Genomic DNA, 57,535 nt, shown 5'->3' on the forward strand with positions numbered 1-57,535 from the left:
CAACGATATGAAAGCGAAGCGCTTGGCCGTCACCAAGGAGAGCCAGAATGATCCCGACATGCAGACCACATGTCCGCTGCATCGCAGCCATGATGTTCACGTTGCTCGCATCCTCGGCGGCATTCGCCGATACCATCGCGCTGAAGGCGAATCTACAGCCATCGAGCGAAGTCCCGCCGCGCGTCAGCAAAGGGCACGGCATGCTCGACGCCACGTTCGACACCGACACCAAGGTCATCACCTGGACCGCGACTTACGCCGAGCTTTCCGGCCCGGTCACGATGGCCCACTTCCACGGTCCCGCGCCCGTCGGTCAGAACGCGAAGCCGCAAGTACCCGCCGACAAACATGCGCTCGCCAGTCCGATGAAAGGTCGGGCCACGCTCACCGAGCAGCAGGTCACGGACCTCATGGCCGGGCAATGGTATTTCAACATTCACACACGGGAAAACCCGACCGGCGAGATTCGCGGTCAGGTGATGCCATCGAACTGATCGGCTCGACTCAAAGCCTGAGCCCGCTACGATGAGTTGGCAAAGCGCGTTCGCATGCTGGCTGCTCAAGCGGCAAATGCGGCCGGAAACGGCGAAGCCGACACTCGATGTCGAGCGCGCGCGGACCTACGCATCGCGTCGAATCTGGTTGCCGCGTGTACCGAAGGGATGGCGACTCGATATCGAGCCGGATGGCGAATGGTTGCGCCGCGAGAGCGCCGCGCGTGATCGACGAACGGTGCTTTATCTCCACGGCGGCGGCTATTACTTTTGCTCGCCGCGCAGTCATCGAGCGATCACGTTCGGTCTTGCGACGCGTGCGGATGCCGACGTGTTTTCGCTCGACTACCGGCTGGCTCCCGAGCATCGCTTTCCGGCCGCGCTCGACGACGCCGTTGCCGCTTACCGCCGCCTGCTCGCGTCGGGCATCGATGCAAAATCGATCGTCATTGCGGGCGATTCGGCCGGCGGTGGCCTCGCGCTCGCCACATTGCTCGCGCTTCGCGATGCACGGGTTCAATTGCCCGCCAGCGCGGTTCTGTTTTCGCCGTGGACCGACCTGACCTGCGGCGGCGCGTCGATGCAAGCAAACGAAGGCCGTGACCCGATGTTCCACGCATCGGTCTTCCCGCGCGTGGCCGCGCTCTATCTCGGCGATGCCGATTCGCGTGATCCCTACGCGTCACCGCTTTTCGGCGATTATCGAGGCCTGCCGCCGCTCCTGATTCAAGCAGGCGACACGGAATTGCTTCTCGACGATGCCACGCGCGTCGCGAAGATAGCGCGCGAAACTAACGTGGACGTGCAATTGCAAATCTGGCGCAACGTCCCGCATATTTTCCAGATCTGGGCGCCATTCATGCCCGAAGCGCGCGATGCGCTCACGCAAGCCGCGCGTTTCATAGCGACCACGACGAGCGCCGGCAACGCTCAGCGCCCGCCGATCACCTCGATGGTCTGATACGCGCGCTCGACCGCCGCCGTTCCGTATTGCCGTTCGAGTCTGCGCACAGTGAAGTGTCCGAGCGCCATCTGCTGAAAATGGTCGATGAACACGGTGTTGACCATGGCGCCGAGAACCGCGCCGATGGCCGGAATCGACTTGGCCGCGACCTGCTCGCTGACCTGCACCGAGAAGCGCGACGCGATGGTCTGCAAGAATTTGAGCAACGCGGTCGAGCCATGACTGCTCAATCCCTTGGCCGCGATTTCGTTGGTCGCGCGCGAGATGGACTGCGCGAGCGCGCCGCGAACGATGAAATAGCCGATGTCGGCGTTATCGTCGTCTTTGTGGGTGCCGCCCATGCCGAGCACCATCATGCATTGCAACTGCGTCTCCACGCGATGCACGTCCTCGCCTTCGCTGCGCGCGATGTCGCAAATCGAGCGAAACATCAACGTGGTCGTGACGGGCAACTCGACGGGCAACGCAAACAAGCCGAATGCGCCGCCCGCCGCGCCCGTCGTCGCGACGGCGAGTTTGTGCATCAGATTGCGCGGTTTGTCCGGCGGCGGCGCGAGCAGCGAGTCGGACGGCGCGCTGTTGCCGAGCGTGCGCAGCGCAAGCTGCAGGCATTTCTTGAGCGCGACTTGCGTGGCTTCGTCGACTTTCCCCTGAGCCGAGGCTGGAAGCCGTCCCATGAGTTTTTCGATCGGCGCGCCGACCACGCTCGCCAGTTTCATCGTGAGCGAAGGGCTTTCGAGCGCCTCCTTCGCGCGGGACAGAGCGGTGAAATCTTCGGCAGTAAGCGGCGAAGTGATGATGGGCGTCGGTTGCATACGAAAAATGTCCGGGAACGTGCATAAAGAGAGCGGTGGGCCACACGGCTTAGAGCACGCGAGCGTGCTATGATTCCCCATTCTTTGACTCGTCAATAATTGCGTCCACAAAAATGGCCGTTCACACAGCCGCGCATCACTCCAGCGGACAGGTCTTGCCCTTCCGCGAATCGCTCATGGCGATGTTGGGCATCTCTTTCGTCACCATGCTTGTCGCGCTGGACCAGACCGTCGTGGGCACCGCGCTGCCTACTATCGTGGCCGAACTCAAAGGCTTCGATCTCTACGCCTGGGTCGCGACCTCCTATCTGCTGACCTCCGTCATTACCGTACCTATTTTCGGGCGGCTCGGTGACTACTACGGTCGCAAACCCTTCGTGATCGCTTCGATTATCGTGTTCACGGTGGCGTCCGTGTTGTGCGGACTCGCCAACAGCATGATGTTTTTGGTGCTCGCGCGCGGTTTGCAGGGCATCGGCGGCGGGATGCTGGTTGGCACCGCGTTCGCGTGCATCGCGGATCTGTTCCCGGATTCGGTCGTGCGCCTGCGCTGGCAGGTGCTGATGAGTTCCGCTTTCGGCATCGCCAATGCGGTCGGCCCTTCGCTCGGCGGGATTCTCACGCAGTATTACGGCTGGCGTTCGGTTTTCTACGTGAATCTGCCCGTCGGCGTGCTGTCGCTGTTCTTCGTCTGGCGCTTTTTGCCGCATCTGCGTCATGTCGCGCACGAAGGCAAGATGCGGCTCGACTGGCCCGGCGCCGCGCTGATCGCGGTTGCGCTCGGCGCGCTGCAATTGTTCGTCGAGATGTTGCCGAAACACGGCATCAGTGTCGAGACGGCGATGCTGTTGGCGGTGGCCATCGTGGCGTCCTACAGCCTGTGGAAGTGGGAACTGCGTTGCAGCTACGCGATTCTTCCCGTCGATATGTTCCGAAACAAGAGCCTCGCCGCGCTGTTCACGCTGGCGATTCTCGGCGGCTTCACCATGTTCTCGCTGCTGTTCTATGCGCCGCTGCTGTTCCAGGGCGGCTTCGGCATGTCGCCGAAAGACGCGGGCATGATGATCACGCCGCTCGTCGTGTTCATTACCATTGGCAGTATCGTGAACGGACGAATCGTGACGCGTTTGAAGAACGCGAATCTCATGCTGTACGTGGGTTTCGCGTTTCTCGCCGCGTCGTGTTTCGGCGTGGTGATCGCCACGCATACGATGCCGCGTTCCATGCTGCTCGTCGTCATGCTGATGGGCGGGCTCGGCCTGGGCTTCGTCATGCCGAACCTCACCGTGTTCGCGCAACAGACCGCGGGACGTCAGCATCTGGGAATTGCGACGGCATTGTTGCAATCGCTACGCATGATCGGCGGGATGATCGGCACGGCATTGACCGGCACGCTCGTGAGCCATCTGTACGCGAGCGGCGTGAGCCTCGCGCTTGAACGAGATCACGCAATGCACTGGCTCGGCGATCTTTCCGATCCGCAAATCCTCATCAATCGCGAAGGACAGGACACGCTGCTCGCGCAGCTTGCGGCTGCGGGTCATAACGGCGCGATGCTGCTCGAATCCGCGCGCGAATCGCTGGTGGCGGCAATCCACATCGGCCTGGCGGTCGCGGCCGTCGTCGCGGTCGTTTCGCTCTGGCAGTCGCGCCGCGTGCCGCCCGTGCGCTTGAAACGAACGCACGAACCGGTCATCCTCGCCGAATGAATTACAACGGAATCGAGAGCATGAACGAACAGGAACGTATCGCGGTGGTGCAGCAGTTCGGGCGGACGTATCGCGCTTTCATGTCGGCGTTCGAAGCAGCCGTCGGCCAGCCGATGCCGCGCTGGCGCATTCTGTTCGCCTTGCATGAGCACGAGGGCGAGGTGTCGCAGAAGAAACTCGTCGAACGCCTGCGCGTGGACCCGGGCGCGCTGACTCGTCAGTTGAAGACGCTGGAAGGTCTCGGCTGGGTCGTGCGCAGCGTGGATGTCCGCGACAATCGCGTGTCGAATGTCGCGCTGACAGCGCAAGGCCGCGCGGCGGCGGAAGAGGGCATGCCGCGCCGCACGGCGTTTCTGCACGACACCATGGCATCGTTGCCGGACGACGCCATCGAGGCGCTGTCGGGCGCGCTTCATATGCTCGAAGCGCGCATTCAGGAAGTCGCGGTGCAAAATGCAGCGAACGCCGCACTCGTCGATACCGCCGCCGAAAAAGCCTGACGCGTCAAAAGAACGTTTCGATCACTTCGGTGACGCGGTATTTAGGATCGACCACGAGCACCTGACGCCACTTGTCGAAAGTGAGACACGGGTGCGAGATGTCGAAGGCGATCATGTCGCCGACCTTGAGATCATCGCCGGGCTTGATGCGCAAGTAAGCGTGCTGGTCCATCAGGCCAAAAATTTCCCAGCCTTCATCCGTCGAGATATCGCGTGGCGCTTCCGTGCCCGGACGAAAATGCTTCGCCGGTTCCGGCAAGCCCGCGTCGAATGCGGAATCGCGCTTGCCGAGCCCGATGATCGCGCGGTCCGGCTCGGGAATGGACTGCACGTACGCCCACAATTGCAGCGCGGGTTTAAGCCCTTGCCCCATCTTCTTCGCGATGGGATTGCGCGCGAAGATTTCGTTCTGCGCTTTCTTGTAGATGCCGACGTCGTGCGTCAGATAGCAGCCGGGACGCAGTACGACTTCAATGGCGTCGCTGTTCGCCTTGGCGAATTCGTCGGCGACGACGTCGTACCATGCCGATCCCGCGCCCGAGAGAATCGCCGGCTTGCGCGCGATCTTGCCAGCATCGATCAGAGCGCGGGTGGTGTCGACGGCGCTCTTCAAAAAGTCGCGTACCTTCGATTCGTCCTGCAAGACGCCTTCGTATAGTTCGATTCCCGCCAGTTCGATTGTGCCCGGCCAGCGCGCGATGGCCGCGAGCACGGCTTCGCGCTGCGCGTCGTCGCGCACGCCCGTGCGTCCGCCCGGCACGCCGAGTTCGATCAGCACGTTCAGCTTCTTGTGCACGTCGCTGAAGAATGCGCCCAGTTGATCGACGCCATCCGCTGAATCGACGAGACAGAAGAACTCGAAGTTCGGGTCCGTCAGCAGCTCGGCGATCATGCCCATGTTGCGTTTGCCGACGAGCTGATTCGCCAGCAGGATGCGATACACGCCGCCGCGATACGCCGCGCGCACCTGATGCGCCGTGGCGAGCGTGATGCCCCACGCACCGGTGTCGAGTTGGCGGCGAAAGAGTTGCGGCGCCATGGTGGTCTTGCCGTGCGGCGCGAGCTTCACGCCGTACTCTTCGACGAACGCTTGCATCCACTTCAAATTGTGTTCGATGCGCTCTGCATACAGCACGGCGGCAGGCAAGCTCACGTCCTCTTCAAGCAGGTTCCATTGCAGACGCGCCGCGTCCGTCAGATTGATGCCCGTGCCCGGCACCATGCCGAGACCCTTGCCAAACGGGTCGATTGTCGCGTTCTGATAGTTTGTAACTTTCATGTGCTGCTACTCCATCGTCCGGATGAATAGATTCTGTCGGTACTTAAAATGGCGTCGCGGTTGACGGTATCATGTTACCCAAAGTAGCATTCTCGTTGAAATGTTATTTAGTAACATACACTGTGGGTCAACCCTGTCAGCACCATGAACGGCCACGCCGATTCGCTCACCTTCGATATCGTCGCGCGCATCGCGCAACGCGCGCCCGAATTGCGCAGCGCCGAGCGCAAGGTCGCCGCGCTGATCCTCGACGATCTCACGGGCGCGTCGCGGGCAAGCATCGGCGCGCTTGCGGACAAGGCGGAAGTAAGTATCGCCACGGTCACGCGCTTTGCGAAAGCGGTCGGCTGTCAGGACGTGCGCGAACTCAAGCTGCGGCTCGCGCAGGCGGCGGGCGTCGGGCAACGCTTTTTGAAGCCCGAACCGGACGCCGTGCCTGAAACACTCGCCGCGCGCATCTTCGAGGAGGTGCAGGCCACGCTCGCACAGAATCAGGGGGCGCTGCGTGCCGCGCCCATTGCGCAAGCCGCCGATGCACTCGCGGCTGCGTCGATGATCTACGTGTTCGGCATGGGCGGCGGCTCGACCGCGCTCGCCGACGAGATGCGCTTTCGTCTCGTGCGGCTCGGGCGGCCGGTGGCGTCGTATCAGGACGGACTGCTGCAGCGCATGGTGGCATCGACGTTATCGAGCGAACACGTCGTTGTCGCGCTGTCCGTGACGGGGCAGACGCCGGAGATGCTCGAAAGCTGCCGAATCGCGCGTGAATACGGCGCGTGCGTGATCGCGTTGACCGCGCCGGCGTCGCCGCTGGCGAAGCTCGCGGACTGGCTCATTCCGGTCATCGCAATAGAAACGGATTTCATCTACAAGCCTTCGTCGTCGCGTTACGCAATGATGATGGCGCTCGATCTGCTCGTCACCGAACTCGCGGTGAAGCAGGCCGATCACAGCCGTGAACTGCTGCGCCGCATGAAGCACGCGCTCGATGCGCATCGTGGCGGCGGCGAGCGGCAACCTTTGGGAGACTGACATGGAATCGCCCTCGAAGCAGAAGGCCGATACGTTGATCATCGGTGCGCGTGTGATCGACGGCACGGGTGCGCCCGCCGTCGAGCGCGATGTCGCGGTGCGCGATGGCCGCATCGTCGCCATCGTGGCGCCCGGCGCCCTCGCCAACTGGAACGCCGATGAAGTGTTCGACGCGCAGGGCAAGGTGCTGGCGCCCGGTTTCATCGACGTCCATACGCACGACGACACGCACGTGATCCGCTCGCCGCAGATGATGCCGAAGATCACGCAAGGCGTGACCACGGTGATCGTCGGCAATTGCGGGATCAGCGCGTCGCCGGTGACGTTGAAGGGCAACCCGCCCGATCCGATGAATCTGCTCGGCGACGCCGACGCGTTCAAATATCCGACCTTCGCCGCTTATGTCGATGCCGTCAACGAAGCGCGTCCCGCCGTGAATGTCGGCGCGCTGATCGGCCATACGGCGCTGCGCAACAATCACATGGACCGGCTGGATCGCGCGGCGAACAGCGCTGAGGTGGAAGGCATGCGAGCGCAACTCGAAGAAGCGCTGGGTAACGGCGCGCTGGGGTTATCGAGCGGGCTGGCTTATGGTTCGGCGTTCAACGCGCCGCCAGAGGAAGTGGAGGCGCTTGCCGAGCCGCTTGCCAAGGCAGGCGCGCTTTACACGACGCACATGCGCACCGAGTTCGATGCAATTCTCGATGCAATGGAAGAGGCGTATCGCGTCGGTCGCCATGCGCGTGTGCCGGTGGTGATTTCGCATTTGAAGTGCGCGGGACCGTCGAACTGGGGACGCAGCGTGGAAGTGCTGAAGTCGCTCGAAACGGTGCGCGAAGGTCAGCCGCTCGGTTGCGATTGTTATCCGTATAACCGCAGTTCGTCGACGCTGGATCTGAAGCAGGTGACGGGGGATATCGACATCACCATCACGTGGTCGGAGCCGCATCCGGAGATGGCGGGCAAGCTGATTCGCGAGGTGGCGGCCGAGTGGAACGTGAGCCAGCAGGATGCGGCGAAACGCTTGCAGCCGGCGGGCGCGGTGTATCACAACATGTCGGAAGACGATGTGCGGCGCATTCTCGCGCATCCCGCGACGATGGTTGGCTCTGATGGCTTGCCGAACGATCCGCTGCCGCATCCGCGCTTGTGGGGCGCGTTTCCGCGCGTGCTTGGCCACTACGCGCGCGATACGGCGCTGATGCCGCTCGAAGAAGCGGTGCGCAAGATGACGAGCCTGACGGCGCGGCGTTTCAGCCTGCCCGAGCGTGGCGAAGTGAAAGTGGGTTATCACGCCGATCTGGTCGTGTTCGATCCCGAGCGTGTGCGCGATGCCGCTACCTTCGCGAAGCCGCAGCAGGCGGCGGACGGCATCGACGCGGTGTGGGTGAATGGGGTTTTGACGTATCGCGATGCCGCCGTGACCGGCGCGCGCGCGGGACGTTTCGTGGCGCGCGGCGCGGCATCCAAGCTGGATGCGCAGGGTGCGTTTTGAATTCTTTACGATTGAATCAAGGAGTTGAACGATGAAGCGATATGGCGTTGAAGGCGGCAAGGGACAAGGCGGCGCGCATATGCCGTTTGCACGCGCGGTGGAGGCCGATGGCTGGCTCTTCGTGTCGGGCCAGACGCCGATGGAGAACGGCGAAGTGATCAACGGCGGAATCGTCGAGCAGACGCACAAGGCAATTCAAAACGTGATCGCCATTCTGACGGAAGCGGGATACGGCACGGAGCATGTCGTGCGCTGCGGCGTCTGGCTGGACGATCCGCGCGATTTCGCTTCTTTCAACAAGATCTTCAAGGAGTACTTCGGCGCGAATCCGCCGGCGAGAGCTTGCGTGGTGTCGTCAATGGTGATCGATTGCAAGGTCGAGGTGGATTGCGTGGCTTATAAGAAGGCGTCGGCTTGAACATCAATGCGGCTCCGGGAAGTCGGAGCCGCATTGACGAGCTTCACTGCCGCGCCAACCGCGCATTATCCGGCATCGGCAAATTGAAATTCGTCCGGAACGGATTGATATCCAGCCCGCCGCGCCGCGTGTAACGCGCGTACACCGCGAGCCTTTCCGGCTGACATTCCCGCATCACGTCCATGAAAATGCGCTCGACGCATTGCTCGTGAAAACCGGTATGTCCGCGAAACGAAATCAGATAGCGCAGCAAACCCGCGTGATCGATCTGCCCGCCGTAGTAGCGAATCTGCACGCTGCCCCAATCCGGCTGTCCCGTCACCGGGCAATTCGACTTCAGCAGATTCGAATACAGCGTCTCGTCGACGGGTGCTTCGCCATGCGTCGCGCTTAACAGTGAAGGATCGGGCATATAGATGTCCGTATCCAGATCGAGCCTGTCGAGCGACAAGCCATCGAACTCTTCCATCGCGAGCTTGCCGAAATCTGCCGGCGCGGCAAGTTGCACCGATACGGTCGCTCCGCAGATCGCCGATACGTCGCGCTTGATGGCCGCGCGCACGTCGTCGATGGAGTCGAACTTCGTCTGCGCGAACGAGCCAAGGTAAAGCTTGAACGACTTCGATTCGACGATATTCGGCGAATCCGCCGGCACGAAGAACGTCGCCACCGCGATCTGCGGCTTGCCGCGCGCGTTCAGCCACGAAAGCTCGTAAGCGTTCCAGATGTCGGTGCCGAAGAACGGCAGCCGCACGCCGACGCCGATGGCATCGCGCGCGCTCTTGCGCTCTATCGGAAACAGCAGCGACGCATCGTACTGTTCGGTGTAGTGGACGGGCTTGCCGAGCGGAGATTGTTCGGGTGTCATGTTGCGTTCGCTATGCCGCTGAGAACATGCCCTGTCGGACTCACGCCGCGGGCCGATTCACAATGGCGAATTTGATCGTCGAAGAAAAAGTCGGGCTCGAATTCACGCAGGAATTCGCCCTTGTCCAGACCGCCCAGGAACATCGCTTCGTCGATTTCGATGTCCCACGCCATCAACGTCCGGATCGCGCGCTCGTGCGCGGGAGCGGAACGCGCGGTGACGAGCGCGGTGCGGATATGCATGGCCGCCTGCTCGCCTTCATTCGCGGCGGCAATGCGTTGCAGTTTGTTCAGCGCTTCGAGCAGCGGCTTCAACGGTCCGCCCGGCAGCGGCAGATCTTTCTTGTTCGTTTCATGGCCGACGAAGGCCAGCAAACCGTCGGCCTGAAACACGCGCTCGGCTTCATCGGAGAAGAGAACGGCGTCGCCATCGAACGCAATGCGAATTTCATCCGCGTAACGGCTCGCTGCGCGCGGCGTTTCCGGCAGCACGCGCGCGGCGGGAAAACCGGCGGCGAGCGCGTCGCGTACATCGTCGGGATTCGCCGATAAAAACAGCGACGCACGCAGCGGTTTCAAGTAGCTGAAGGGCGAACGGCCGCGCGTGAACACGCCGCGTTCGATCGCCAGTCCATGCTCACGGCACGAATGGAACGCGCGCAGGCCGCTGATAGGATCGCTGCGCGAAAGAATCACTACTTCCACGCGCTGCTCGCCCGCATTGAGCGCGAGCAGTTTGCGAATGAGCCCGAACGCCACGCCCGGTTTCGCGGGATTGTCCAGCCGCGAGCGTTGCAGCGCTTCGTAACGTGCGAGATCGCCCGCCTCGAACACGCTGTTTTCTTCCTCGAAGTCGAAGAGCGCGCGCGACGAAATCGCGACGACGAGCTTGTCTTCGAGCGTGAACTTGGACATGAAGTCTCGACTTACGCCAGGAACAGCTTGTAGACGGGGTTCTGCTGCTCGTCCCACCACGGATAACCGAGCGTCGCGAGAAAGCGCTCGAACTCGGCGTTATCCGCCCGCGGCACCTGAATGCCAACGAGAATCGAGCTATAGTCCGCGCCTTGATTCCGATAGTGGAACAGGCTGATGTTCCAGTCCGGCGCCATCGACGAAAGGAAGCGCATGAGCGCGCCCGGCCGCTCGGGGAATTCGAAACGCAGCAGGCGTTCGTCATGCGCGAGCGGCGAATGGCCGCCGACCATGTAGCGGATGTGCTGCTTCGAGAGTTCGTCGTGCGACAGATCGACCGTCGCGAACCCGTGCTCGATGAACGCCGAGCGCATCTGCACCGTCTCGTTGCGCGACTTAATCTGCACGCCGACGAAGATATGCGCGGCCGCCGCATCCGCGATACGGTAGTTGAACTCGGTCACGCTGCGATCGCCGACGAGTTCGCAAAAGCGTTTGAAGCTGCCGCGTTCCTCGGGAATCGTCACCGCGAACACGGCCTCGCGCGCCTCGCCCACTTCCGCGCGTTCCGCCACGAAGCGCATGCGGTCGAAATTCATGTTCGCGCCGGAAGTCACCGCGATCAACGTCTTTCCTTCGATACCTTCGCGTTCCGCATAGACCTTCGCGCCCGCCACCGCGAGCGAGCCCGCCGGTTCGAGCACGCTGCGCGTGTCCTGGAAGACGTCCTTGATGGCGGCGCAAAGCGCGTCGGTATCGACGGTGATGACTTCATCGAGCAACTCGCTGCACAGGCGGAAGGTTTCCTCGCCGACGAGCTTCACCGCCGTGCCGTCCGAAAACAGGCCGACTTCGCTCAAGGTAACGCGCTCGCCCGCCTCGATGGATTGCGCCATCGCGCAGGAATCCTCGGTCTGCACGCCGATGACCTTGATCTCCGGCCTGATCGCCTTGACGTACGCCGACACGCCCGCCGCCAAGCCGCCGCCGCCGATCGGCACGAAGATCGCGTGAATCGGACCTTGATGCTGGCGCAGGATTTCCATGGCGACGGTGCCTTGTCCGGCGATCACGTCGGGATCGTCGAACGGATGGACGAAGGTGAGGCCGCGCTCTTCCTGAAGCTGCACGGCGCGCGCGTAGGCGTCGCTATACGATTCGCCCGCTAGCACCACTTCGACGGTCGAGCCGCCATGCGCGCGGATCGCGTCGATTTTCACTTGCGGCGTGGTCGTGGGCACGGCGATCACCGCGCGACAGCCGAGCCGCGCCGCCGACAAAGCCACGCCCTGCGCATGATTGCCCGCCGACGCCGTAATGACCCCGCGCGCCAGAACGTCGGCGGGCAGGTTGGCCATCTTGTTGTAAGCGCCCCGAATCTTGAAGGAGAACACCGGCTGGTTGTCCTCGCGCTTGAGGTAGACGGCGTTATGCAGGCGCGCGGACAGACTGCGCGCGGGTTCGAGCTCGCTCTCGCGCGCGACGTCATAGACTCGCGCGGTCAGCACTTTCTTCAGGTAGTCGGGATGTGTCATGCGTCGAAATCGTCGCGCAGGCCGGCCGCGCGCTGCTTTTTTGAGGGCGAAAGCATGAATGATAGCGCGGAAGAAGCAGCATTCCGGCTATGACGCCTTATCGCCGACCGACCGGCCGGGAGTAAAAGCGCGGAAAATGCCCGAAACATGTCGTGAACGGGCACGCAAATGCCCCTTCTGCCTGCTAGCCGTCACGAACGGCCTTTTTCGCGATGGGTTAGAATTTCGTTTTACAAATCAGGATCGGCAGATGCACTGGCAGCTTCGGATCGATTTACTGGCGTATGTCCCCCGCGAGCTTCACGCTGCGGCGGAGCGGCATGCGCGCCATGCGCGATCGTGGCGTTGATCCGGGCACATTGAAGGCGCCGTGTCGCATCTGGCTCGTCATTACATCCGTGTCATTGCCGGATTTGCGCGATGCGGCGGCCTTCCTACAGAACAGTCTCATCCAAAAATCTGCGCCCCCACGCGCATCGCCGGTGACTTTGCGCTTCCTGACGCGCTCGCCGGCTCACCGAACCGTCGAACATGAACGCACCTCAAGCCTTCGATCCGAACGGCGCCCATGCCGCCTTGCCGCTCGACGTCGAGCCCCGTCTGCGCGAAATTCCCTATAACTACACGTCGTTTTCCGATCGCGAGATCGTCATGCGGCTGCTCGGCGACGAAGCCTGGGCCGCACTCGACGAACTGCGCGGCGAAAGACGCACCGGCCGCTCGGCGCGCATGCTGTACGAAGTGCTCGGCGACATCTGGGTCGTACGCCGCAATCCGTATCTGCAGGACGATTTGCTCGACAACCCGAAGCGTCGCGTATTGCTCGTCGAAGCGCTGAATCATCGACTGGCTGAAATCGAAAAGCGCCGTAACGCCGATCTATCGCAACACGGCGACGACGCAGGCCAGGAACGCGCCGCACGCGTGCAACTACTGGTCGCGGCCGCGCGCCGCGCCGTGGACGACTTCTCCGCCGAATTCGGCCGCATGGCCGAATTGCGCCGCCGCGCGTCGCGCGTGCTGGGCAAACAGACGCAGAAGGACAACATCAAGTTCGACGGCCTGTCGCGCGTTTCGCACGTCACCGACGCCACCGACTGGCGTGTCGAATATCCGTTCGTCGTGCTCACGCCGGACACCGAGGCGGAGATCGCGGGTCTCATCAAGGCGTGTTTCGAGCTCGGCCTCACCGTGATTCCGCGTGGAGGCGGCACGGGCTATACCGGCGGCGCGATTCCGCTCACGCCGTTTTCCGCGGTCATCAACACGGAAAAGCTCGAACAACTCGGGCCGGTGGAGATGACCGATCTTCCGGGCGTCGATCACAAGGTCGCGACCATTTTCTCCGGCGCGGGCGTGGTCACGCGGCGCGTCACGGAAGCGGCGGAGCAGGCGGGCTTCGTGTTCGCCGTCGATCCGACATCGCTCGATGCATCGTGCGTCGGCGGCAATGTCGCGATGAACGCGGGCGGCAAGAAGGCAGTGCTGTGGGGCACGGCGCTCGACAATCTCGCCTGGTGGCGCATGGTGGACCCGGAAGGCAACTGGCTCGAAGTCACGCGCCTCGAACATAACTGCGGCAAGATCCACGACATTCCGGTGGCGCGCTTCCGGCTCGACTGGTTCGACGGCACGCGCGCGCCCGGCGAAAAGCTCCTGAAAACCGAGGCGCTCGATATCGCCGGCCGCACGTTCCGCAAGGAAGGGCTCGGCAAGGACGTCACCGACAAGTTCCTCGCGGGCTTGCCGGGCGTGCAGAAGGAAGGTTGCGACGGGCTCATCACGTCGGCGCGCTGGATTCTGCACAAGATGCCCGCGCACACGCGCACCGTCTGTCTCGAATTTTTCGGCCAGGCGCGCGACGCCATTCCGAGCATCGTCGAGATAAAGGATTATCTGTTCGAGACGTCGAAGGAGGGCGGCGCGATTCTCGCGGGACTCGAACATCTGGACGAGCGCTATCTGCGCGCGGTCGGCTATGCGACCAAGAGCAAGCGCAACGCGTTTCCGAAGATGGTGCTGATCGGCGATATCGTCGGCAACGACGCCGATGCCGTCGCGCAAGCCGCCTCCGAAGTCGTCCGCATGGCGAATGGCAAGAGCGGCGAAGGCTTCGTCGCGGTGAACGCCGAGGCGCGCAAGCGCTTCTGGCTCGACCGTTCGCGCACGGCCGCCATCGCGAAGCACACCAACGCGTTCAAGATCAACGAAGACGTGGTGATCCCGCTCAATCGCATGGGCGAGTACACGGACGGCATCGAGCGCATCAATATCGAGCTGTCGATCAAGAACAAGCTGCAACTGGTCGACGCGCTCGAGGCGTTCTTCAAGACCGGCAAGCTGCCGCTCGGAAAGAGCGACGACGCGAACGAGATTCCGTCCGCCGAATTGCTCGAAGATCGCGTGCAACAGGCGCTCGATTTGATGAAGCGCGTGCGTGAGCGCTGGACTTTCGTCGGCGACAAGCTCGACATGTCCTTGCGCGAGGCGCAGCACTATCTCGTGAATCTCGGCTACGAAGGGCTCGCCGAGAAGTTCGCGGATCGCGTCGATACCCAGCCGGATGCGAGCGTGTTCCATGTCGCGCAAGACCGCACCGTGCGCATCTCATGGAAGACGGAGATTCGCGGTGAATTGCGCCAAATCTTCAACGGCGGCGAATTCAAGCCGATCCTCGACGAAGCGCAGGCCATCCACAAGCAAGTGCTGCGCGGCCGCGTGTTCGTCGCGCTGCACATGCACGCGGGCGACGGCAACGTGCACACCAACATTCCGGTCAACTCCGACAACTACGCGATGCTGCAGGACGCGCATCACGCGGTGGCGCGCATCATGAAGCTCGCGCGTTCGCTGGACGGCGTGATCTCGGGCGAGCACGGCATCGGCATCACGAAGCTGGAGTACCTGACCGATGACGAAATCCGCGATTTCCGCGATTACAAGAAGCGCGTCGATCCGCAGGGGCGCTTCAACGCGGGCAAATTGCTCGAAGGCGCGGACTTGCGCAACGCGTACACGCCGAGCTTCGGCCTGATGGGCTATGAGTCGCTCATCATGCAGCAGTCGGATATCGGCGCGATTTCCGAATCGATCAAGGACTGCCTGCGCTGCGGCAAGTGCAAGCCCGTGTGCGCGACGCACGTGCCGCGCGCGAACCTGCTCTACAGCCCGCGCAACAAGATTCTCGCGACTTCGCTGCTCATCGAGGCGTTCCTGTACGAAGAGCAGACGCGCCGCGGCGTGTCGATCAAGCATTGGGACGAATTCAACGATGTCGCCGATCACTGCACGGTCTGCCATAAGTGCGTGACGCCGTGCCCGGTGAAGATCGATTTCGGCGATGTCACCATGAACATGCGCAATCTGCTGCGCAAAATGGGCAAAAAGAAGTTCAACGCGGGCAACGCGGCGGGCATGTTCTTCCTCAACGCGACGAATCCGCAGACGATCAACGTCGCACGCACCGCGATGATGGGCGTGGGCTACAAGGCGCAGCGTCTGGGCAACGACATCCTCAAGAAATTCGCGAAGAAGCAGACGGCCAAACCGCCCGCGACGGTCGGCAAGCCGCCGGTGGTCACGCAAGTGATCCACTTCATGAACAAGAAGATGCCGGGCAATCTGCCTAAAAAGACGGCGCGCGCGCTGCTGGATATCGAGGACAACAAGATCGTTCCGATCATCCGCAATCCGCAGAAAACCACGGTGGATTCGGAAGCCGTGTTCTATTTCCCCGGTTGCGGTTCCGAGCGTCTGTTCTCGCAGGTCGGGCTCGCCACGCAAGCCATGTTGTGGGAAGCGGGCGTGCAGACCGTGCTGCCGCCGGGCTATCTGTGCTGCGGCTATCCGCAGCGCGGCGCGGGACAGTTCGACAAGGCCGAGAAGATCGTCACGGACAACCGCGTGTTGTTCCATCGCGTGGCCAATACGCTGAACTATCTGGATATCAAGACCGTGGTCGTGTCGTGCGGCACCTGTTACGACCAGCTCGCGGGCTATGAATTCGAGAAGATCTTCCCGGGATGCAGGATCATCGACATCCACGAGTTCCTGCTCGAAAAGAACATCAAGCTCGATGGCGTGAAGGGCACGCGCTACATGTATCACGACCCGTGTCATTCGCCGATCAAGACGATGGACCCGGTCAAACTCGTCAACGAGCTGATGGGTTCGCAGCAGGACGGCTACAAGATCGAAAAAAATGATCGCTGCTGCGGCGAGTCGGGCACGCTCGCGGTGACGCGGCCGGACATCTCCACGCAAGTGCGCTTTCGCAAGGAAGAGGAAATGCGCAAGGGCGCGGCGAAGTTGCGCGGCATTCCGCTCGTCGCGGAGGCGGGCGCGAACGCCATCAACATGGCGAACGCCTCGGCCGGTGCGGCGGGCGCGCAGCCGGGTTCGGTGCTGAAAGCGGGCGATGGTCCGCAGCCGGACAATGCCGTCACCGACGTCAAGATCCTCACGAGCTGCCCGTCCTGCCTGCAGGGTTTGTCGCGCTACAACGAGGACGCCAACACCGAGGCGGATTACATCGTCGTGGAAATGGCGCGCAAGGTGCTCGGCGAGAACTGGATGGAACAGTACGTCGAGCGCGCGAACAATGGCGGTATCGAGCGCGTACTGGTGTAATAGCGAAATCAGGTTTCGATTCGCTAGAGGTTTGAGATGGACTGTGTGTTTTGCCGTGAAGACGGCGGCGAGGTACTGTGGGCGGACGACGCATTGCGCGTCGTCCTCGCCGATGAGGCCGACTGGCCCGGCTTGTGCCGCGTGATCTGGGGCGCGCATATCGCCGAGATGTCGGATCTGCAAGACGACGACCGCGCGCGCTTGATGACCGCCGTCAACTGCGTCGAGCGCGCCCTGCGGCGCATTCTCGTGCCGGAGAAGGTCAATCTGGCGAGTCTCGGCAATCAGGTGCCGCACGTGCATTGGCACGTCATTCCGCGCTTTTCCAACGATTCCCGCTTTCCCCTGCCCATTTGGGCGCCGCGTCAGCGCACCGTTTCCGAAGCGCAGCTTTCGAAGCGCCGCGCGCAGGCCACCTTGCTGCGCGAAGCCGTGCGCCATGAGCTGAATCAGGTCTTCGGCTCTCCATAAGACAACATCATCAAAAGCCAGGGCTCCCCATGAGCGGACTCACTTCCACGACGCCGATTCCCACCGGCGTCGTCGTGCATTCGAAATCCCGCGTGCTCGAACTGCAATATGCGGACGACACGTCGTATCGCGTGCCATTCGAACTGCTGCGCGTTTATTCGCCTTCCGCCGAGGTTCAGGGCCACGGTCCCGGCCAGGAAACGCTACAGACCGGCAAGCGCGATGTCACGCTGATCGGCGTCGATGCGGTCGGTCACTACGCGCTGCAGCTGAACTTTTCGGACGGGCACAATACCGGCATCTATTCCTGGGACATTCTTCACAAGCTGGCGACGCGGCAGGACGATTTGTGGCGCGAGTATCTGGCGAAACTGGAAGCTGCCGGCCTCGACCGCGACGCGCCCATGACGGCGAAGGCGTCCGGCGGGCATTGCCACTAAACTCGAACTCAATCCAAATACGCGGCATAACGCCGCGGACCCGGCGCGATGCTTGCGCGGGTACACGACAAACGACAGGCGAGGAATCAGCGCGATGAGCAAGACCCACTTCGGATACGAAACGGTCGACGAGCAGGACAAGGCGAAGAAAGTGGCGGGCGTGTTCCACTCCGTCGCGGGCAACTACGACTTGATGAACGACCTGATGTCCGGCGGACTGCATCGGATCTGGAAGCACTTCACGATCGGGCAGGCGCGAGTGCGGCCGGGCTACAAGGTGCTGGATCTGGCAGGCGGCACGGGCGATCTGGCGATGGCTTTCGCAAGGCAAGCGGGCGAAAGCGGCGAAGTCTGGCACACGGACATCAATGAATCGATGTTGCGCGTCGGGCGCGACCGCTTGGTCGACAAAGGCGTGATTACGCCCGCGCTCCTGTGCGACGCCGAGAAGATTCCTTTCCCAGACAATTATTTCAATGTGGTTACAGTCGCCTTCGGTCTACGCAACATGACCCACAAAGACCGCGCGCTTGCAGAAATGCAGCGTGTGCTAAAGCCCGGTGGCCGTTTGCTAGTTCTGGAGTTCTCGAAGGTTTGGGAGCCGCTGAAGAAGCCGTACGATATCTACAGTTTCAAGATTTTGCCGTGGCTTGGAGAGAAAGTCGCGAAGGATGCGGACAGCTATCGCTACCTTGCGGAATCTATCCGCATGCATCCGGACCAAGAAACTTTAAAAACAATGATGGAACAAGCTGGCTTGGATCGAGTCGAATATTACAATTTGTCAGGTGGCGTGGTAGCGTTACACGTCGGGACCAAATTTTAGTGTTCCACTCTTAATAGGATTCGAAATGTCCGATTCGCGCATACCCCAATCCCGGGGTTTCCTGAGCAGCATGTTCAGGAAGGCCGGAATCTTGGCGCTCGCTGGCGTTATCACGGTTGGCGCAATCTACACTGAAGATGCAGATGCCCGTCGCATGGGCGGCGGCCGCAGCATGGGCCGTCAGTCGGCAACTGCCACCCAGCAGCATCAGGCGACGCCGCCGTCACAGTCCATGCAGCAAGGCCAGGCCGCGCAGGCTCAGCGCGCACCGGCCGCGCCCGCCGCGGCGGCGGCCGCGCAACCGGCACGCAACCGCTGGCTCGGACCGCTCGCAGGTTTGGCGGCGGGTCTCGGCATCGCGGCGCTGTTGTCGCACTTCGGCTTGGGCGAAGCCTTCGCCGGCGCCATGGCCAATATGATCATCATCGGCTTGATCGTGCTCGCGGCCGTTATGCTGTTCCGCTTCTTCATGCGCCGCCGTCAAGCGAATCAGGGCAACACGCCCGCATACGCCGGCGCTTCGGGCGCGGCGTCGCCTTACGGCGCAATGGCGCGTACCGACTTGAACCAGGAGCCGCCGCAAACGCCGCGTTCCACGAGCCTCGGCGCGACTTATATCGATTCGCCGAACCAGCCGCCGGTGACAAACCCGAACGTGCCGGCCGGCTTTGATACAGAAGCGTTCGTGCGCAACGCAAAGGTCTACTTTGTGCGCCTGCAGGACGCGTGGGATCGCGGCAATGTCAACGACATCCGTGAGTTCACGACGCCCGAAATGTTCGCCGAAGTGAAACTCGACGTCGATGCGCGCGGCAGCACGCCAAACCGTACAGACGTCGTGCAACTCAATGCCGATCTGCTCGGCGTCGAAGACCGTGCGAACGAGTATCTGGCAAGCGTGCGTTTCCACGGCCTCATTCGCGAGTCCGAGGGTTCAGCGGCCGAACCGTTCGTCGAAGTGTGGAATCTCTCGAAGCAGAAGACGGGCAACGAAGGCTGGCTGCTGGCAGGTATTCAGCAAGTCAGTTGAGTTGTCGATCCAATTGCGCCCGGTCGAAAGACCGGGGGCGGCGGCCGGTATCACGCCGGTTGCGAAGGTAGAATAGAAACCCGCGCCGGTCACCGCTGGCGCGGGTTTTTTCATCTCAGAGCCGATGACGAACGCAGACGAATCCGCCCGTTTTGCAGTAAATCCTGCCTTCAAGACCGCATCCGGCGCCTTCTCGGCCGTGGTGAACCATCTGCTCGTGCGCGAGCCGTGGGCGCTCGAACGCGTCAAGCCTTACGCCGGCAAGTGCGTCAAGCTGACTTGCGGACCTGTTCCCATCGCGCTCGTGGTGCAACCGGGCGGTCTCTTTGCCGCGACGAGCGAAGGTGAAGCCGGGCGTTTCGATGTCACCATCGCGGTTCCGCTCGACGCGTTGCCCGCGTTCCTGCAAGGCGGCCAGGCGGCCGTGATGAAGCACGTTCGAATCGAAGGCGATGCCGAATTCGCCACGACGCTCGCCAAACTCGCCGAAAACTTGCGCTGGGACCCGGAAGAGGATCTGGCGCGCGTCATCGGCGACGCGCCCGCGCATCGCGTCGGGCGAATCGCGCGGACGGTTCAGGAGCAGGCGCAACGCACCGGCCGCAATCTGCTGGATACGGTCGCCGAATATCTGCTCGACGAACGTCCGCAACTCGTACGCAAAAGCGCCCTCGACGGTTTCAACGCCGAGCTTTCCGCGACGCGCGACGCCCTCGCGCGCCTCGAAAAGCGCATCGAAAGACTGGAAAGACGACAACCGGAACGCGGCGCCTCAGCGCGGCCCGGTGGCGAGTCCGTGCGCGACTCGCGCGAATAACGAGCTGAAGCGAAGCCGAATATGCGTTTTCTGCGTTTCCTCAAAATATTCTTCACGATTGTCCGCTTCGGGCTCGACGAGCTGGTGATGAGCGGCATCAACGATCGTCGCGTGCGCTATCTCATGCGCATCACGACGTTCGGCCGCAAATTCGAAGTGGCGCGCGGCATCCGGCTGCGCCTCGCACTGGAAAGTCTCGGCCCGATCTTCGTCAAGTTCGGTCAGGTGTTGTCGACGCGGCGCGATCTGCTGCCCGTCGATATCGCGGATGAACTCGCCAAGCTGCAGGATCAGGTTCCGCCCTTCGATTCGGCGGTGGCAATGGAGATCATCGAAAAATCGCTGGGTGCGCCTATCGAAGTGTTGTTCGACGATTTCGAGCGTGTGCCGGTGGCGTCGGCTTCCATCGCGCAAGTGCATTTCGCGAAAATCAAGCACGGCGAGCACGCGGGCAAGTCGGTCGCCGTGAAGGTGTTGCGCCCCGGCATGCTGCCGGTGATCGATTCGGATCTCGGCTTGCTGCGCGATGCCGCGACTTGGGCCGAACGCCTGTGGCCGGACGGACGGCGGCTGAAGCCGCGCGAAGTCGTCGCCGAATTCGACAAGTATCTGCACGACGAACTCGACCTCATGCGCGAAGCCGCCAACGGCAGTCAGTTGCGGCGCAATTTCGCGGGTCTCGATCTGCTGCTCGTGCCGGAAATGTACTGGGATTTGTCCGCGCCCACGGTGCTCGTGATGGAGCGCATGGTCGGCGTGCCGATCAGCCAGGTTGAAACGCTGCGCGCGGCGGGCGTCGATATTCCGAAGCTGGCGCGCGAAGGCGTGGAGATTTTCTTCACGCAAGTGTTCCGCGACGGCTTCTTTCACGCCGACATGCACCCCGGCAATATCCAGGTGAGTCTCGATCCGGCAACCTTCGGGCGCTATATCGCGCTGGACTTCGGCATCGTCGGGGCGCTGTCGGACTTCGACAAGAACTATCTCGCGCAGAACTTTCTGGCGTTCTTCAAGCGCGACTATCATCGCGTCGCCACGCTGCACCTGGAATCCGGCTGGGTGCCGCCGAGCACGCGCGTCGAGGAACTGGAAAGCGCGATCCGCGCCGTATGCGAGCCGTACTTCGATCGCGCGCTCAAGGATATTTCCCTCGGTCAGGTGTTGATGCGGCTTTTCTCGACGTCGCGTCGTTTCAACGTCGAGATTCAGCCGCAACTCGTGCTCTTGCAGAAGACGATGCTGAACGTCGAAGGCCTGGGCCGTTCGCTCGATCCTGAACTCGATCTGTGGAAGACCGCGAAGCCGTATCTCGAACGCTGGATGAACGAACAGATCGGCTGGCGCGGCTGGTACGAACGTCTGCAGTTAGAAGCGCCGCAATGGAGCAAGACCATTCCGCAGTTGCCGCGCCTGATTCATCACCTTCTGGCCGAGCATCACGACGCGCCCAAAGGCAGCAGCGACGAAACCATGCGCCTCTTGCTCGCGGAGCAAAAGCGCACGAACCGCTTGCTGATTACGCTGCTCGCGGTCGGACTCGTAGCCATGGCGGGTGCGGGCGTAGTTATCGCCCAGTTGTGGCTGGGGCACGGCGGATGAGCGATCCCAACGTCCCAACTTTCGATCATCGCGATCCCAATTCGCCTGATTTCTGGGACGAACGCTTCGACCGGCGTTTCATGCCGTGGGATCAGGCGGGCGTTCAGGAGGCGTTCAAGGCGTTTGCGTCGTCGCGCGCTCTGCACAATGTGCTGATTCCCGGTTGCGGCAGCGCGTACGAGGCGCTTTATCTGGCCGAGCGAAGCTGGACGGTGCGCGCGATCGACTTCTCGCCGGTCGCCGTCGCGACGGCACGCGCGCAACTGGGCGCGTACGGAAAAAACGTCGAAGAGGCGGATTTCTTCGCTTATCAGCCGCCGTTTTCGCCCGCGTGGATCTACGAGCGCGCGTTTCTTTGCGCGCTGCCGAAAAACCGCTGGGCCGATTACGCGCAGCGCATGGCCGATTTGCTCGAACCCGGCGCGCTGCTCGCGGGCTTTTATTTCCTCGGCGCGACGCCGAAAGGTCCGCCGTTCGGCATCGAACGCGATGAACTTCACGCGCTTCTTACGCCGCGCTTCGAACTCATCGACGAGCGGGAAGTTCGAGACTCCATTCCCGTATTTGCCGGACGCGAACGCTGGATGACCTGGCGGCGCGCTTGAAATTCGGCATCGACGCCTCCATTTAGCGGCAGGAAGTCGTAGCCGGAAACTCCCGAAAATCGCGGGTCAAAATCCGTTTGCGGCTATAATTCAAGGCTTTGCAAGCGTCGACAGATCATTGTAGGGATAGCACCATGCCGATTTACGCGTACCGCTGCGCCTCCTGCGGCCACGAAAAAGACGTGCTTCAGAAAATGAGCGACGCACCGCTCACGCAATGTCCCGCTTGCGGACAGGCCACGTTTTCGAAACAGGTCACTGCCGCCGGATTCCAGTTGAAGGGATCGGGCTGGTATGTCACCGATTTTCGCGGCGGCAATAACGGCGGCAAGGCCAAGGACGCGGCGGCGCCCGCCAAATCGGAGAACGGCTCTTCGGATGCGCCCGCGGCTTCGTCGGAAGCTGGCAGTTCAGGCAATGCAAACGCTTCGAATGACGCCGGCGCGAAGGCGTCGTCCTCAGAAGCGTCGAAGCCCGCAAGCAGTACGCCTTCTTCCGGCACATCCACGTCGGGCGCGGCCTGAGCGGCTGAACGCAAGAGCGCGGCCATTGCGCGATATGCATGCCGTCCGGCATCTCCGGGCGAATATCGCTGTCGCGCTCGTCGATTCGGGCATCCGCCAGCCGTTTCGAACTGAAACGGTGCAACCTTCGGCTAAGACCTTAGCGACTACAACGTGACGACAAAAAAGACTACGCTGAAATCCGTGTTTCTGACTGGCCTGCTCGTGCTGGTGCCTTTGGCCATCACGCTGTGGGTGCTCGGCCTCGTCATCGGAACCATGGATCAGACGCTGCTCCTGTTGCCCGAATCATGGCAGCCCGAGCGCATCTTCGGTTTCCATTTGCCTGGACTGGGCGCGGTACTGACTATCGCGTTCATTTTTATCGTCGGCTTGCTGACGCAGAACTTCATCGGGCAGAAACTCGTATTGTGGTGGGACGCCATCGTGCGCCACATTCCGGTGGTCGGCCCGCTGTACACGAGCGTGAAGCAAGTGTCGGACACGCTGCTCTCGTCGAGCGGCAATGCGTTTCGCAAGGCGTTGCTCATCGAATATCCGCGCAAGGGCTCCTACACCATCGGGTTCCTGACGGGCATTCCGGGTGGCGACGTCCTGAATCATCTGGAGGGCGATCACGTGAGCGTCTATGTGCCGACCACGCCGAATCCGACCTCCGGCTTTTTTCTGATGATGCCGAAAAGCGAAGTCGTCGAACTGGATATGACCGTCGACGCCGCACTGAAGTACATCGTCTCGATGGGCGTGGTAGCCCCGGCGCCGAGCGCACCGATCCCGGTCGCGCCTGCCCGCCGCCCCACCGAGCCGCCGATGTAATGCCGGCACGCGCGCCAAACGTGAGTCAGTCAGTCAATCAAGAACATGACCACAGCGCGCGAGCCGTTGATCAACGAACAACGAAAGACACAAACATCATGTCGATGCGATCTGAATACTGCGGTCTGGTGACCGAGGCCCTGCTGGGCCAAACCGTTTCGCTGTGTGGCTGGGTGCATCGCCGCCGCGATCACGGCGGCGTTATCTTCATCGACTTGCGCGATCGCGAAGGGCTCGTTCAGGTCGTCTGCGACCCGGACCGCGCCGATATGTTCAAGGTGGCCGAAGGCGTGCGCAACGAGTTCTGTGTGCGCGTTCAGGGCGTGGTGCGCAACCGTCCGGAAGGCACGATCAACACCAATCTGACGAGCGGCAAGATCGAAGTGCTGTGCCACGAGCTGACCGTGCTGAACGCATCGGTCACGCCGCCGTTCCAGCTCGACGACGACAACCTCTCCGAAACCACGCGCCTCACGCATCGCGTGCTCGATCTGCGTCGTCCGCAGATGCAGAAGAACCTGCGTTTGCGTTATCGCGTGGCGATCGAAGTGCGCAAGTATCTCGACGCACAAGGTTTCATCGACATCGAAACGCCGATGTTGACCAAGAGCACGCCCGAAGGCGCGCGCGATTACCTGGTGCCGTCGCGCGTGAACGCCGGCCAGTTCTTCGCGCTGCCGCAATCGCCGCAATTGTTCAAGCAATTGCTGATGGTCGCGAACTTCGACCGTTACTACCAGATCACCAAGTGTTTCCGCGACGAAGACCTGCGCGCCGACCGTCAGCCGGAATTCACGCAGATCGACTGTGAAACCTCGTTCCTGACGGAACAGGAAATTCGCGATCTGTTCGAGAACATGATCCGCCACGTCTTCAAGGAGACGATGGACGTCGCGCTGCCCGAGAAATTCCCGGTCATGCTGTACTCAGAAGCCATGCGTCGTTTCGGCTCCGACAAGCCCGACCTGCGCGTGAAGCTGGAATTCGCGGATCTCACCGACGCGGTGAAGGACGTCGACTTCAAGGTGTTCAGCATGCCCGCCAACTCGAAAGACGGCCGCGTGGCCGCCTTGCGCGTGCCGAAGGGCAGCGAACTTTCGCGTGGCGATATCGACGGCTACACGGAATTCGTGCGTATCTACGGCGCGAAGGGTCTTGCGTGGATCAAGGTCAACGACAAGGCGCGTGGTCGTGACGGCCTGCAGAGCCCGATCGTCAAGAACCTGCATGACGCAGCGCTCGCAGCCATTCTCGAGCGTACCGGCGCGCAAGACGGCGACATCGTTTTCTTCGCGGCGGATCGCGCGAAGGTCGTGAACGACAGCCTCGGCGCGCTGCGCCTGAAGATCGGTCATTCGGAATTCGGCAAGTCCACGGGTCTGCTGGAAACGGGCTGGAAGCCCCTGTGGGTGATCGACTTCCCGATGTTCGAATACGACGAAGGCGAGAACCGTTACGTGGCCGCGCATCATCCGTTCACGAGCCCGAAGGACGAGCATCTCGAATATCTCGAAACCGATCCGGGCCGCTGTCTCGCGAAGGCGTACGACATGGTTCTAAACGGCTGGGAAATCGGCGGCGGCTCGGTGCGGATCTTCCAGGAAGACGTGCAGAGCAAGGTGTTCCGCGCGCTCAAGATCGGCGCTGAAGAAGCGCGCCTGAAGTTCGGCTTCCTGCTCGACGCGTTGCAGTACGGCGCGCCGCCGCATGGTGGCATTGCGTTCGGTCTGGATCGTATCGTCACGCTGATGTCCGGCGCCGATTCCATCCGCGACGTGATTGCGTTCCCGAAGACGCAGCGTGCGCAGGACTTGCTCACGCAAGCGCCGAGCGAAGTGGACGAGCGCCAGTTGCGCGAGTTGCATATTCGCTTGCGTCAGCCGGAGCAGAAGGCGCAGTAACCCGCGTTCGCTACAGCACGATGAAGAAGGCGCCAAGTGCGCCTTTTTCTGTTTTTGCGTTACAGTCATTCGCCATAGAGGCACACAATGAAACGCGCGCATAAACCGTCATGCTCAAGCCGCCGAAAATCCCTGAATCCGTACTCGTCGTCATCCACACGCCAATGCTCGATGTGCTCATCATCGAACGCGCGGATCACGAGGGCTTCTGGCAGTCCGTGACGGGTTCGAAGGACCGTATCGACGAGCCGCTTGCCGAGACCGCCGCGCGCGAAGTGCAAGAGGAAACGGGGATCGTGATCGGCAGTCCGCTCGTGCCGGAGAACGCGTTGCTCGACTGGAATCACAGCATTCAGTACGAGATCTATCCGCGGTGGCGGCATCGCTATGCCGAAGGCGTCACGCACAATACCGAACACCAGTTCAGCCTGCTCGTGCCGCACTGTCTCGAAGTGACACTCGCGCCGCGCGAACACACTTCACACTTGTGGCTGCCTCTGCGCGAAGCCGCGGATCGCTGCTTCTCGTGGTCGAACCGCGAAGCCATTCTGCAATTGCCCGAGCGCCTCGCGGCGCATAGCCGGTGATGGACATTCGCCCGCGACGCAAATTCAAGCGGCTGCGCGAGGCGCTTTTCTCGGGCCGTCGGCCGTCGCGTCTGTGCTTCACGTCGGGCAATCACGTTCGTATCTTCAAGTGCGGCGTGCAGTTCTTCCCGGCGTTGATAGAGCGCATCGACAATGCGCGCACGTCGGTGTCGCTGGAAACGTATATCTTCGCCAACGACGACATCGGCCGCGCCGTCTCCGATGCGCTCGTGCGCGCGGCCCAACGCGGCGTGACGGTGCGCGTGATCACCGATGGCATCGGCACCGACAGCAAACTGCCGATGTTCACGCTCTGGAAGAAAAGCGGCGTCGAGCATCGCATCTACAATCCGCATCTTTTGTTCGGGCCGCAAGGATGGTCGCGCACGCATCGCAAGCTCGCGATCGTCGACGAGACCTACGCGTTTTGCGGCGGCATCAATATCGTCGACGATTACGATCAGAACGGCACGCGCCTCGAACAACCACGCTGGGACTTCGCGATGGAAGCGCAAGGTCCGGTGGTGAAGGACGTAGGCGAAGCGATCGATTTGCAATGGCAACGTATTCGTCTTGGCGTGAAACCGCGTCAGCCGCGCCAGCCGGGATGCGAGCCCGAGCCGCAGCAAAGCCGCTGGAGCGCGCGCCGTTCGATGCGCGCGCGCAAACGCGCCCAGCTCGGCGAAATCCACGCGGTCGATCAGCCGTGCGTCGCTTTCGTCGCGCGCGATAATTTATTGAACCGGCGAGCTATCGAGAAGGCGTATCTGCGTGCCATCTCGCATGCGGAAAGCGAAGTGCTGCTCGCGAATCCGTACTTCATGCCTGGACGCAAACTGCGGCGTGCGCTCGTGTATGCGGCACGGCGCGGCGTGCGCGTTTCACTGCTGATTGGCCGCAAGGAATTCGTGGCGCTCGACTACGCCACGCCGTTTCTCTATGGCAACCTGCTCAAGCACGGCGTGCGTATCGCCGAATATGAGAAAACCATGCTTCACGGCAAGGTCGCCGTCGTGGATTCCGACTGGGCAACCATCGGCTCCTCCAATTTAGACGCGCTTAGTCTCGTCTTGAATAACGAGGCCAACATGGTGCTCGTGAATCACCCGGAAATCGCCGGTTTGCACGACGCCATCCTCAACGCCTTCGACGAAGGCCGTCCTATCGACCAGAAGCATTACGCCGCGCGCCCCGTCACCGAGCGCATGCTGAGCTGGTTCGCCTACAACACTTATCGTCTGATGATGAAAGTCATCACGATCGGTCAATACGACTGATCACTACGATTTCAGCTCCCGATTCGTGTAGATTGCTGCTGACGATCAGCAAATTGTTCCTTCATGCATTGCAACATGCCCGGTTCAGAAAATGGGAACTCGGGCAGTCACTAGCATGCAGTTATCAATTAAAAAGGGACAATCGAGCGGCTAATGTTGAGACTTATCCTATTGACGTTGGCGGCGGGTTAGAAACGGTTTTCTAATAATTTTCTTGTTTCATTGGCGACTGGCCATAATAATAGAACGGCCGTTCGTTTTAAATCGGGTCACGAGAGGACGGTAGAGACATCATGCGAAAAGGCGAACAGACGCGGGCCGCGATTCTCGACGCAGCGCTTGAATTGGCGAGCCGGGACGGGCTGGAAGGGCTGACCATCGGGTTGCTGGCCGAGCGGATGCAAATGAGCAAGAGCGGAGTGTTTGCGCATTTCGGATCGCGCGAAGATTTGCAGGTCGAAGTGGTACGCGAGTATCACCGCCGCTTCGAGGACGAAGTGTTCTTCCCGAGCCTGCGAGAGCCGCGCGGATTGCCGAGGCTGCGCGCCATGATGGATCGCTGGATGGAAAAGCGCATCCAGGAGGTGACCACGGGCTGCATCTATATCAGCGGCGCGGTGGAATACGACGACCGCGCGGCGAGCGCCGTGCGAGAGCAACTGGTAAGCAGCGTGACGACCTGGCGAGAGGCGCTCTTGCGCGCAATACGCCAGTCGAAGGACGAGGGGCATTTGAAGCCGGATACCGATCCGCAACTGATGCTCTTCGAGTTGTACAGTTTCACGCTCGGCCTGCATCACGACGCGCGCTTCCTTCACTTGCCGGAAGCCGTGCAACTGACGCGGGATGCGCTGGAAAAAACGATCGATTCGTATCAGTCGCCGGAATCGACCGCGCGCGTGCACAGCAGTATCGCGGCAAGCGTGGGCGCCACGGCGACTTTAGCTTCACCACAACCCGATAGCCGTTAGCGGCGCCGCACGAATCGCACAACGGTTTGGCGGCGCCTGACGAGAAGCCCGAAGAAACTGGAGAGACTCATGGGACAGTACGCCGCCCCGTTGCGCGACATGCAGTTCGTACTGCACGAATTGCTCGATGTCGAAGCAGAACTGAAGAACATGCCGAAGCACGCCGATCTCGACGCGGACACCATCAATCAGGTGCTCGAAGAAGCCGGCAAGTTCTGCGCCGAAGTCGTCTTTCCGCTCAACCAGAGTGGCGACCGCGAGGGTTGCACGTATGAAGGCGATGGCGTCGTGCGCACGCCCGCCGGTTTCAAGGAGGCGTATCGCCAGTATGTCGAGGCGGGCTGGCCCGCGCTCGGCTGCGATCCCGAGTTTGGCGGACAGGGCTTGCCCGCGTTCGTGAACAACGCGCTCTACGAAATGCTCAACTCCGCGAATCAGGCCTGGACGATGTACCCCGGCCTCTCGCATGGCGCGTATGAATGTCTGCACGCGCATGGCACGCCGGAGCAAAAGAGCACGTATCTGTCGAAGCTCGTTTCGGGCGAATGGACCGGAACGATGTGTCTGACCGAGCCGCATTGCGGCACCGACCTCGGCATTCTGCGCACGAAGGCCGAGCCGAACGGCGACGGTTCCTTTGCGCTCACCGGCACGAAGATCTTCATTTCAAGCGGCGAGCACGACATGGCGGAGAACATCGTCCATCTCGTGTTGGCGCGTCTGCCTGGCGCACCTGCCGGCACCAAGGGCATTTCGCTTTTCATCGTGCCGAAGTTCGTGCCGGACGCGAACGGCGCACTGGGCGAACGCAATGGCGTCAAGTGTGGATCGATCGAACACAAGATGGGCATCCACGGCAACGCCACCTGCGTGATCAATCTCGATGGCGCGAAGGGCTGGCTCGTCGGCGAAGAGAGCAAGGGCTTGAACGCCATGTTCGTGATGATGAACGCGGCACGCCTGGGTGTCGGCATGCAGGGTCTTGGTCTCACCGAAGTCGCGTATCAGAACTCGCTCGTCTATGCAAAAGAGCGCTTGCAGATGCGCTCGCTCACCGGTCCGAAGGCGCCGGAGAAGGCGGCCGATCCGATCATCGTGCATCCGGACGTGCGGCGCATGCTGCTCACGCAAAAAGCCTATGCCGAAGCGGGGCGCGCGTTTGCTTATTGGGCGGCGCTCAATATCGACAAGGAACTTTCGCACGCGGATGAAGCGGCGCGTCGCGAGGCGGCGGATTTCGTCGCGTTGCTCACGCCCGTCATCAAGGCGTTTCTCACCGATAACGCGTTCGAAGGCACGAACATGGCCATGCAGATTTACGGCGGTCATGGCTTCATCTCCGAATGGGGCATGGAGCAGTACGTTCGCGATGCGCGCATCAACATGATCTACGAAGGCACGAATTCCATTCAGGCGCTCGATCTGCTCGGCCGCAAGATTCTCGGCGACATGGGCGCGAAGTTGAAGCGCTTCGGCAAGTTGGTCGCGGATTTCGTCGAGGAAGAGGGCGTCAAGCCGGAGATGCAGGAGTTCATCAATCCGCTCGCGGATATCGGCGACAAGGTGCAGAAGCTCACCATGGAGATCGGCATGAAAGCCATGCAGAATCCCGATGAAGTGGGCGCGGCTGCGGTGCCATATCTGCGTACGGTCGGGCATTTGGTGTTTTCTTATTTTTGGGCGCGGATGGCTCGAGTCGCGCTCGATAACGCTTCTTCTGACGATGCTTTTTATAAGGCCAAGCTCGCTACTGCGCGGTTTTACTTCGCCAAGCTGCTGCCCGAGACAGCCTCTACTATTCGTGCTGCTCGCGCGGGGGCCAAGCCTATGATGGATTACGACGAGGCTTTGTTTTGATTTGTTTTAAGGGAGCCTGTGCTGCTTTCGTGCGGTTACATGCAGTAGCCGCCTCCCCGGCGGAGGGGTAACTTTCTTTGCAGCAGCAAAGAAAGTCACCAAAGAAAGCAGCTTCTGAACCCGCTTCTGAAGCACAACTGGTTCCCCGCTATTCACCACAAACCCTTTGAGCGCTCCCAATGTCCAACGCCTCAGGTTCATCTCAGGGCGAGCCCGCCTTCTGAAGCACTACCGGTTTCCCGCTATTTATCACAGGCCCTTTGAGCACTTCCAATGACTAACGTGTTTCGTTCATTAGTTTTGGCGCTCATTGGGTAGCGCGCAGCCATTCGATACAAGTCGCGCACAACCCCTTTTTTTGGAGGCTTATTCGTGGGCACTCTCAACATTCGCAAAGTCGCCGTGCTCGGCGCCGGCGTAATGGGCGCGCAAATCGCCGCGCATCTGATCAACGCTCGCGTACCCGTGCTGCTATTCGATCTGCCAGCCAAGGAAGGTCCCAAGAACGGCATCGCGCTCAAAGCCATCGACAATCTCAAGAAGCTCTCGCCCGCGCCGCTCGGTATCAAGGACGACGCGAACTTCATCGAGCCGGCTAACTACGAAGACGATATCGCCAAACTCGCCGAGTGCGATCTCGTCATCGAAGCCATCGCCGAACGCATGGACTGGAAGCACGATCTCTACAAGAAGGTCTCGCCGCACATCGCGCCGCACGCCATCTTCGCAAGCAATACGTCCGGCCTCTCGATCACGGAACTGTCGAACGGCTTTTCGGATGAACTCAAGGCGCGCTTCTGCGGCGTGCATTTCTTCAATCCGCCGCGCTACATGCATCTGGTCGAACTCATCCCGACCGCAACCACGCAACCGCATATCCTCGATCAACTCGAAACGTTCCTGACGAGCGTGGTCGGCAAGGGCGTGGTGCGCGCGAAAGACACGCCGAACTTCATCGCGAATCGTGTCGGCGTGTTCTCGATTCTCGCCGTGATCGCCGAAGCGGAAAAGTTCGGTCTGCGCTTCGATCAGGTCGATGACCTCACGGGTTCGCGTCTCGGTCGCGCCAAGTCCGCCACCTTCCGCACCGCGGATGTCGTCGGTCTCGACACGATGGCGCATGTCATCAAGACGATGCAGGACAACCTGCCGGACGATCCCTTCCTGCCCATCTACGCCACGCCGCCCGTGCTCGCGAAACTGGTGGAAAACGGCGCACTCGGCCAGAAGACGGGCGCCGGTTTCTATCGCAAGGAAGGGCGCGCGATCAAGGTGCTCGATCCGAAGACCGCGCAATACGTCGATGGCGGCGCGAAGGCCGATGAACTCGTCGGCCGCATTCTGAAGCGTCCGCCCGCCGAGCGCTTCAAGCTGCTGCGCGAGACGGACAATCCGCAGGCACAGTTCCTCTGGGCCATTTTCCGTGACGTGTTCCACTACATCGCGGTGCATCTCGAATCGATCGCGGATAACGCGCGCGACGTCGATCTCGCCATTCGCTGGGGCTTCGGCTGGAATCAAGGGCCGTTCGAAAGCTGGCAAGCCGCGGGCTGGCAGCAGATCGCGAAGTGGGTGCAGGAAGATATCGATGCAGGCAAGGCGCTCTCGAAAGCGCCGCTGCCCGCGTGGGTGCTCGACGGTCCCGTCGCGGAAAAAGGCGGCGTGCATACGAGCGAAGGTTCGTGGTCGCCGCAGGAACGCCGCTTCGTGCCGCGCTCGAGCTTGTCCGTGTACGAGAAGCAAGTATTTCGCGCGCCGCTCGTCGGCGAGACCGGCGCCGATCCCAAGACCTTCGGCAAGACGCTCTTCGAAACCGAAAGCGTGCGCGCCTGGCTCGATGACGAGCAAAGCGATGTCGTCATCGTGTCGTTCAAGACGAAGCTGAACACCATTGGCCCGGGCGTGATCGACGGTCTCACGCAAGCCATCGAACTCGCCGAGAAAGCGTATCGCGGCGTGGTGATCTGGCAGCCGACTTCGCTTGCGCTCGGCGCGCCGGGCGGTCCGTTCTCGGCGGGGGCGAATCTCGAGGAAGCCATGCCCGCGTTCATGATGGGCGGCGCGAAGGGCATCGACCCGTTCGTGAAGAAGTTCCAGCAAGGCATGTTGCGCGTGAAGTACGCGAATGTGCCGGTCATCGCGGCCGTGTCGGGCATCGCGCTTGGCGGCGGTTGCGAGTTGCTGCTGCATTCGGCCAAGCGCGTGGCGCACGTCGAAAGCTATATCGGTCTCGTCGAAGTAGGCGTGGGTCTCGTGCCTGCGGGCGGTGGCCTGAAGGAAGCCGCGTTGCGCGCCGCCGATGCCGCGAACGCCGTCAACGCAACGACCGATCTGCTCAAGTTCCTGCAGAAGTCGTTCGAGAACGCCGCGATGGCGAAGGTTTCCACCTCCGCTTTCGATGCCCGCGCGATGGGTTATCTCAAGCCCACGGACACCATCGTCTTCAACGTGCACGAGTTGCTCGACATCGCGAAGAAGGAAGCGCGCGCGCTCGCCGATACCGGCTACCGCCCGCCCTTGCGCGTGAAACAGGTGCCGGTGGCGGGCCGCTCGGCGATTTCGACCATCAAGGCGTCGCTCGTCAACATGCGCGATGGCCGCTTCATCAGCGAGCACGACTATCTGATCGCGAGCCGCATAGCGGAAGCCATGTGCGGCGGCGATGTCGAAGCCGGCAGTCTCGTCGATGAAGAATGGCTGCTCGCGCTCGAACGCCGCGCGTTCGTCGAGTTGCTCGGCACGCAGAAAACGCAGGAACGGATCATGGGCATGCTGCAGACCGGCAAGCCGGTTCGCAACTGAACACGCGACCTATTGGAGCTGCAAATAATGAGCAAGCAATTGCAAGACGCATATATCGTCGCCGCGAGCCGCACGCCTATCGGCAAGGCGCCGCGCGGCGTGTTCAAGAACACGCGCCCGGATGAACTGCTGGTCCACGCCATCCGCTCGGCTGTGGCGCAAGCGCCCGGACTCGACACGAGCGTGATCGAAGACGCGATCGTCGGCTGCGCCATTCCCGAAGCCGAGCAAGGGCTGAACGTCGCGCGCATGGGCGCCTTGCTCGCGGGTCTGCCGAACACGGTCGGCGGCGTGACGGTGAACCGCTTCTGCGCATCGGGTCTGACGGCGCTCGCGATGGCCGCGGACCGCATCCGCGTGGGCGAATCCGACGCGATGATCGCAGGCGGCTGCGAGTCCATGAGCATGGTGCCGATGATGGGCAACAAGCCGTCGCTGTCGCCGCATATCTTCGATCGCAATGAGGACGTCGGCATTGCGTACGGCATGGGGCTGACCGCCGAGCGCGTGGCCGAGCGCTGGAAGGTGAGCCGCGAGGCGCAGGACGCGTTCGCGGCGGAGTCGCATCGGCGTGCGTTGGCGGCGCAAAAGGCGGGCGAATTCGCCGATGAAATCGCGGCTTACACGCTCAACGAACGCTTCCCCGATCTCGCTTCGGGCGAAGTGCGCGTGAATGCCCGCGAGATCGCGCTCGACGAAGGTCCGCGCGCCGATACGAGCGTCGAAGGTCTCGCGAAGCTGCGCGCGGTGTTCGCGAACAAGGGCTCGGTGACGGCGGGCAACAGTTCGCAGACTTCGGACGGCGCGGGCGCGTTGATCGTCGTGTCGGAGAAAGTGTTGAAGCAATTCAACCTCACGCCGCTCGCGCGCTTCGTGAGCTTTGCAGTGCGCGGCGTGCCGCCGGAGATCATGGGCATCGGGCCGAAGGAAGCGATTCCCGCTGCATTGAAGGCCGCCGGTCTCAAGCAGGATGACATCGACTGGATCGAACTCAACGAGGCATTCGCGGCGCAGTCGCTCGCGGTGATTCAGGACCTCGGGCTCGATCCTTCGAAGGTCAATCCGCTCGGCGGCGCGATTGCGCTCGGGCATCCGCTCGGCGCGACCGGCGCGATTCGCGCGGCGACCGTCGTACATGGCCTGCGCCGCCGCAATCTGAAGTACGGCATGGTGACGATGTGCGTCGGCACCGGAATGGGCGCTGCGGGCATCATCGAGCGGCTGTGATGACGTGGTCCGCCAGCGCGTCGAGCGTTGGCGGACCATACGACAGGAGACGGAAGATGGAGATTCTCATCGAACGCGCGGATGGCGTGCTCTGCATCGTGCTGAATCGCCCCGAGAAAAAGAACGCGATCACGGCTGCGATGTATCAGGAGATGGCGGACGGTCTTTACGAAGCCGAGAAAGATCCTTCCGTGCGCGCCGTGCTGATTCGCGGCAACGGCGGCGCCTTTAGCGCGGGCAACGACCTCGAAGACTTTCTCAACGATCCGCCCAAAGACCAGGACGCGCCCGTGTTTCAATTCCTGCGCCGCCTGAGCGCGATGCCGAAGCCGGTGGTTGCGGCGGTATCGGGTGTGGCGGTGGGTATTGGCACGACGATGCTTCTGCATTGCGATCTCGTCTACGCGGCCGAGGGCGCGAGGTTCTCGCTGCCGTTCGTGCAGCTCGGCTTGTGTCCGGAAGCGGCATCGAGTCTATTGTTGCCGCGTATCGCCGGATACCAGCGTGCGGCGGAAAAGCTGCTGCTCGGCGAAGCATTCGATGTCAAGGAAGCCACCGAAATGGGCTTTATCAACGGCGTGCTCGCTGCCACCGAACTCGATGCCTACGCTCTTGGCAAGGCGAGGAAGCTGGCCGCGTTGCCGGCGTCGTCGCTGCGCACGACCAAGTCCTTGCTGAAGGGCGCACAGGCGGCGGAAGTCACCGCGCGCATGGGCGAGGAAGCGGGGCACTTTGCGCGCATGCTCGCCGCGCCGGAAGCGCGTGAGGCGTTTCAGGCGTTCTTCGAGAAACGCAAACCGAACTTCAGCGCGTTCGAATAAAGCCTGCGCAAAACGCCTGAAGCGCGCTCAATCCGCGTCGTACTCGACGAAGCTGTTTTCGCGCGCGAAGCTGACGAGCCTCAGGCTCGCTTTCTTCGCGATGGCGATGGCAAGCGAAGTCGGCGCGGAGATAGTCGCGATCATCGGAACGCCGACGCGCGCCGACTTGCGCACGAGTTCGTAGCTTGCGCGGCTCGACAGAAACACGAAGCCTTGCGTCGTGTCCACACGCTGCAGCACGAGATGGCCGATGAGTTTGTCGAGCGCGTTATGGCGGCCGACATCCTCGAACGCGTGCAGCACCGCGCCTGTTTCGTCGCACCATGCAGCGGCGTGCAGGCCGCCGGTGAGCTTCGTCAGCCGCTGATGCGCGGGCAGATCGCGCGCGGCGCGTTCGATGGCATCGGGCGCGAGCTTCGCGAGAAAGCCGGTATCCGGCACGGCTTCGGGCTGCAAATCCAGCAAGTCGATACTCTCGATCCCGCACACGCCGCAACCCGTGCGGCCCGCCAATGCGCGCCGCTTGTCCTTCAGCGAAACGAACGCCTGCTGCACGACTTGCAAGTGCACTTCGGCATGAGGCAGCGCGTCTGCTTCATCACGGTAATAGACTTCGATGTCGTGAATGTCGCTGCCCCGCTCGACAATACCTTCCGTCAGCGAGAAGCCCACCGCGAAGGCTTCGAGATCGCGCGGCGTGCACATCATGACCGCGTGCGAAATGCCGTTGTAGACGAGCGCAACGGGCCATTCCTGGCCCACGTTATCTGTGACGATCGCGCTCTCGCCCTTGCGATGTCTGCGCACGTTGCGTTCGACATAGCCGGGTTGATCGTCGGTATCGAGTCGACTCACTTGCTGCTCCTTCTTTACCGCATGGCCGCCGCGTTCAAGTAAAGTGTGGGTATGACACTTGCTGCCATGTCATGCTGTCCGCGTTTTCAAAAGCGCGCGCCAGCGGTTCATTTGCAACGGTTCCAGCCAGATTCAGAGCCCTACAATAACTTAAGCGGGCGATGCGCGCCGCGCGCGCCCCTCAATCCAACGAGGCTAACGTCATGGGACTTTACGACGCCGCTCGTCTCTTCGGCTTCGAGGTTGAATCCTCGGACAACTTGCGTTTCATTCCGCTTGCCGTGCGCTTCAATCTGGATCGCTTTGGCATGCGTATCGCGCTCGAGGAATGGCAACAGCTTCCGTATGAAGATCGCGCGTTGCTTGCACGCTTTCCCGTGGAAGACGATGCGGAACTCGAAAAGAACTTCGATCTCGCGCTCGAGGAGATGCTGAAAACACATGCCAATGCCACGCCGGAACAAATCGAGCGCGACACCGATCCCGTCTGGGCACATGCCGATGCCGTGCCTGAATCCGTGATTCGTCAGAGCAGTCTAGCTGGTGTGAGCGCGCCAAGCTTGTCGCGCTGGGGCAAGCTCGATCGCTTCCAGCGTTACGCGCTAGCCAAGCTCTCGCGCAACGCAGACAAACTCAACCACGACTTCTTGCCGGCCATGCGCGAATTCGGCCTGACCGAATAGACGTCTGCGAAAAGGTCAATCGAGCGCGGGCAACACGCGCGGGCGACGGTCGCGATCCGTGGCGACATAGGTCAGTGTCGCCTCCGTCACCTTGACCACTTCTTCCGCGAGACTCATGCGCTGCGCATAGACCTCGACGGATATCGTCACCGACGTGTTGCCCGTCTTGACGATGTCCGCGTAGAAGCTCAGCAGATCGCCGACGAATACCGGATGCTTGAACAGAAACGAGTTCACGGCGACGGTCGCCACGCGTCCGTTCGCACGCCGGCTCGCGGGAATGGAACCCGCGATATCCACCTGCGCCATGATCCAGCCGCCGAAGACATCGCCGTGCACGTTGGCGTCGGCGGGCTGCGGAACGACACGCAGGGCGACCGGCTTTTGGGGAAGACTGGATTCTTGGGGCATGGAAAGGGTCCGGTGTTGCGTCGCAGCGGCCATGAGCGGGGCCTTGAACCTTCTGCGACAATGCATATGTATAGATGACTCGCGAGCAGCAAGCCAGCGAGTCTCGCGAATTGTACCGGGATAGCACGCGTAGATCGCGCTCCCGCAAGAACCCCCAAGCGTCTGAAACGCCGCCCCCGCGCAACGTGCCCGAAGGCGCCCGAAAAATACGACTCATGCGCCGCATCCCCACGAGAGAGACGGACGCGCCTGCCAAGGGCTCGCGCCGCGACTGGCAGACGATCCGCTCGCTGTTGCCTTACCTCGCCACGTACAAGATGCGCGTGGCGTTCGCGCTTGCGTGTCTCATCGGTGCGAAGGTGACGAACCTTGGCGTGCCTATCGTGATGAAGCATATCGTCGATAGCCTCTCGTCCGTGCAGCATCTCACCGCGCTTGGCCGCGCGCAGGACGCGCCGGGGCTCGTGCTGATTAGCGGAATCGGGTTGCTGGTCATCGCTTATGCGCTCGTGCGGCTGTCGACTTCGATCTTCACCGAACTGCGCGAACTGCTCTTTGCGAAGGTCACGGAGAGCGCGGTGCGCCAGCTTGCGCTCAAGGTGTTTCGGCATCTGCACGCGCTGTCGCTGCGCTTTCATCTGGAGCGGCAAACGGGCGGCATGTCGCGCGATATCGAACGCGGCACGCGCGGCATTCAGCAACTCGTGTCGTATTCGCTCTACAGCATTCTGCCGACGCTCGTCGAAGTGGGGCTCGTGCTCACCTTCTTCGCGACGAAGTACGAAGCGTATTACGCCATCGTCACGTTCATCGCGTTAGTGACGTATATCGTGTTCACTGTGAAGGTGACGGAATGGCGAACGCATTTTCGCCGCACGATGAACGATCTCGATTCGAAGGCGAACGCCCGCGCGATAGATTCCCTGCTCAACTACGAAACGGTGAAGTACTTCGGCAACGAAGAGTGGGAAGCGCGCCGCTACGACGAGAATTTGCAGCGCTATAGAACGGCGGCGATCCAGTCGCAGCGTTCCTTGTCGATGCTCAACTTCGGGCAGCAGACGATCATCGGCACGGGGCTCGTGTTCATTCTCTGGCGCGCGACAGAAGGCGTCATGGCCGGACGGCTCACGCTCGGCGACCTCGTGCTCATCAACACCTTCATGCTGCAGTTGTATATTCCGCTGAACTTTCTCGGCGTGGTGTACAGGGAATTGAAGCAGGCTTTGACCGATACCGACCGCATGTTCACGCTGCTCGGCGCGGGCCGCGAAGTGCCGGACGCGCCCGATGCGCGGCCGCTTGCGGTGAAGGGCGCGGCGGTGCGCTTCGAGAACGTGAATTTTGCCTACGAGGCGGCGCGGCCCATCCTGCATGGCATCGACTTCGCCATTCCCGCTGGCACGACGACGGCGGTGGTGGGTCATAGCGGCTCCGGTAAATCGACGCTGGGACGGCTGCTGTTTCGCTTCTACGATCTCGACCGCGCGGCGGGCGGCCGCATTCTGATCGATGGTCAGGACATTCGCGACGTGACGCAGGATTCGTTGCGCGCGGCAATTGGAATCGTGCCGCAAGACACCGTGCTTTTCAACGACTCGATCTACTACAACATTGCTTACGGAAAGCCCACTGCATCGCGCGATGAAGTGATCGCGGCGGCGCGCGCGGCGCATATCCACGACTTCATCGAAACGCTGCCCGCGGGTTACGACACGCCGGTCGGCGAACGCGGCCTCAAGTTGTCGGGCGGCGAGAAGCAGCGCGTGGCCATCGCGCGCACGCTTTTGAAAAATCCACCGATCCTCATCTTCGACGAAGCCACTTCCGCGCTCGATTCGAAGTCCGAGCGCGCGATTCAGCATGAACTCGATAACATCGCTCGCGAGCGGACCACGCTCATCATCGCGCACCGGCTTTCGACGGTGGTGCATGCGCAGCAGATCATCGTGATGGATCACGGGCGCATCGTGGAGCGCGGCACGCACGCGGAGCTGCTGCGTGCGGGTGGTCTCTTCGCGCAAATGTGGGCCCTTCAGCAGCAGCGCGGCAGCGATGATGTCGCCGCGATGGGGCAGCGGGATACGGCGGGGGTTTGATCGCCCTCGCCTCGGAATGCGCGCTACTCCATCGCATGCGCGCCGTTCATCGCCATGCCTTCGGCCCCGAGCGCCGCCGTCGATGACCAGCGCAGCCACTGCGCGCGCAGCACGAACAGCGCACCGAACGCGCACGTAGCGATCACGCCGAAAGTCGCGAAGCCCATTTGATAGCTGCCGGTGCTTTCCTTCGCAATGCCCATCACCACCGGCAGATAGAATCCGCCGATACCGCCCGCCGCGCCTACGATCCCCGACAGCAAGCCCGTCTTGCCCTTCCAGCGATGCGGCACGAGCTGAAACGTCGAGCCGTTGCCAAGCCCGAACGCAATATACAGGCAGATCAGCAATGCCAGACCGCCGGCGACAGGCGGCATCCAGATGGCGAAGGCAAAGTCGCCCACGGCGATCACGGCAAGCAGCACGAGCAGCGCACGCACACCGGTCACGCGATCCGCGACATAGCCGCCAAACGGCCGCACGATCGCGCCGAGGAACGCGAGCAGCGACATGAAAAGCCCGGCTTCGAGCTCGGGCATCTGATAGAGCGAAGTAAGCAGCAGCGTCACATACGACGACATGCCGACGAAGCCGCCGAACGTGATGCTGTAGATGAGCATGATGACCCACGTATCGCGCTCGCGCAGCACGGTGCGATACCGGCCCGGCAACACCGCGATGGCGATGATCGCGCCTATCACCGGCAGCAGCAACACGCCTGTGCGTCCTGCACCGAAGACGCCGCCGCTCACCGCCAGCACCAGCACGATGAGGCTCACGAGCGTCACCGCGAAACTCGACAGCGCGCGCCATGTGCTGCCGCTTTTCTCGCCGAGATCCGATGCCCACGCGTACAGCGCGATGGCGGTCAGCGCGAGCAACGGCAGCGCTGCGGCGGTGGCGAGCTGCCAGCCGAACGCATCGGCGAGATGCGGGAACAGGAAGCCGTCGAGCACCGCGCCGATGTTGCCCGCAGCCGCGAGACCCAGCACCAGCCCCTGGACCTTCGGCGGATAATTGCTGCCGGCCATCGGCAACGCGACGGCGAAGCTCGCGCCGCCCATGCCGAGGAATACGCCGAGCACGAGCAAGAGCGCATACGACGGCGCGCCGGGCAACAACGGCAGCACGATCGACGGAATCGACGAGAGCACCACGCCCATCAGCGCGACGCGACGGCCATCGGTCGATTGATAGAGGTTGCCGAGCGTCACGCGCAGAATCGCCGCCGCGAGCACCGGCACCGCGACGAGAAAGCCCTGCTGCGCCGCTGTCATCGCGATGTCCCGGCCGATGAACGGCGCGAGCGGTCCATACAGCACCCAGACGGTGAAGCCCGTATCGAAGTACAGGAAACAGGCGAGCAGCGAGCGCCAGTTGCCGCTCTTGAGCGATGCGATCAGATTGGACATTGCGAATTCCAGATGTAGGCGTGTGGCGAAGTGCTTCTGCCTGGTTGACCGATCAGCATGCAGCGCATAGGCGAGCAATCGGCTTGAGCGGGACCAGGAAAATTTGCAAGCACCATGCCAAAGAAATGTGTGCGCAATCGGCTGGCTGCGCGACGCCCTTATCGGCGAGGCTTGAGGGCATGTGCCGCTTACGCTTGCGAGCCGCTTGCCCGCCTTATGTCCACGCGACGAGGCGCGCGCTGCGGCACCGCGTTCGTGCGCGAGCCGCATGGGTATGGTGCGTCGCGCTTGCGTGAGGTTCATGGGGCGTGCAGGGCGCATCCCTATAAAATGCTTTCTTCGCCGCATAGCGCGCGCAAGGCGCTCATCCACGATGGAACTCAAATGGCTCGAAGACTTCGTCTCGCTCGCGGAGACGCGCAGCTTTAGCCGCTCGGCAGAACTTCGGCATATCACGCAGCCCGCGTTTTCGCGGCGCATCCAGGCGCTCGAAGCGTGGCTCGGCACCGAGCTCATCGACCGGTCGGTGTATCCGACGCGTCTGACGCAAGCCGGTCAGGTCTTCTACGAGCAAGCGCTCGCCATGCTTTCGCAGTTTCACGAAGCCCGCATGCTGCTGCGCGGTCAAGGCGGCGTGCCCGCGGCGACCATCGAGTTCGCGGTGCCGCACACGTTGTCGCTGACTTATTTCCCGCGCTGGCTCGAACACGTCGAAGCGCGGCTCGGGCGCATCCGCACACGCTTGCGCGCGCTCAACGTGCACGACGCGGTGCTGTCGCTCGTCGAAGGCGGCTGCGATCTCGTGATGGGCTATCACCATCCGAGTCATCCCGTCGCGCTCGATCCCGCGCGTTACGACATGCTCACGCTCGGTAGCGAACCGATCAGTCCATTCTCCGCGCCCAACAAGGGCGGACGCGCGCGCTACACGCTGCCTGCAAGCGCGGATGCGCCCGCGCCGTATCTGTCCTACACGCAGAACGCGTATCTCGGCCGCATGACGGAGGTGATCATTGCGACGGCGCCCACGCGCCTCTATCTCGACAAGGTCTACGAGACCGACATGGCCGAAGGCCTAAAGGCAATGGCGCTTGCCGGTCACGGTGTCGCGTTCCTGCCGCACAGCGCGGTCGAAGACGCAGTGGAAGAAGGCAAGCTGATCCGGCTCGACAGGGGAACACGCGGCACGAGCGCCGGTCAGTTCACGCTGACGATGGAGATCCGCCTCTACCGCGACAAACTGGCCGCTCAAGGGGAGGAACCGCGTCAGGCGTTGATCCGCGCGCTATGGGATGCAGTAGGCGAAGAAGTGCTCGATGCATCGGCGCAAAAGCCCGGTGGATAAGCGTTTGCAACGTTATGCAAGAAACGCATGATCGAATGAGCAAACGGCATTGGCATTGCGCACGCTGTTTTTCGACAATGGGCGCATTCCTTCACCGCTGGAGCATCAATTGTCCTCTTCGAAGCACTCGCTGCAAGCGCCGGACGCCAAACACGCGATCCCGTCGTACCTCCATGCCGACGATCTCGGCCCCTGGGGCAACTACTTGCAGCAGGTCGATCGCGTCGCACCGTATCTCGGTTCTCTCTCCCGTTGGCTTGAAACCCTCAAGCGCCCGAAGCGCATTCTCATAGTCGATTGCCCGATCGAACTCGACAACGGCACCGTCGCGCATTTCGAAGGCTATCGCGTGCAGCACAACACGTCGCGCGGTCCCGGCAAGGGCGGCGTGCGTTATCACCAGGACGTGACGCTTTCCGAAGTGATGGCTTTGTCCGCGTGGATGTCGGTAAAGAACGCGGCAGTGAACGTGCCGTACGGCGGCGCGAAAGGCGGTATTCGCGTCGATCCGCGCTTGCTCTCGCGTGGCGAGCTCGAACGCCTGACGCGCCGGTACACGAGCGAGATCGGCATCATCATCGGGCCGAACACGGACATTCCCGCGCCGGACGTGAACACGAACGAGCAGATCATGGCTTGGATGATGGACACGTACTCCATGAACCAGGGGCAAACGGCTACGGGCGTCGTGACCGGCAAGCCGATCGCGCTTGGCGGCTCGCTCGGCCGCAAGGAAGCGACAGGGCGCGGCGTGTTCGTCGTCGGCTCGGAAGCGGCGCGTCGCATGGGGCTCGAGATCGAAGGCGCGCGTATCGCGGTGCAGGGTTTCGGCAACGTCGGCGGAATCGCGGCGCGGCTGTTCCAGGAAGCGGGCGCGCGGGTCATCGCGGTGCAGGATCACACGGGCACGCTGTACAACTCGAAGGGTATCGACACGCTCGCGCTCGCCGAGCACGTCGCGCAGAACGGCGGCGTTGGCGGCTTTGCTGGCGCCGATCCGGTATCGGCGGACGAGTTCTGGACCATCGAGACCGACATCCTCATTCCGGCCGCGCTGGAAGGCCAGATTACCGAGAAGAACGCGCCGAAGATCAGAACGAAGATCGTCGTGGAAGGCGCGAACGGCCCGACCACGACGGCCGCCGACGACATCCTCCACGACAAGGGCGTGCTCGTGATCCCCGACGTGGTGGCGAATGCGGGCGGTGTGACGGTGTCGTATTTCGAATGGGTGCAGGACTTCTCCAGCTTCTTCTGGACCGAGGACGAGATCAACCAGCGGCTCGAACGTGTCATGCGTGAAGCGTTTGCGGCGGTTTGGCAAGTGGCGAGCGAGCATAAGGTTTCGGTGCGCACGGCGGCCTTCATCGTGGCCTGTACGCGCATTCTCATGGCGCGTGAAATGCGCGGCCTGTATCCCTGATCGCATGGCCACGCGCTCGTGTCGGATGTGGCATGAGGCAAGCGGCTCGCATGACGCGTGCCGCATGAACGATCGATGAAATTTGCGGGCGACGCTCCTTCGGGACGTCGCCCGCATTTGCATGAGGATTGCTATAACATCGCGGTTTTCTGTCGCGACGCGGCTCGACTGAAGTAAGTGCTCAAGCGCCAATGCCGGTGACCTTTCCGCCGACATCCCGAAAATAAGACAGAGTGGGTTAACAATCATTCTTTCAGAATAATTACCCTGCTAAACTTGCCCCGATTTTTGCCACAGGAGATCGAACACATGAAGATTAAAAAAGCTGCGCTGCTCATCGCCGCGCTCGGATTCATCGCGGCTAGCGCTCACGCGCAAGACGCCGGGACGCTCAAGAAAATCAAGGACACGGGTGTGATCTCGCTGGGGCATCGCGAGTCGTCCATTCCTTTCTCGTACTACGACGACAAGCAGAACGTCGTCGGCTATTCGCATGAGTTCGCGCTGCAGGTCGTGGAAGCGGTCAAGCAGAAGCTCAACATGCCGAATCTGAAGGTGAAGCTCACGCCGGTCACGTCGCAAAACCGTATTCCGCTCGTGCAGAACGGCACGGTGGACCTCGAGTGCGGCTCGACCACGAACAACGCGGAACGTCAGCAGCAAGTGGCCTTCTCGAACACGATTTTCGTGATCGGCACGCGCCTCATGACCAAGAAGGATTCCGGCGTGAAGGACTGGGCGGACCTGAAGGGCAAGACGGTCGTGACGACCGCCGGCACGACTTCCGAGCGCCTGCTTCGCAAGATGAATCAGGACAAGAGCATGGGCATGAACATCATCAGCGCGAAGGATCACGGCGAGTCGTTCCTCACGCTGTCGACCGGCCGCGCCGTCGCGTTCATGATGGACGATGCGCTGCTCGCGGGCGAACGCGCCAAGTCCAACACGCCGAACGATTTCGTGATCGTCGGCGCGCCCCAATCGCATGAAGCGTACGGCTGCATGATGCGCAAGAACGACCCCGAGTTCAAGAAGGTCGTGGACGACGCCATCGCCAAGGTGGAAACCTCGGGCGACGCCGACAAGATCTACAAGAAGTGGTTCGAAAGCCCGATTCCGCCGAAGGGCCTCAACCTCAACTTCCCGGAAAGCGACGACATCAAGGCTCTCTTCAAGAGCCCGAATGACAAAGTAATCGACTAACCGGTTCGACTATCGAGCGAACGAGACGGAAGGAGCTTGCTTCTTCCGTTTCTTTTTGGAGTGAGGTCCATGTCTTACCACTGGAACTGGGGCATTCTGCTGAGTCCGGTTTCGACCGGCGAGCCCACCACGTATCTCGGCTGGCTGATTTCCGGCTTCTGGGTGACGATTACCGTGTCGCTCGCGGCTTGGGTGATCGCGCTTGTGGTCGGCTCGTTGTTCGGCATCTTGCGTACGGTCCCGAATCGCTTCCTGGCGGCCATCGGCACTGTCTATGTCGCGATCTTCCGTAATATTCCATTGATCGTGCAGTTCTTCGTCTGGTATCTGGTGATACCCGAGTTGCTGCCGCCTTCCATCGGCAACTGGTTCAAGCAACTGCCGCCATCGGCGCAGTTCTTTTCCTCGTCGATCATCTGTCTCGGACTCTTCACCGGCGCGCGCGTGTGCGAACAGGTGCGCTCGGGCATCAGCGCGCTGCCGCCTGGTCAACGCAACGCGGGTCTCGCAATGGGCTTCACGCAATGGCAGACGTATCGCTATGTGTTGATGCCGGTCGCTTATCGCATCATCGTGCCGCCGCTCACGTCGGAATTCCTCAACGTGTTCAAGAATTCGGCGGTCGCGTCGACCATCGGTCTGCTCGACCTTTCGGCGCAGGCGCGGCAACTCGTCGACTACACGGCGCAGACGTATGAGTCGTTCATCGCGGTGACGCTCGCTTACATGCTCATCAACCTCGTCGTGATGAACCTGATGCGCTGGGTCGAAGCGAAAACCCGGTTGCCTGGCTACATCGGAGGCAAGTAATGCATCAATTCAACTGGAGCGGCATTGTGGGCGCGTGGCCCACGCTGTGGACGGGCGCCATCATCACGCTGCAGATCACGGTGCTCGCCATCGTGATCGGCATTGTCTGGGGCACGGTGCTCGCGCTGTTTCGTCTGTCGGGCGTGAAGCCCTTGCAGTGGTTCGCGAGCGCTTACGTCACGGTGTTCCGCTCGATTCCGCTCGTGATGGTGTTGCTGTGGTTCTTCCTGATCGTGCCGCAGTTGCTGCAGAATGTGCTCGGCTTATCCGCCGATATCGACATTCGCCTCGCTTCCGCGATGGTCGCGTTCTCGCTCTTCGAAGCTGCGTACTATTCGGAGATCATTCGCGCGGGCATTCAGGCGGTGGCGCGCGGTCAGGTGAACGCGGCGTTCGCACTCGGCATGACCTACGGCCAGGCGATGAAACTCGTCGTGCTGCCGCAGGCTTTCCGCGCAATGGTGCCGCTGTTGCTCACGCAGGCGATCGTCCTGTTCCAGGATACGTCGCTCGTCTACGTGATCAGTCTCGCGGACTTCTTCCGCACGGCGACGAACATCGGCGACCGCGACGGCACGACCGTCGAGATGGTGCTGTTCGCCGGCGCGTGCTATTTCGTGGTTTGCGTGTTGGCATCGGCACTCGTAAAAAGTCTTCAGAAAAAGGTCGCAAGATGATCTCTATCAAGAATGTTTCCAAGTGGTATGGGCAGTTCCAGGTGCTGACGGACTGCACGACCGAAGTGAAGAAAGGCGAGGTCGTCGTGGTGTGCGGCCCGTCGGGTTCGGGGAAGTCGACGCTCATCAAGACCGTGAACGGTCTCGAACCGTTTCAGAAGGGCGAGATCACCATCAACGGTCAATCGCTCACGGACAAGAAGACCAATCTCTCGAAGCTGCGTTCGAAGGTCGGCATGGTGTTCCAGCATTTCGAGCTGTTTCCGCATCTGTCGATCGTGCAGAACCTGACGCTCGCGCAGATCAAGGTGCTGGGCCGTTCGAGCGACGAAGCGACGACGAAGGGTCTCAAACTGCTCGATCGCGTGGGCCTGCGCGCGCACGCGGACAAGTTTCCGGGCCAGTTGTCGGGCGGTCAGCAGCAACGCGTGGCGATTGCCCGCGCGCTGTCGATGGACCCGATTGCCATGCTCTTCGACGAACCGACCTCCGCGCTCGATCCCGAGATGATCAACGAAGTGCTCGACGTGATGGTCGAACTCGCGCAGGAAGGCATGACCATGATGTGCGTGACGCACGAAATGGGCTTCGCGAAGAAGGTCGCGCATCGCGTGATCTTCATGGACAAGGGATTGATCGTCGAGGACGACCAGAAGGAAGCGTTCTTTGCGAATCCGAAGTCGGATCGCGCGAAGGACTTTCTGGCGAAAATCCTGCATTGACGCGTTTTAGCGGCGTCATGCAAAACGGCCTTCCGTGAGGAAGGCCGTTTATATTCAGCGTTCGATTCGTTTTATTCGATCCCGAGTTCGGTTTCCACCGACGCCGTCGACTGAATTTCCTCGATCTTCAGCGCCGATCCCACGCACGCTTTGGCAAGCGGCTCGGCGGCCTTCTTCGCGACTTCATCCGGCACCGGAATGTTCACCGTGCGCGAGAGCGCGCCTTTCTGGAACATGGCGAGATCGCCGGGCGCAAAACGCGTCCAGACTTCGTTATCGGTGAGCGGCGAGGTGGCGATGACCGCCACGCGATCTTCCGGCGTCGTGTACTTGGCGAAGTCGATCGACATGTCCGCGTCGATCAAATGCGCGGTCGAAAACGGCCAACTGCGAACCAGATAGTACAAATGCGTCGAGCAGTGCGAGAAGAGCGCCTGGCCGTTGGACATCAGGAAATTGAACACGCCGTGCTTCGTGATCTCGCCTGTGAGCGAGGCGAGCGCGTCGAACAATTCTTCCAGCGGCGGTTGCGAGCGCGGAAACGCCTTGCGCAAACCTTCCAGCAGCGTGCAAAAGGCAAGCTCGCTGTCTGTGTTGCCGACGGGTTGATACAGGCCGTTCAGTTCGGGCGCGTAGTCTTTGAGATCGCCGTTGTGCGCGAAGATCCAGTGCCGTCCCCACAACTCACGCAGGAACGGATGGCAGTTTTCCAGCAGGATATGCCCTTGCGTCGCCTTGCGAATATGCGCGATGGTGTTCTTCGATTTGATCGGATAGCGCTTCACCATCTCCGCGAGCGGCGACTTGGCGGACGATTCATGGTCAATGAAAAGCCGGCACGCCTTGTCCTCGAAGAACGCGATACCCCAGCCGTCCGCGTGGTGATCCGTGACCCCGCCACGCGCGGCGAACCCGGTGAACGAGAACGTCACATCGGTCGGTTCGGCGCAGTTCATTCCGAGAAGTTGGCACATGTTGCTGAAAGCGAGAGCCGGTAAGGGCATTGAGCCCGTTGTTACAATACGTCCGACAAGCATATCACCGGGGCAGTCATCCAAAATTCGAACGGCGTCGGGCAAAACGCGGCGTTGTCAATTTTCCACGGATGTTTTTGCCAGGTCTTTAGATCTCCCGACTCCAACGTTTCCGCCGCCATCACGCCATGTCCAATTCCGCCTCGCCCGATTCGCTCACGACACTCACGATTGCGCGTCCCGACGACTGGCATCTGCACGTGCGCGACGGCGCGATGCTCGCCGCCGTCCTGCCGCATACGGCGCGCCAGTTCGGTCGCGCGATCATCATGCCGAACCTGAAGCCGCCCGTGACGACTACGGAAATGGCCGCGGCTTATCGCGAGCGCATTCTGGCCGCGCTGCCGAAAGACGGCGCCGCCGCGCGTTTCGAGCCGCTGATGACGCTCTATCTCACCGACAACACGCCGCCTGACGAGATCCGCCGGGCGCGCGAAAGCGGTTTCGTGCACGGTGTGAAGCTCTATCCGGCGGGCGCGACGACCAATTCGGACGCGGGCGTGACGAGCCTCGGCAAATGCGCGAAGACGCTCGAAGTCATGCAGGAAACGGGCATGCCGCTGCTCATCCACGGCGAAGTGACCGATGGCGATATCGATATCTTCGATCGCGAGAAGGTGTTCATCGACCGCGTGCTGTTGCCGCTGCGCCGCGATTTCCCCGCGCTCAAGGTGGTGTTCGAGCACATTACGACGAAGGACGCCGCCGATTACGTGCGCGACGCCGAAGGTCCCGATGGCACGATCGGCGCGACCATCACCGCGCATCACCTGCTGTTCAACCGTAATGCCATTCTCGTGGGCGGCATCCGGCCGCATTACTACTGCCTGCCGGTGTTGAAGCGCGAGACGCATCGCGTGGCGCTGGTCGAGGCGGCGACTTCCGGCAACGCGCGCTTTTTCCTCGGCACGGACAGCGCGCCGCATCCGAAAGGCTTGAAAGAGCACGCGTGCGGTTGCGCGGGCTGCTATACGGCGCTCCACGCGCTCGAACTCTATACGGAAGCCTTCGATAAAGCCGGCGCGCTCGACAAACTGGAAGGTTTCGCGAGCTTTCATGGCGCGGATTTCTACGGCCTGCCGCGCAGCGCGGAGAAAGTGACGCTCGAGCGCGCATCGTGGACGCTGCCCGCCGAATTTTCCGTCGGCGACGAAGAGGTCGTGCCGCTGCGTGGCGGGGAATCGATCGGATGGCGCTTCGTGGAGGCAAGTTGAGTGAGCGGCGCGTCGGGGGCGGCTGAAGACGGCGTTGGCCGTTTCGCGGCAATCGACTGGACGCGCCCGTGGTTACCATCGATCGAAACGCGCGGCAGGCGCTGGCAAGCCGCCGCGCTCGATAGCCCGGCGCGCTATTTGTCCGTCATGAACGACGACGCCCGAGCCGCCGCGCATGTCACGGGGCGCGCTCGGCCGCTCGCGTTTATCGCGCAGGAAGCCTTGCCGGACGGGGCGTCGTATGAAGGGCATATCGCCGAAACGGGATGCGTGCCCACGCGCCATAACCTCCACGATTTTTTCAACGGCTTGATGTGGTTTGCGTATCCGCGCGTCAAGGCGGCGCTCAATGCGCGACAGGCCGAGCAGATCGAGACGCGCGGTATCGGTCCGACGCGCGGCGGCGTGCGCGACGCGCTTACGCTTTTCGACGAAAACGCGGTGTTTTTCGCGTACTCGGACGCAATGCTCGCCGATGCCTTGCGCCGCTTCGACTGGCGTGCGCTCTTCATCGAGGGCCGTGCGGCGTGGGGTAAGCGCTGTGAGGCGCGCATTTTCGGACACGCGCTGCTGGAGAAACTCGTTGCGCCGTACAAGGCGTGCACAGGGCACGCGTGGCTCGTGCCGGTGCCCGCTGACTACTTCTCTCTTGACGATACCGCCCGCCGCGCCTTGCTCGATGAACGCGTAACGGCAAGCCTGAATGCCGGGACGATCGAAAGCCGCGCCTTCTCGCCGATACCTGTGCTTGGCGTGCCGGGCTGGTGGCAAGCAAACGAATCCCCCGAGTTTTACGACGATACGACAGTGTTTCGTCCAGGCCGACGCAGCGCGTGAGACGTCGCGGCCAACGCAGCGCGCACGATTCGCAGGCAAAAAACTATTCCTCGAGATGCGGTAGACACCCGATGCTAGAATCGACCCCGCAAAGCAGGCCAGGCAGTCGCGGCTTCGACGTTTCGTGCGTCGAGGGCGAGGAAAGTCCGGACTCCACAGGGCAGGGTGATGGCTAACGGCCATCCGTGGCAACACGCGGAACAGGGCAACAGAAAGCAAACCGCCGATGGCTCCTGGCGCAAGTCGGGAGATCAGGTAAGGGTGAAACGGTGCGGTAAGAGCGCACCGCGGCCATCGTGAGACTGGCCGGCACGGTAACCTCCACCCGGAGCAATTCCAAATAGGCAGGCGCGCATCTTCGAGATGCAGGACGGTGCCCCCGTTCGTCTGCGGGTAGGAAGCTTGAGCGCGTCAGCAATGGCGCGTCTAGAGGAATGACTGCCACGCGCGATCGCTTTCGGGCGTATTGCGTGCACAGAATCCGGCTTATCGGCCCGCTTTGTCGTATTCCAAAAGAAAGAGCCGGCGTCACGCGCGTGACGCCGGCTCTTTTTTGCTTGCGCGCTCGCTCAGACTTCGACGATATCGAACGAATGCGTCAGTTCCGCGGTCTTCGCCAGCATGATCGACGCTGAGCAATACTTGTCATGCGACAGGTTGATCGCGCGCTCGACGGTCGCCGGGTTCAGATTCTTGCCCGTGACCGTAAAGTGAAAGTGAATCTTCGTGAAGACCTTGGGATCTTCGCTCGCGCGATCGGCCTTGAGCGTGACGGAGCAGCCTTGAATCTCCTGGCGGCTCTTTTTCAGGATCATCACCACGTCGTAGGCGGTGCAGCCGCCGGTGCCAAGCAGCACCATTTCCATCGGACGCGGCGCGAGATTGCGTCCGCCGCCTTCGGGCGCTCCGTCCATCGTGACGATATGACCGCTGCCCGTTTCGGCCGCGAACGCCATGCCGTCCGGTCCCATCCAGCTTACTTTGCTTTCCATGCTCAGGCTCCAGCGTTCTACGTTTACAGGGTTTTCATTGTAGCGGCTCGCGGTCGTCGGGATGGCTGCGCATGCGCGCATCTACCGGTTGACGAGCAAACCTTTACGTGAGGGTATTGCCGCCGGATAACAGATTCGCGAAGTGGAGGAAGGACTCTAGCGGGTTAAATCGCTCTGGAAGACCGCTGAATCCGTTCTATCGCGATGTTTTATAAGGGGAAGTCGCGCGCACTGCACCTTTACGGAAATTCCACATTATGAACTCATCTTTCACGATGCAAATCTTCTTGCCTCCCCGCATGACCGTGCCTATACTCGTCTCATTGATTGTCGCAGTTAGACACATCTACCGCGTCTCCTCCACCTCCTCCTTTGGTGGATTAAGCCCGAGCCCTCAGCGCTCGGGCTTTTTTTTCGCCCACAGCGCCCTTGTGGCGGGCCCAAAAGCGTCATTCTTTTGACCTCCGCGACTATTTCCCTTTATAATTCAAAGTTCTCTTCGTTCCACGCCCGCGAAGAGAAGTCAGGGAGAGCCTGCAGCGCGTCCTGAACGCGAGTTCTTGAACGCTCATATAAGCAGGACCGAACAAAGGTAAAGGCTGAAAACAGCCAAGGGCAGATTTAAATTTTTGGATCGATCATGAAGACGTTTTCCGCAAAAGCCCATGAGGTGACGCGTGAATGGTACGTGATTGACGCGACGGATAAGGTTCTCGGCCGTGTCGCCAGCGAAGTGGCACGCCGTCTTCGCGGCAAGCACAAGCCTGAATTCACCCCGCACGTCGACACTGGTGATTTCATCATCATCATCAACGCCGGCAAGCTGAAGGTCACGGGCAATAAAGCTACGGACAAGAAGTACTATCGTCACTCGGGCTACCCGGGCGGCATCTATGAAACGACGTTTGGCAAAATGCAAGAGCGTTTCCCGGGCCGCGCGCTCGAGAAGGCCGTGAAGGGCATGCTGCCGAAGGGTCCGCTCGGCTACGCAATGATCAAGAAGCTGAAGGTCTACGCCGAAGCAACGCATCCGCATACGGCTCAACAGCCTAAAGCGCTCGAGATCTAAGGGGAGCCCACATGATCGGTAACTGGAACTACGGTACGGGCCGCCGCAAGAGCGCCGTCGCTCGCGTCTTCATTAAGTCGGGCAAGGGCGATATCGTCGTCAATGGCAAGCCCATCGCCGACTACTTCTCGCGCGAAACCTCGCTGATGATCGTGCGTCAGCCGCTGGAACTCACGAATCACGCAAGCACGTTCGACATCAAGGTCAACGTGTCGGGCGGCGGTGAAACGGGTCAGGCAGGCGCGGTTCGCCACGGCATCACCCGCGCGCTGATGGACTACGACGCAACGCTCAAGTCGCAACTGTCGAACGCTGGCTTCGTCACCCGCGACGCGCGTGAAGTGGAACGTAAGAAGGTCGGTTTCCACAAGGCACGCCGCCGGAAGCAGTTCTCGAAGCGTTAAGCGCTTTGGCGCTTCGCCTCCGTCTTACTGGACGCGAAGTTGCCCGAAAAAGCCGCCCGCACCGCACGTGCCGGCGGCTTTTTTTGTTCTGACGCGCGCTGCGCCAAATTGTGTCGAATTTGCTTTAGCCCATTGATTTCATGGACATCGAGCACGATGTTAGGAAGAGCCCTACAATAGCGGTTAGAAGCTTAATTGGAGAATTCGAATGAGCACTGTGAGCGACACCCCCACGACCGAGATGCCTTTGCCCTTCGTCTTCACCGACGCGGCCGCGGACAAGGTCAAGCAATTGATCGATGAAGAAGGCAATCCGGAACTGAAACTGCGCGTGTTCGTGCAGGGCGGCGGATGCTCGGGCTTCCAGTATGGTTTTACGTTCGACGAAGCCGTCAACGAAGACGATACCGTAATGGACAAGGCGGGCGTGCAATTGCTCGTCGATTCGATGAGCTATCAATATCTCGTCGGCGCGGAGATCGACTATAAGGACGACCTCAACGGCGCGCAGTTCGTGATCAAGAATCCGAACGCCACGACCACTTGCGGTTGCGGATCGTCGTTCTCGGTCTGAGTTCGGTTTAGCGGTCGAATGAAAAACGGAGCCTTCGGGCTCCGTTTTCGTTTCAGGCTTTAGTGGGCTCAGTGCGGATAGATTGCGCCGAGTACGCGTTCGCCCGCTGCGCCCGTCACGGCTGCCAGATTGCCGGGCTTGCGCGCGACGCAGCGCATTGCGAGCCACGCGAAGGCAAAAGCCTCGACCTGTTGCGGCGGCACGCCGAGCGCGTCGGTCGTCATGACGGGAACGCCCGCCACGCCGCTTTCTTCCAGCGCCTGTTGAAGCATCCTGAGCAGCACCGGATTACGCGCGCCGCCGCCGCAAACGTAGACCGCGCGGGCGTCGGATGCGTGACGCTCGATCTCGCGCGCCACCGAAGTCGCCGTCAGCGCGGCGAGCGTGGCTTGTACATCGGCGGGAGCGAGGCCCGTGAACGCCGCGAGTTTGGCGTCGAGCCATGCGGGATTGAACAAGTCGCGCCCGGTACTCTTGGGCGGTGCTTCCTGAAAGAACGGTTCGTCGAGAAACGCGTTCAAGAGAGCCTGATCGACTTGACCCGATGCCGCGAATTGTCCGCCATCGTCATAGGGTCTTTGCAAATGACGAAGCGCCCATTCGTCGAGCAGCGCATTTGCCGGGCCGCAGTCGAAGCCGCGTACCGCGCCGCTCGACGAGAGAATCGTGATGTTGCTGATACCGCCGAGATTGCAGACCACGTGCGTTTCGTTTTTCGCGCCGAAGAGTGTCGCGTGAAACGCCGGCACGAGCGGCGCGCCCTGGCCGCCGGCGGCGACATCGCGGCTGCGGAAATCTGCTATCACGTCGATGTTCGTCATTTCCGCCAGCAACGCGGGATTGTTGATCTGGCGCGTGTAACCCTTTTCCGGCCGATGCCGCACCGTCTGGCCATGCACGCCGATTGCGCGCACCTTTGTGGACGAATAGCCGCTCATGCTCTGCAACTCGTGGCAGCAAACGGCGTAGCGCGTGGCGAGCGCGTTGGCGGCGAGCGCCTCGCGTTCAAGCTCGTTGGCGCCGGGCGCTTGCAGTTCGAAAAGCGCGTCGCGCAGACCCTTCGAGAACGAGACGTGAGCCTCGCCAAGAACAACGGGCGTCTTGCCGGTCGCGAACTGCACCGCGACGCCATCGACGCCATCCATGCTCGTGCCGGACATCAAACCGAAGTACACGCCGTCCGCCGCGCCGCTTTCGATTACCTCGGTCTTTTTACCCACGCTGCTCTCCTTCGATTCGCTCGAGTCCGCTAAGCCGCGATTATCCGCGTAACTGGCCGAATCGTTAAGCGGCGTCAAAAGCCTCGCTCTGCAATTCGGGCGCGATTGCTGGCCGAAAGGGCGCGAAAGGGCACGTCATCGCGTAAAATCGTCGGCTCGAACCTGCAATTGCACTCATTTTCGCGAATGTCGCCGCGTTGTTCGGACGGCTTCGTCATCGGCGTTAGTGCCGCCCGCGACCGCTCATTTTGACCTCACAAGCCGCAAAGCATGACCACTGAATCCAACGCACCTGCCGCGCAAGCCTTTCCGATTACCGACGAAGTGCGCAACGCGCTCGCCATCGCCAAGCGCGGTTGCGACGAACTGCTGATCGAAGACGAATTCGCGCAGAAGCTCGCCAAAAGCGCGGCCACGGGCAAGCCGCTGCGCATCAAGCTCGGCCTCGATCCGACGGCGCCGGACATTCATATCGGCCATACGGTCGTGCTGAACAAGATGCGCCAGTTGCAGGACCTCGGGCATCAGGTCATTTTTCTGATCGGTGATTTCACTTCGCTGATCGGCGATCCCTCCGGCCGCAACGCCACCCGCCCGCCGCTCACACGCGAGCAGATCGAAAACAACGCAAAGACGTATTTCGAACAGGCCGCGCTCGTGCTCGACCGCGAGAAGACCGAGATTCGCTACAACAGCGAATGGTCGATGCCGCTCGGCGCCGACGGCATGATCAAGCTGGCATCGCGCTACACGGTCGCGCGAATTCTGGAACGCGAGGATTTCACCAAGCGCTTTCAGGGCGGCGTGCCCATTTCCATCCACGAGTTGCTTTACCCGCTGATGCAAGGCTACGACTCCGTCGCGCTGAACGCGGACCTCGAACTCGGCGGCACGGACCAAAAATTCAATCTGCTTGTCGGCCGCGAATTGCAAAAGCAATACGGTCAAGAGCAGCAATGTATTTTGACGATGCCGCTGCTCGAAGGTCTCGATGGCGTCGAGAAGATGTCGAAGTCGAAGCACAATTACGTTGGCATCAGCGAGAAGCCAACGGAGATGTTCGGCAAGCTGATGAGCATCTCCGACGTGCTCATGTGGCGATATTTCGAACTGCTGTCTTTCCGCAGCATCGAGGAAATCGCGGGCTTCAAGAAGGAAGCGGAAGGCGGCCGCAATCCGCGCGACTTCAAGGTGTTGCTGGCGCAGGAGATCGTCACGCGCTTTCATTCCGCGCCAGATGCCGAGCGCGCGCTCGAAGACTTCAATCATCGCGCGAAGGGCGGCGTGCCGGACGATATCCCGAGCGTCACGCTCGCGGGTGCGCCGCTCGCGATCGGTCAGTTGCTCAAGCAGGCGGGACTCGCGCCATCGACGAGCGAAGCGCTGCGTAACATCGAGCAGAACGGCGTGAAGATCGATGGCGTGACCATCACCGACAAAGGCTTGAAGGTCGAGGCGGGCGAGTTCGTCGTGCAAGTCGGCAAGCGCCGTTTTGCGCGGATCACGTTGACCGCATGATTGCGCTCATCCAGCGCGTGGCGCGCGCCGACGTGCGCGTGGGCGAGCGTGTCACGGGCGCCATCGGCGCAGGCTTGCTCGCGCTGGTCTGCGCCGAGCGCGGCGACAACGAAGCAACCGCCGACAAGCTGCTGGCGAAGATGCTTGCGTATCGAGTCTTCAGCGACGCTGCCGGCAAGATGAATCTTTCCGTGCAGAACATTGATGGCGCGGGGCGCGCGGGCGGCGTCTTGCTGGTGTCGCAATTCACGCTTGCCGCCGATACGTCGAGCGGCTTGCGTCCGAGCTTCACGCCCGCCGCGCCGCCCGACGAAGGCAAGCGCCTCTTCGACCACTTCGTGCGCGAGGCGCGCAAGAAGCATCCGGTGGTCGAGACCGGCGAATTTGGTGCGGACATGCAGGTATCGCTCGTGAACGACGGGCCGGTCACATTCTGGCTGCAAGTGCGGCCGCAACCGGAAACGCCATGACCACTCAGGTCCTTTTCATTCGCCACGGCGAAACCGACTGGAATCGCATCAAGCGCATACAAGGGCATATCGACATTCCGCTCTCCGAGCACGGGCGTCTGCAGGCCGAGCAACTGGGCCGGCGCTTGGCGCGTGAGGGCGGGCTCGATGCGGTCTATTCGAGTGACCTGCAACGCGCGCAGCAAACGGCGCGTCCTTTCGCGGATGCGCTCGGGCTCGAACTGTGTCTTTCGAAGGGACTGCGCGAGCGCTTGTACGGCGCGTTTCAAGGTCACGACAGCGACGAGATCAGCGAGAAGTTTCCTGCGGAGTTCGTCGAATGGCAAACGCGGGACCCGGGTTTTACGCCGCCGGGTGGCGAATCACAGCGGGTGTTTTATCACCGTGTCGTGCATGCAATGGAGCCTATCCTAGCCGCGCATCCGGGCGGGCGCATTGCGTGCGTGGCGCATGGCGGCGTGCTGGACTGCATCTATCGGTTTGCTAAGCAGCTGTCGTTGCAGGACGCTCGCGACTGGCCGTTGTTGAATTGCAGCGTCAATGTCGTGGATTACGACGGGGATGCGGCGAGGGTGGTTTCGTGGGGCGACGTTTCGCATCTGGCGACGGATACGGACGACGATGGGTTGCGAAAGCAAGCCTAACCCTCACCCCTTCGCATCCCAAAGCTCCCGAATCGGCCCTGCATCGGGCGCAGCCAGCCCGAAGTGCCGATAAGTCAGTAACGTCGCCACGCGCCCGCGCGGCGTGCGTTGCAAATACCCTTGCTGAATCAGATACGGCTCCAGCACGTCTTCGATGGTATCGCGCTCTTCGCCGATAGCCGCCGCGAGATTGTCCACGCCCACCGGGCCGCCATCGAACTTCTGCAGGATGGCTTCGAGCAGCTTGCGGTCCATCAGGTCGAAGCCGACGGGATCGACATCGAGCATCTTCAGCGCGGCATCCGCGACTTCGGCGGTAATGTTGCCGTCCGCTTTCACCTCGGCGAAATCGCGCACGCGGCGCAGCAGCCGGTTCGCGATACGCGGCGTGCCACGCGAACGCCGCGCAATCTCGAGCGCGCCCTCGGGCACGATCTCCGCCTTCAGCAACGAAGCCGAACGCGACACGATACGCGCCAGTTCGCTCGCGTTATAAAACTCGAGCCGCGACACAATGCCGAAGCGGTCGCGCAGAGGATTGGTCAACATGCCCGCGCGCGTCGTCGCGCCGACGAGCGTGAACGGCTGCAGATCCAGCTTCACGCTACGCGCGGCCGGGCCTTCGCCGATCATGATGTCGATCTGATAATCCTCCAGCGCCGGATAAAGAATTTCCTCGACGACCGGCGAGAGCCG

At 61.7% G+C, this 57,535-nt stretch carries 53 protein-coding genes and 1 other RNA gene (1 of these 54 only partly in view); 42 read left to right on the forward strand and 12 right to left on the reverse strand.

The genetic code is table 11. From position 1 onward, the window contains the following. Positions 1–89: 89 nt before the first annotated feature. Both P9250_RS20190 and P9250_RS20195 read left to right on the forward strand, forming a co-directional pair. Positions 90–494, forward strand: coding sequence for a CHRD domain-containing protein (locus P9250_RS20190; RefSeq protein WP_310394805.1), 405 nt, complete (start codon positions 90–92; stop codon positions 492–494). A gap of 31 nt (positions 495–525) precedes the next feature. After that, entirely contained in the window at positions 526–1,455 is a 930-nt protein-coding gene (locus tag P9250_RS20195; protein ID WP_310394807.1) for an alpha/beta hydrolase, read from the forward strand. Here P9250_RS20195 and P9250_RS20200 read toward each other — a convergent pair. Continuing rightward, positions 1,425–2,273: an EcsC family protein gene (locus P9250_RS20200; protein ID WP_244826944.1), complete on the reverse strand. Its 849-nt coding sequence runs from the start codon at positions 2,271–2,273 to the stop codon at positions 1,425–1,427. The two genes, P9250_RS20195 and P9250_RS20200, sit on opposite strands and share 31 nt — an antisense overlap. A gap of 113 nt (positions 2,274–2,386) precedes the next feature. Here P9250_RS20200 and P9250_RS20205 point away from each other — a divergent pair, with 113 nt between their 5' ends. Both P9250_RS20205 and P9250_RS20210 read left to right on the forward strand, forming a co-directional pair. Continuing rightward, complete coding sequence (locus P9250_RS20205; protein ID WP_244826945.1) at positions 2,387–3,982, forward strand: MDR family MFS transporter; 1,596 nt, start codon at positions 2,387–2,389, stop codon at positions 3,980–3,982. A 20-nt stretch (positions 3,983–4,002) separates the two neighbouring features. Further along, positions 4,003–4,482 carry a MarR family winged helix-turn-helix transcriptional regulator gene (locus tag P9250_RS20210; RefSeq protein ID WP_250462921.1) on the forward strand — a complete coding sequence of 160 codons (480 nt, stop codon included), beginning with the start codon at positions 4,003–4,005 and terminating at the stop codon, positions 4,480–4,482. Between the two features lie 4 nt (positions 4,483–4,486). Here P9250_RS20210 and P9250_RS20215 read toward each other — a convergent pair whose 3' ends face one another. Beyond that, positions 4,487–5,761 (reverse strand): amino acid deaminase, encoded by a 1,275-nt coding sequence (locus P9250_RS20215; protein ID WP_250491753.1) that lies wholly within the window; start codon positions 5,759–5,761, stop codon positions 4,487–4,489. A 144-nt stretch (positions 5,762–5,905) separates the two neighbouring features. Here P9250_RS20215 and P9250_RS20220 point away from each other — a divergent pair, with 144 nt between their 5' ends. From P9250_RS20220 to P9250_RS20230, 3 genes are read left to right on the forward strand one after another with little or no spacing between them, the layout of a single operon-like run. Then, on the forward strand, positions 5,906–6,793 hold the full coding sequence (locus tag P9250_RS20220; protein WP_250462928.1) for a MurR/RpiR family transcriptional regulator: 888 nt from the start codon (positions 5,906–5,908) through the stop codon (positions 6,791–6,793). Position 6,794: 1 nt separating this feature from the next. Next, positions 6,795–8,288: a D-aminoacylase gene (locus P9250_RS20225; protein WP_310394810.1), complete on the forward strand. Its 1,494-nt coding sequence runs from the start codon at positions 6,795–6,797 to the stop codon at positions 8,286–8,288. A 31-nt stretch (positions 8,289–8,319) separates the two neighbouring features. Beyond that, positions 8,320–8,706 carry a RidA family protein gene (locus P9250_RS20230; RefSeq protein ID WP_244826950.1) on the forward strand — a complete coding sequence of 129 codons (387 nt, stop codon included), beginning with the start codon at positions 8,320–8,322 and terminating at the stop codon, positions 8,704–8,706. Between the two features lie 43 nt (positions 8,707–8,749). Here P9250_RS20230 and queF read toward each other — a convergent pair whose 3' ends face one another. The 3 genes from queF to ilvA are packed head-to-tail and all read right to left on the reverse strand — an operon-like array spanning position 8,750 to position 12,023. After that, positions 8,750–9,574 (reverse strand): NADPH-dependent 7-cyano-7-deazaguanine reductase QueF, encoded by an 825-nt coding sequence (gene queF, locus P9250_RS20235; RefSeq protein WP_310394813.1) that lies wholly within the window; start codon positions 9,572–9,574, stop codon positions 8,750–8,752. Next, complete coding sequence (locus tag P9250_RS20240; RefSeq protein WP_250462936.1) at positions 9,571–10,488, reverse strand: 5'-nucleotidase; 918 nt, start codon at positions 10,486–10,488, stop codon at positions 9,571–9,573. Before P9250_RS20240 ends, queF begins: the two co-directional genes overlap by 4 nt. A gap of 11 nt (positions 10,489–10,499) precedes the next feature. After that, positions 10,500–12,023, reverse strand: a complete 1,524-nt coding sequence (gene ilvA, locus P9250_RS20245; protein WP_244826954.1) for a threonine ammonia-lyase, biosynthetic — start codon at positions 12,021–12,023, stop codon at positions 10,500–10,502. A gap of 531 nt (positions 12,024–12,554) precedes the next feature. Between ilvA and P9250_RS20250 the strand changes: the two genes are divergently transcribed. The 18 genes from P9250_RS20250 (at position 12,555) to P9250_RS20335 (ending at position 35,223) form a co-directional block, all read left to right on the forward strand. Further along, a complete protein-coding gene (locus P9250_RS20250) occupies positions 12,555–16,652 on the forward strand; it encodes an FAD/FMN-binding oxidoreductase (RefSeq protein ID WP_250525365.1) in 4,098 nt (1,365 codons plus the stop codon). A gap of 36 nt (positions 16,653–16,688) precedes the next feature. Then, entirely contained in the window at positions 16,689–17,123 is a 435-nt protein-coding gene (locus P9250_RS20255; protein WP_310394816.1) for an HIT family protein, read from the forward strand. A gap of 29 nt (positions 17,124–17,152) precedes the next feature. Beyond that, on the forward strand, positions 17,153–17,563 hold the full coding sequence (locus tag P9250_RS20260) for a gamma-butyrobetaine hydroxylase-like domain-containing protein (protein ID WP_244826957.1): 411 nt from the start codon (positions 17,153–17,155) through the stop codon (positions 17,561–17,563). 94 nt (positions 17,564–17,657) lie between these two features. Next, positions 17,658–18,389 (forward strand): bifunctional demethylmenaquinone methyltransferase/2-methoxy-6-polyprenyl-1,4-benzoquinol methylase UbiE, encoded by a 732-nt coding sequence (ubiE, locus tag P9250_RS20265; RefSeq protein WP_310394818.1) that lies wholly within the window; start codon positions 17,658–17,660, stop codon positions 18,387–18,389. Between the two features lie 25 nt (positions 18,390–18,414). Next, on the forward strand, positions 18,415–19,419 hold the full coding sequence (locus P9250_RS20270; RefSeq protein WP_244826959.1) for a Tim44 domain-containing protein: 1,005 nt from the start codon (positions 18,415–18,417) through the stop codon (positions 19,417–19,419). 124 nt (positions 19,420–19,543) lie between these two features. Further along, positions 19,544–20,236: an SCP2 domain-containing protein gene (locus tag P9250_RS20275; RefSeq protein WP_244826960.1), complete on the forward strand. Its 693-nt coding sequence runs from the start codon at positions 19,544–19,546 to the stop codon at positions 20,234–20,236. 21 nt (positions 20,237–20,257) lie between these two features. Continuing rightward, positions 20,258–21,835: a ubiquinone biosynthesis regulatory protein kinase UbiB gene (ubiB, locus tag P9250_RS20280; protein WP_250462951.1), complete on the forward strand. Its 1,578-nt coding sequence runs from the start codon at positions 20,258–20,260 to the stop codon at positions 21,833–21,835. Next, the gene (locus tag P9250_RS20285; RefSeq protein WP_310394821.1) at positions 21,832–22,440 is read left to right on the forward strand and encodes a methyltransferase domain-containing protein; all 609 of its coding nucleotides are present in this window, start codon (positions 21,832–21,834) and stop codon (positions 22,438–22,440) included. Before ubiB ends, P9250_RS20285 begins: the two co-directional genes overlap by 4 nt. A 134-nt stretch (positions 22,441–22,574) precedes the next feature. After that, on the forward strand, positions 22,575–22,964 hold the full coding sequence (locus P9250_RS20290; protein ID WP_250491764.1) for an FmdB family zinc ribbon protein: 390 nt from the start codon (positions 22,575–22,577) through the stop codon (positions 22,962–22,964). Between the two features lie 153 nt (positions 22,965–23,117). Next, complete coding sequence (locus P9250_RS20295) at positions 23,118–23,780, forward strand: DUF502 domain-containing protein (RefSeq protein ID WP_244826964.1); 663 nt, start codon at positions 23,118–23,120, stop codon at positions 23,778–23,780. A gap of 98 nt (positions 23,781–23,878) precedes the next feature. Continuing rightward, a complete protein-coding gene (gene aspS / locus P9250_RS20300; RefSeq protein WP_250491765.1) occupies positions 23,879–25,681 on the forward strand; it encodes an aspartate--tRNA ligase in 1,803 nt (600 codons plus the stop codon). Positions 25,682–25,791: 110 nt separating this feature from the next. Further along, entirely contained in the window at positions 25,792–26,268 is a 477-nt protein-coding gene (gene nudB / locus P9250_RS20305) for a dihydroneopterin triphosphate diphosphatase (protein WP_244826966.1), read from the forward strand. Then, positions 26,268–27,545, forward strand: a complete 1,278-nt coding sequence (locus P9250_RS20310) for a phosphatidylserine/phosphatidylglycerophosphate/cardiolipin synthase family protein (RefSeq protein WP_250525398.1) — start codon at positions 26,268–26,270, stop codon at positions 27,543–27,545. The genes nudB and P9250_RS20310 overlap by 1 nt, the downstream gene beginning before the upstream one ends. A 293-nt stretch (positions 27,546–27,838) precedes the next feature. Further along, complete coding sequence (locus P9250_RS20315) at positions 27,839–28,516, forward strand: TetR/AcrR family transcriptional regulator (protein ID WP_244826967.1); 678 nt, start codon at positions 27,839–27,841, stop codon at positions 28,514–28,516. A 69-nt stretch (positions 28,517–28,585) separates the two neighbouring features. Next, positions 28,586–30,373: an acyl-CoA dehydrogenase C-terminal domain-containing protein gene (locus P9250_RS20320; RefSeq protein WP_310394825.1), complete on the forward strand. Its 1,788-nt coding sequence runs from the start codon at positions 28,586–28,588 to the stop codon at positions 30,371–30,373. A gap of 372 nt (positions 30,374–30,745) precedes the next feature. Continuing rightward, positions 30,746–33,175 carry a 3-hydroxyacyl-CoA dehydrogenase/enoyl-CoA hydratase family protein gene (locus P9250_RS20325; RefSeq protein ID WP_310394827.1) on the forward strand — a complete coding sequence of 810 codons (2,430 nt, stop codon included), beginning with the start codon at positions 30,746–30,748 and terminating at the stop codon, positions 33,173–33,175. A gap of 27 nt (positions 33,176–33,202) precedes the next feature. Then, entirely contained in the window at positions 33,203–34,402 is a 1,200-nt protein-coding gene (locus P9250_RS20330) for an acetyl-CoA C-acyltransferase (protein ID WP_310394829.1), read from the forward strand. 56 nt (positions 34,403–34,458) lie between these two features. Beyond that, positions 34,459–35,223, forward strand: a complete 765-nt coding sequence (locus tag P9250_RS20335) for an enoyl-CoA hydratase (protein ID WP_310394831.1) — start codon at positions 34,459–34,461, stop codon at positions 35,221–35,223. A gap of 27 nt (positions 35,224–35,250) precedes the next feature. On the opposite strand, the gene fdhD is transcribed toward P9250_RS20335, so the two are convergent. Continuing rightward, complete coding sequence (gene fdhD / locus P9250_RS20340) at positions 35,251–36,078, reverse strand: formate dehydrogenase accessory sulfurtransferase FdhD (protein ID WP_250491770.1); 828 nt, start codon at positions 36,076–36,078, stop codon at positions 35,251–35,253. 203 nt (positions 36,079–36,281) lie between these two features. Between fdhD and P9250_RS20345 the strand changes: the two genes are divergently transcribed. Then, entirely contained in the window at positions 36,282–36,761 is a 480-nt protein-coding gene (locus tag P9250_RS20345; RefSeq protein ID WP_244826973.1) for a nitrate reductase associated protein, read from the forward strand. A gap of 15 nt (positions 36,762–36,776) precedes the next feature. Here the strand turns inward: P9250_RS20345 and P9250_RS20350 are convergent, their stop codons facing one another. Beyond that, positions 36,777–37,172: an acyl-CoA thioesterase gene (locus P9250_RS20350; RefSeq protein WP_244826974.1), complete on the reverse strand. Its 396-nt coding sequence runs from the start codon at positions 37,170–37,172 to the stop codon at positions 36,777–36,779. A 215-nt stretch (positions 37,173–37,387) separates the two neighbouring features. On the opposite strand from P9250_RS20350, the gene P9250_RS20355 reads away from it, so the two are divergent. Next, positions 37,388–39,271, forward strand: a complete 1,884-nt coding sequence (locus tag P9250_RS20355) for an ABC transporter ATP-binding protein/permease (protein WP_310394835.1) — start codon at positions 37,388–37,390, stop codon at positions 39,269–39,271. Between the two features lie 23 nt (positions 39,272–39,294). Here P9250_RS20355 and P9250_RS20360 read toward each other — a convergent pair whose 3' ends face one another. After that, entirely contained in the window at positions 39,295–40,683 is a 1,389-nt protein-coding gene (locus tag P9250_RS20360; RefSeq protein WP_310394837.1) for an MFS transporter, read from the reverse strand. A 373-nt stretch (positions 40,684–41,056) separates the two neighbouring features. Between P9250_RS20360 and P9250_RS20365 the strand changes: the two genes are divergently transcribed. The 6 genes from P9250_RS20365 (at position 41,057) to P9250_RS20390 (ending at position 46,863) form a co-directional block, all read left to right on the forward strand. Beyond that, a complete protein-coding gene (locus tag P9250_RS20365) occupies positions 41,057–42,028 on the forward strand; it encodes a LysR family transcriptional regulator (protein WP_244826978.1) in 972 nt (323 codons plus the stop codon). Between the two features lie 109 nt (positions 42,029–42,137). After that, positions 42,138–43,451, forward strand: a complete 1,314-nt coding sequence (locus P9250_RS20370; protein ID WP_309961575.1) for a Glu/Leu/Phe/Val dehydrogenase — start codon at positions 42,138–42,140, stop codon at positions 43,449–43,451. A gap of 309 nt (positions 43,452–43,760) precedes the next feature. Beyond that, positions 43,761–44,654, forward strand: a complete 894-nt coding sequence (locus P9250_RS20375; RefSeq protein ID WP_244826980.1) for a glutamate/aspartate ABC transporter substrate-binding protein — start codon at positions 43,761–43,763, stop codon at positions 44,652–44,654. Positions 44,655–44,723: 69 nt separating this feature from the next. Continuing rightward, positions 44,724–45,464: an amino acid ABC transporter permease gene (locus P9250_RS20380; RefSeq protein ID WP_250462988.1), complete on the forward strand. Its 741-nt coding sequence runs from the start codon at positions 44,724–44,726 to the stop codon at positions 45,462–45,464. Next, positions 45,464–46,141: a glutamate/aspartate ABC transporter permease GltK gene (gene gltK / locus P9250_RS20385; protein WP_244826982.1), complete on the forward strand. Its 678-nt coding sequence runs from the start codon at positions 45,464–45,466 to the stop codon at positions 46,139–46,141. The genes P9250_RS20380 and gltK overlap by 1 nt, the downstream gene beginning before the upstream one ends. Beyond that, positions 46,138–46,863 carry an amino acid ABC transporter ATP-binding protein gene (locus tag P9250_RS20390; RefSeq protein ID WP_250462991.1) on the forward strand — a complete coding sequence of 242 codons (726 nt, stop codon included), beginning with the start codon at positions 46,138–46,140 and terminating at the stop codon, positions 46,861–46,863. Before gltK ends, P9250_RS20390 begins: the two co-directional genes overlap by 4 nt. A 71-nt stretch (positions 46,864–46,934) precedes the next feature. Here the strand turns inward: P9250_RS20390 and P9250_RS20395 are convergent, their stop codons facing one another. Then, positions 46,935–47,837, reverse strand: coding sequence for a class II glutamine amidotransferase (locus P9250_RS20395; RefSeq protein WP_250462994.1), 903 nt, complete (start codon positions 47,835–47,837; stop codon positions 46,935–46,937). 188 nt (positions 47,838–48,025) lie between these two features. Between P9250_RS20395 and pyrC the strand changes: the two genes are divergently transcribed. The 3 genes from pyrC (at position 48,026) to rnpB (ending at position 50,453) form a co-directional block, all read left to right on the forward strand. Next, positions 48,026–49,111, forward strand: a complete 1,086-nt coding sequence (gene pyrC, locus P9250_RS20400; RefSeq protein ID WP_309961570.1) for a dihydroorotase — start codon at positions 48,026–48,028, stop codon at positions 49,109–49,111. Then, the gene (locus P9250_RS20405) at positions 49,112–49,948 is read left to right on the forward strand and encodes a DUF3025 domain-containing protein (protein ID WP_310394842.1); all 837 of its coding nucleotides are present in this window, start codon (positions 49,112–49,114) and stop codon (positions 49,946–49,948) included. It abuts the gene before it with no gap. 90 nt (positions 49,949–50,038) lie between these two features. After that, positions 50,039–50,453, forward strand: an RNA gene (gene rnpB / locus P9250_RS20410) — RNase P RNA component class A. A 64-nt stretch (positions 50,454–50,517) separates the two neighbouring features. Here rnpB and P9250_RS20415 read toward each other — a convergent pair. Continuing rightward, on the reverse strand, positions 50,518–50,940 hold the full coding sequence (locus P9250_RS20415; protein ID WP_244826987.1) for an OsmC family protein: 423 nt from the start codon (positions 50,938–50,940) through the stop codon (positions 50,518–50,520). A gap of 640 nt (positions 50,941–51,580) precedes the next feature. Between P9250_RS20415 and rplM the strand changes: the two genes are divergently transcribed. The 3 genes from rplM (at position 51,581) to erpA (ending at position 52,987) form a co-directional block, all read left to right on the forward strand. Next, the gene (gene rplM / locus P9250_RS20420) at positions 51,581–52,009 is read left to right on the forward strand and encodes a 50S ribosomal protein L13 (protein ID WP_244826988.1); all 429 of its coding nucleotides are present in this window, start codon (positions 51,581–51,583) and stop codon (positions 52,007–52,009) included. Between the two features lie 11 nt (positions 52,010–52,020). Further along, positions 52,021–52,413 carry a 30S ribosomal protein S9 gene (gene rpsI / locus P9250_RS20425; protein WP_244826989.1) on the forward strand — a complete coding sequence of 131 codons (393 nt, stop codon included), beginning with the start codon at positions 52,021–52,023 and terminating at the stop codon, positions 52,411–52,413. 208 nt (positions 52,414–52,621) lie between these two features. Next, positions 52,622–52,987, forward strand: a complete 366-nt coding sequence (erpA, locus tag P9250_RS20430; protein ID WP_244826990.1) for an iron-sulfur cluster insertion protein ErpA — start codon at positions 52,622–52,624, stop codon at positions 52,985–52,987. Between the two features lie 68 nt (positions 52,988–53,055). On the opposite strand, the gene P9250_RS20435 is transcribed toward erpA, so the two are convergent. Then, positions 53,056–54,186 carry an anhydro-N-acetylmuramic acid kinase gene (locus P9250_RS20435; RefSeq protein ID WP_310396820.1) on the reverse strand — a complete coding sequence of 377 codons (1,131 nt, stop codon included), beginning with the start codon at positions 54,184–54,186 and terminating at the stop codon, positions 53,056–53,058. Positions 54,187–54,477: 291 nt separating this feature from the next. Between P9250_RS20435 and tyrS the strand changes: the two genes are divergently transcribed. From tyrS to P9250_RS20450, 3 genes are read left to right on the forward strand one after another with little or no spacing between them, the layout of a single operon-like run. Beyond that, the gene (tyrS, locus tag P9250_RS20440; RefSeq protein ID WP_250463004.1) at positions 54,478–55,725 is read left to right on the forward strand and encodes a tyrosine--tRNA ligase; all 1,248 of its coding nucleotides are present in this window, start codon (positions 54,478–54,480) and stop codon (positions 55,723–55,725) included. Continuing rightward, positions 55,722–56,195 (forward strand): D-aminoacyl-tRNA deacylase, encoded by a 474-nt coding sequence (gene dtd / locus P9250_RS20445; protein ID WP_310394845.1) that lies wholly within the window; start codon positions 55,722–55,724, stop codon positions 56,193–56,195. The genes tyrS and dtd overlap by 4 nt, the downstream gene beginning before the upstream one ends. Further along, positions 56,192–56,839: a histidine phosphatase family protein gene (locus P9250_RS20450; protein ID WP_310394847.1), complete on the forward strand. Its 648-nt coding sequence runs from the start codon at positions 56,192–56,194 to the stop codon at positions 56,837–56,839. The genes dtd and P9250_RS20450 overlap by 4 nt, the downstream gene beginning before the upstream one ends. Before the next feature lie 3 nt (positions 56,840–56,842). Here P9250_RS20450 and ruvB read toward each other — a convergent pair whose 3' ends face one another. Then, positions 56,843–57,535, reverse strand: partial view of a Holliday junction branch migration DNA helicase RuvB gene (gene ruvB / locus P9250_RS20455; RefSeq protein WP_244826994.1) — the 3' portion only. The gene runs 366 nt beyond the window's last position; 693 of the gene's 1,059 nt are visible here — the last part of the coding sequence; its start codon lies beyond the right edge, outside the window — the gene reads right to left on this strand; its stop codon occupies positions 56,843–56,845.

Origin of the sequence: Caballeronia sp. LP006 (assembly GCF_031450995.1) — a bacterium.
GTDB lineage: Bacteria > Pseudomonadota > Gammaproteobacteria > Burkholderiales > Burkholderiaceae > Caballeronia.

Coding starts and splice junctions, on each gene's coding strand:
- P9250_RS20260 (WP_244826957.1), top strand. CDS start 17,153: ATGAGCGGACTCACTTCCACGACGCCGATTCCCACCGGCGTCGTCGTG.
- P9250_RS20335 (WP_310394831.1), top strand. CDS start 34,459: ATGGAGATTCTCATCGAACGCGCGGATGGCGTGCTCTGCATCGTGCTG.
- P9250_RS20205 (WP_244826945.1), top strand. CDS start 2,387: ATGGCCGTTCACACAGCCGCGCATCACTCCAGCGGACAGGTCTTGCCC.
- rpsI (WP_244826989.1), top strand. CDS start 52,021: ATGATCGGTAACTGGAACTACGGTACGGGCCGCCGCAAGAGCGCCGTC.
- queF (WP_310394813.1), bottom strand. CDS start 9,574: ATGACACCCGAACAATCTCCGCTCGGCAAGCCCGTCCACTACACCGAA.
- P9250_RS20290 (WP_250491764.1), top strand. CDS start 22,575: ATGCCGATTTACGCGTACCGCTGCGCCTCCTGCGGCCACGAAAAAGAC.
- P9250_RS20220 (WP_250462928.1), top strand. CDS start 5,906: ATGAACGGCCACGCCGATTCGCTCACCTTCGATATCGTCGCGCGCATC.
- dtd (WP_310394845.1), top strand. CDS start 55,722: ATGATTGCGCTCATCCAGCGCGTGGCGCGCGCCGACGTGCGCGTGGGC.
- gltK (WP_244826982.1), top strand. CDS start 45,464: ATGCATCAATTCAACTGGAGCGGCATTGTGGGCGCGTGGCCCACGCTG.
- P9250_RS20190 (WP_310394805.1), top strand. CDS start 90: ATGATGTTCACGTTGCTCGCATCCTCGGCGGCATTCGCCGATACCATC.
- P9250_RS20345 (WP_244826973.1), top strand. CDS start 36,282: ATGGGACTTTACGACGCCGCTCGTCTCTTCGGCTTCGAGGTTGAATCC.
- ubiE (WP_310394818.1), top strand. CDS start 17,658: ATGAGCAAGACCCACTTCGGATACGAAACGGTCGACGAGCAGGACAAG.
- P9250_RS20230 (WP_244826950.1), top strand. CDS start 8,320: ATGAAGCGATATGGCGTTGAAGGCGGCAAGGGACAAGGCGGCGCGCAT.
- P9250_RS20200 (WP_244826944.1), bottom strand. CDS start 2,273: ATGCAACCGACGCCCATCATCACTTCGCCGCTTACTGCCGAAGATTTC.
- P9250_RS20450 (WP_310394847.1), top strand. CDS start 56,192: ATGACCACTCAGGTCCTTTTCATTCGCCACGGCGAAACCGACTGGAAT.
- P9250_RS20320 (WP_310394825.1), top strand. CDS start 28,586: ATGGGACAGTACGCCGCCCCGTTGCGCGACATGCAGTTCGTACTGCAC.
- rplM (WP_244826988.1), top strand. CDS start 51,581: ATGAAGACGTTTTCCGCAAAAGCCCATGAGGTGACGCGTGAATGGTAC.
- P9250_RS20390 (WP_250462991.1), top strand. CDS start 46,138: ATGATCTCTATCAAGAATGTTTCCAAGTGGTATGGGCAGTTCCAGGTG.
- P9250_RS20360 (WP_310394837.1), bottom strand. CDS start 40,683: ATGTCCAATCTGATCGCATCGCTCAAGAGCGGCAACTGGCGCTCGCTG.
- P9250_RS20395 (WP_250462994.1), bottom strand. CDS start 47,837: ATGTGCCAACTTCTCGGAATGAACTGCGCCGAACCGACCGATGTGACG.
- P9250_RS20215 (WP_250491753.1), bottom strand. CDS start 5,761: ATGAAAGTTACAAACTATCAGAACGCGACAATCGACCCGTTTGGCAAG.
- nudB (WP_244826966.1), top strand. CDS start 25,792: ATGCTCAAGCCGCCGAAAATCCCTGAATCCGTACTCGTCGTCATCCAC.
- P9250_RS20210 (WP_250462921.1), top strand. CDS start 4,003: ATGAACGAACAGGAACGTATCGCGGTGGTGCAGCAGTTCGGGCGGACG.
- P9250_RS20285 (WP_310394821.1), top strand. CDS start 21,832: ATGAGCGATCCCAACGTCCCAACTTTCGATCATCGCGATCCCAATTCG.
- ilvA (WP_244826954.1), bottom strand. CDS start 12,023: ATGACACATCCCGACTACCTGAAGAAAGTGCTGACCGCGCGAGTCTAT.
- P9250_RS20330 (WP_310394829.1), top strand. CDS start 33,203: ATGAGCAAGCAATTGCAAGACGCATATATCGTCGCCGCGAGCCGCACG.
- P9250_RS20270 (WP_244826959.1), top strand. CDS start 18,415: ATGTCCGATTCGCGCATACCCCAATCCCGGGGTTTCCTGAGCAGCATG.
- P9250_RS20415 (WP_244826987.1), bottom strand. CDS start 50,940: ATGGAAAGCAAAGTAAGCTGGATGGGACCGGACGGCATGGCGTTCGCG.
- P9250_RS20375 (WP_244826980.1), top strand. CDS start 43,761: ATGAAGATTAAAAAAGCTGCGCTGCTCATCGCCGCGCTCGGATTCATC.
- P9250_RS20250 (WP_250525365.1), top strand. CDS start 12,555: ATGAACGCACCTCAAGCCTTCGATCCGAACGGCGCCCATGCCGCCTTG.
- P9250_RS20275 (WP_244826960.1), top strand. CDS start 19,544: ATGACGAACGCAGACGAATCCGCCCGTTTTGCAGTAAATCCTGCCTTC.
- P9250_RS20240 (WP_250462936.1), bottom strand. CDS start 10,488: ATGTCCAAGTTCACGCTCGAAGACAAGCTCGTCGTCGCGATTTCGTCG.
- pyrC (WP_309961570.1), top strand. CDS start 48,026: ATGTCCAATTCCGCCTCGCCCGATTCGCTCACGACACTCACGATTGCG.
- P9250_RS20310 (WP_250525398.1), top strand. CDS start 26,268: ATGGACATTCGCCCGCGACGCAAATTCAAGCGGCTGCGCGAGGCGCTT.
- erpA (WP_244826990.1), top strand. CDS start 52,622: ATGAGCACTGTGAGCGACACCCCCACGACCGAGATGCCTTTGCCCTTC.
- tyrS (WP_250463004.1), top strand. CDS start 54,478: ATGACCACTGAATCCAACGCACCTGCCGCGCAAGCCTTTCCGATTACC.
- P9250_RS20225 (WP_310394810.1), top strand. CDS start 6,795: ATGGAATCGCCCTCGAAGCAGAAGGCCGATACGTTGATCATCGGTGCG.
- P9250_RS20350 (WP_244826974.1), bottom strand. CDS start 37,172: ATGCCCCAAGAATCCAGTCTTCCCCAAAAGCCGGTCGCCCTGCGTGTC.
- ubiB (WP_250462951.1), top strand. CDS start 20,258: ATGCGTTTTCTGCGTTTCCTCAAAATATTCTTCACGATTGTCCGCTTC.
- aspS (WP_250491765.1), top strand. CDS start 23,879: ATGTCGATGCGATCTGAATACTGCGGTCTGGTGACCGAGGCCCTGCTG.
- P9250_RS20195 (WP_310394807.1), top strand. CDS start 526: ATGAGTTGGCAAAGCGCGTTCGCATGCTGGCTGCTCAAGCGGCAAATG.
- P9250_RS20315 (WP_244826967.1), top strand. CDS start 27,839: ATGCGAAAAGGCGAACAGACGCGGGCCGCGATTCTCGACGCAGCGCTT.
- P9250_RS20355 (WP_310394835.1), top strand. CDS start 37,388: ATGCGCCGCATCCCCACGAGAGAGACGGACGCGCCTGCCAAGGGCTCG.
- P9250_RS20365 (WP_244826978.1), top strand. CDS start 41,057: ATGGAACTCAAATGGCTCGAAGACTTCGTCTCGCTCGCGGAGACGCGC.
- P9250_RS20380 (WP_250462988.1), top strand. CDS start 44,724: ATGTCTTACCACTGGAACTGGGGCATTCTGCTGAGTCCGGTTTCGACC.
- P9250_RS20255 (WP_310394816.1), top strand. CDS start 16,689: ATGGACTGTGTGTTTTGCCGTGAAGACGGCGGCGAGGTACTGTGGGCG.